This window comes from Brevundimonas sp. GW821-FHT12E07 (genome assembly GCF_058807035.1).
Map to the genome: position 1 here is coordinate 602,522 of NZ_JBXAQH010000001.1, position 53,359 is coordinate 655,880.

61 protein-coding genes and 1 riboswitch (2 of these 62 cut by a window edge) are annotated in these 53,359 nt (G+C 68.2%); of the genes, 27 read left to right on the forward strand and 34 right to left on the reverse strand.

Annotated elements, in window-relative coordinates; all coding sequences use genetic code 11:
• The 3 genes from AC1ROD_RS03065 to AC1ROD_RS03075 all read right to left on the reverse strand — a co-directional run.
• Positions 1–20, reverse strand: the 5' portion of a protein-coding gene (locus AC1ROD_RS03065) for an alpha/beta fold hydrolase (RefSeq protein ID WP_492946782.1). It extends 1,015 nt beyond the left edge of the window; the window shows 20 of its 1,035 coding nt (coding positions 1–20); it begins with the start codon at positions 18–20; its stop codon lies beyond the left edge, outside the window.
• Complete coding sequence (locus AC1ROD_RS03070) at positions 17–925, reverse strand: class I SAM-dependent methyltransferase (protein ID WP_492947726.1); 909 nt, start codon at positions 923–925, stop codon at positions 17–19. Before AC1ROD_RS03070 ends, AC1ROD_RS03065 begins: the two co-directional genes overlap by 4 nt.
• A gap of 180 nt (positions 926–1,105) precedes the next feature.
• Complete coding sequence (locus AC1ROD_RS03075) at positions 1,106–1,918, reverse strand: class I SAM-dependent methyltransferase (protein ID WP_492946783.1); 813 nt, start codon at positions 1,916–1,918, stop codon at positions 1,106–1,108.
• 243 nt (positions 1,919–2,161) lie between these two features.
• Here AC1ROD_RS03075 and AC1ROD_RS03080 point away from each other — a divergent pair, with 243 nt between their 5' ends.
• Complete coding sequence (locus AC1ROD_RS03080) at positions 2,162–2,629, forward strand: Hsp20 family protein (RefSeq protein ID WP_492946784.1); 468 nt, start codon at positions 2,162–2,164, stop codon at positions 2,627–2,629.
• 71 nt (positions 2,630–2,700) lie between these two features.
• Here the strand turns inward: AC1ROD_RS03080 and AC1ROD_RS03085 are convergent, their stop codons facing one another.
• The 4 genes from AC1ROD_RS03085 to gpmA form a co-directional block, all read right to left on the reverse strand.
• Complete coding sequence (locus AC1ROD_RS03085) at positions 2,701–3,951, reverse strand: pentapeptide repeat-containing protein (protein ID WP_492946785.1); 1,251 nt, start codon at positions 3,949–3,951, stop codon at positions 2,701–2,703.
• Positions 3,948–5,216 carry a pentapeptide repeat-containing protein gene (locus AC1ROD_RS03090; RefSeq protein ID WP_492946786.1) on the reverse strand — a complete coding sequence of 423 codons (1,269 nt, stop codon included), beginning with the start codon at positions 5,214–5,216 and terminating at the stop codon, positions 3,948–3,950. Before AC1ROD_RS03090 ends, AC1ROD_RS03085 begins: the two co-directional genes overlap by 4 nt.
• 135 nt (positions 5,217–5,351) lie before the next feature.
• Positions 5,352–5,984, reverse strand: a complete 633-nt coding sequence (locus tag AC1ROD_RS03095; RefSeq protein ID WP_492946787.1) for a bifunctional diaminohydroxyphosphoribosylaminopyrimidine deaminase/5-amino-6-(5-phosphoribosylamino)uracil reductase RibD — start codon at positions 5,982–5,984, stop codon at positions 5,352–5,354.
• Positions 5,981–6,694, reverse strand: a complete 714-nt coding sequence (gpmA, locus tag AC1ROD_RS03100) for a 2,3-diphosphoglycerate-dependent phosphoglycerate mutase (RefSeq protein ID WP_492946788.1) — start codon at positions 6,692–6,694, stop codon at positions 5,981–5,983. The genes AC1ROD_RS03095 and gpmA overlap by 4 nt, the downstream gene beginning before the upstream one ends.
• 284 nt (positions 6,695–6,978) lie before the next feature.
• Between gpmA and AC1ROD_RS03105 the strand changes: the two genes are divergently transcribed.
• Both AC1ROD_RS03105 and AC1ROD_RS03110 read left to right on the forward strand, forming a co-directional pair.
• A complete protein-coding gene (locus AC1ROD_RS03105; RefSeq protein WP_492946789.1) occupies positions 6,979–8,475 on the forward strand; it encodes a phosphomannomutase/phosphoglucomutase in 1,497 nt (498 codons plus the stop codon).
• A 72-nt stretch (positions 8,476–8,547) separates the two neighbouring features.
• On the forward strand, positions 8,548–9,852 hold the full coding sequence (locus tag AC1ROD_RS03110; RefSeq protein ID WP_492946790.1) for an FAD/NAD(P)-binding protein: 1,305 nt from the start codon (positions 8,548–8,550) through the stop codon (positions 9,850–9,852).
• Here AC1ROD_RS03110 and AC1ROD_RS03115 read toward each other — a convergent pair.
• The 3 genes from AC1ROD_RS03115 to AC1ROD_RS03125 all read right to left on the reverse strand — a co-directional run bounded on the left by AC1ROD_RS03115 (position 9,849) and on the right by AC1ROD_RS03125 (position 11,461).
• Positions 9,849–10,241 carry a hypothetical protein gene (locus tag AC1ROD_RS03115; protein WP_492946791.1) on the reverse strand — a complete coding sequence of 131 codons (393 nt, stop codon included), beginning with the start codon at positions 10,239–10,241 and terminating at the stop codon, positions 9,849–9,851. The genes AC1ROD_RS03110 and AC1ROD_RS03115 overlap by 4 nt on opposite strands.
• A gap of 67 nt (positions 10,242–10,308) precedes the next feature.
• Positions 10,309–11,142: a DUF2461 domain-containing protein gene (locus AC1ROD_RS03120; RefSeq protein WP_492946792.1), complete on the reverse strand. Its 834-nt coding sequence runs from the start codon at positions 11,140–11,142 to the stop codon at positions 10,309–10,311.
• A gap of 4 nt (positions 11,143–11,146) precedes the next feature.
• On the reverse strand, positions 11,147–11,461 hold the full coding sequence (locus AC1ROD_RS03125; RefSeq protein WP_492946793.1) for a hypothetical protein: 315 nt from the start codon (positions 11,459–11,461) through the stop codon (positions 11,147–11,149).
• A gap of 1,020 nt (positions 11,462–12,481) precedes the next feature.
• On the opposite strand from AC1ROD_RS03125, the gene AC1ROD_RS03130 reads away from it, so the two are divergent.
• Entirely contained in the window at positions 12,482–13,411 is a 930-nt protein-coding gene (locus tag AC1ROD_RS03130) for a hypothetical protein (protein WP_492946794.1), read from the forward strand.
• 98 nt (positions 13,412–13,509) lie between these two features.
• The gene (locus AC1ROD_RS03135; protein WP_492946795.1) at positions 13,510–13,998 is read left to right on the forward strand and encodes a hypothetical protein; all 489 of its coding nucleotides are present in this window, start codon (positions 13,510–13,512) and stop codon (positions 13,996–13,998) included.
• A gap of 10 nt (positions 13,999–14,008) precedes the next feature.
• Here the strand turns inward: AC1ROD_RS03135 and thiC are convergent, their stop codons facing one another.
• Positions 14,009–15,838, reverse strand: coding sequence for a phosphomethylpyrimidine synthase ThiC (gene thiC / locus AC1ROD_RS03140; protein ID WP_492947727.1), 1,830 nt, complete (start codon positions 15,836–15,838; stop codon positions 14,009–14,011).
• A gap of 144 nt (positions 15,839–15,982) precedes the next feature.
• A riboswitch (TPP riboswitch) is annotated at positions 15,983–16,091 on the reverse strand.
• Between the two features lie 208 nt (positions 16,092–16,299).
• On the opposite strand from thiC, the gene AC1ROD_RS03145 reads away from it, so the two are divergent.
• The 12 genes from AC1ROD_RS03145 to accD are packed head-to-tail and all read left to right on the forward strand — an operon-like array spanning position 16,300 to position 26,196.
• On the forward strand, positions 16,300–16,719 hold the full coding sequence (locus tag AC1ROD_RS03145) for a BLUF domain-containing protein (RefSeq protein WP_492946796.1): 420 nt from the start codon (positions 16,300–16,302) through the stop codon (positions 16,717–16,719).
• A 58-nt stretch (positions 16,720–16,777) separates the two neighbouring features.
• Positions 16,778–17,776: a D-cysteate sulfo-lyase gene (cuyA, locus tag AC1ROD_RS03150; RefSeq protein WP_492946797.1), complete on the forward strand. Its 999-nt coding sequence runs from the start codon at positions 16,778–16,780 to the stop codon at positions 17,774–17,776.
• Positions 17,776–18,435, forward strand: coding sequence for a cysteate racemase (gene cuyB, locus AC1ROD_RS03155; RefSeq protein ID WP_492946798.1), 660 nt, complete (start codon positions 17,776–17,778; stop codon positions 18,433–18,435). The genes cuyA and cuyB overlap by 1 nt, the downstream gene beginning before the upstream one ends.
• A 42-nt stretch (positions 18,436–18,477) precedes the next feature.
• The gene (locus AC1ROD_RS03160; RefSeq protein WP_492946799.1) at positions 18,478–19,437 is read left to right on the forward strand and encodes a nucleoside hydrolase; all 960 of its coding nucleotides are present in this window, start codon (positions 18,478–18,480) and stop codon (positions 19,435–19,437) included.
• Positions 19,434–20,282, forward strand: a complete 849-nt coding sequence (locus AC1ROD_RS03165; protein WP_492946800.1) for a ribokinase — start codon at positions 19,434–19,436, stop codon at positions 20,280–20,282. The genes AC1ROD_RS03160 and AC1ROD_RS03165 overlap by 4 nt, the downstream gene beginning before the upstream one ends.
• A gap of 39 nt (positions 20,283–20,321) precedes the next feature.
• A complete protein-coding gene (locus tag AC1ROD_RS03170) occupies positions 20,322–21,221 on the forward strand; it encodes a class I SAM-dependent methyltransferase (protein WP_492946801.1) in 900 nt (299 codons plus the stop codon).
• 34 nt (positions 21,222–21,255) lie between these two features.
• Positions 21,256–21,996: a pseudouridine synthase gene (locus AC1ROD_RS03175; protein ID WP_492946802.1), complete on the forward strand. Its 741-nt coding sequence runs from the start codon at positions 21,256–21,258 to the stop codon at positions 21,994–21,996.
• 31 nt (positions 21,997–22,027) lie between these two features.
• Complete coding sequence (locus AC1ROD_RS03180; protein ID WP_492946803.1) at positions 22,028–22,666, forward strand: phosphoribosylanthranilate isomerase; 639 nt, start codon at positions 22,028–22,030, stop codon at positions 22,664–22,666.
• A 31-nt stretch (positions 22,667–22,697) separates the two neighbouring features.
• Positions 22,698–23,912 carry a tryptophan synthase subunit beta gene (gene trpB / locus AC1ROD_RS03185; RefSeq protein ID WP_492946804.1) on the forward strand — a complete coding sequence of 405 codons (1,215 nt, stop codon included), beginning with the start codon at positions 22,698–22,700 and terminating at the stop codon, positions 23,910–23,912.
• A gap of 2 nt (positions 23,913–23,914) precedes the next feature.
• The gene (locus tag AC1ROD_RS03190) at positions 23,915–24,460 is read left to right on the forward strand and encodes a hypothetical protein (protein WP_492946805.1); all 546 of its coding nucleotides are present in this window, start codon (positions 23,915–23,917) and stop codon (positions 24,458–24,460) included.
• Positions 24,457–25,287 carry a tryptophan synthase subunit alpha gene (trpA, locus tag AC1ROD_RS03195; RefSeq protein WP_492946806.1) on the forward strand — a complete coding sequence of 277 codons (831 nt, stop codon included), beginning with the start codon at positions 24,457–24,459 and terminating at the stop codon, positions 25,285–25,287. Before AC1ROD_RS03190 ends, trpA begins: the two co-directional genes overlap by 4 nt.
• Positions 25,288–25,296: 9 nt before the next feature.
• Positions 25,297–26,196 (forward strand): acetyl-CoA carboxylase, carboxyltransferase subunit beta, encoded by a 900-nt coding sequence (gene accD, locus AC1ROD_RS03200; RefSeq protein WP_492946807.1) that lies wholly within the window; start codon positions 25,297–25,299, stop codon positions 26,194–26,196.
• Between the two features lie 192 nt (positions 26,197–26,388).
• Here the strand turns inward: accD and AC1ROD_RS03205 are convergent, their stop codons facing one another.
• The 8 genes from AC1ROD_RS03205 to AC1ROD_RS03240 form a co-directional block, all read right to left on the reverse strand.
• The gene (locus tag AC1ROD_RS03205; protein WP_492946808.1) at positions 26,389–26,790 is read right to left on the reverse strand and encodes a DUF6491 family protein; all 402 of its coding nucleotides are present in this window, start codon (positions 26,788–26,790) and stop codon (positions 26,389–26,391) included.
• Between the two features lie 50 nt (positions 26,791–26,840).
• The gene (gene mnmC2, locus AC1ROD_RS03210; protein WP_492946809.1) at positions 26,841–28,604 is read right to left on the reverse strand and encodes a tRNA (5-methylaminomethyl-2-thiouridine)(34)-methyltransferase MnmC2; all 1,764 of its coding nucleotides are present in this window, start codon (positions 28,602–28,604) and stop codon (positions 26,841–26,843) included.
• A gap of 119 nt (positions 28,605–28,723) precedes the next feature.
• Positions 28,724–29,032: a hypothetical protein gene (locus tag AC1ROD_RS03215; RefSeq protein ID WP_492946810.1), complete on the reverse strand. Its 309-nt coding sequence runs from the start codon at positions 29,030–29,032 to the stop codon at positions 28,724–28,726.
• Positions 29,033–29,177: 145 nt separating this feature from the next.
• On the reverse strand, positions 29,178–29,435 hold the full coding sequence (locus tag AC1ROD_RS03220) for a hypothetical protein (RefSeq protein ID WP_492946811.1): 258 nt from the start codon (positions 29,433–29,435) through the stop codon (positions 29,178–29,180).
• Positions 29,436–29,548: 113 nt separating this feature from the next.
• Positions 29,549–29,848: a hypothetical protein gene (locus tag AC1ROD_RS03225; protein ID WP_492946812.1), complete on the reverse strand. Its 300-nt coding sequence runs from the start codon at positions 29,846–29,848 to the stop codon at positions 29,549–29,551.
• Positions 29,849–29,975: 127 nt separating this feature from the next.
• Positions 29,976–30,311 carry a hypothetical protein gene (locus AC1ROD_RS03230; RefSeq protein ID WP_492946813.1) on the reverse strand — a complete coding sequence of 112 codons (336 nt, stop codon included), beginning with the start codon at positions 30,309–30,311 and terminating at the stop codon, positions 29,976–29,978.
• Between the two features lie 117 nt (positions 30,312–30,428).
• Positions 30,429–31,295, reverse strand: a complete 867-nt coding sequence (gene motA / locus AC1ROD_RS03235) for a flagellar motor stator protein MotA (protein WP_492946814.1) — start codon at positions 31,293–31,295, stop codon at positions 30,429–30,431.
• 86 nt (positions 31,296–31,381) lie between these two features.
• Complete coding sequence (locus AC1ROD_RS03240; protein ID WP_492946815.1) at positions 31,382–33,181, reverse strand: long-chain-acyl-CoA synthetase; 1,800 nt, start codon at positions 33,179–33,181, stop codon at positions 31,382–31,384.
• A gap of 275 nt (positions 33,182–33,456) precedes the next feature.
• On the opposite strand from AC1ROD_RS03240, the gene AC1ROD_RS03245 reads away from it, so the two are divergent.
• Both AC1ROD_RS03245 and AC1ROD_RS03250 read left to right on the forward strand, forming a co-directional pair.
• Positions 33,457–33,933, forward strand: coding sequence for a peptidase S1 (locus tag AC1ROD_RS03245; RefSeq protein ID WP_492946816.1), 477 nt, complete (start codon positions 33,457–33,459; stop codon positions 33,931–33,933).
• A 151-nt stretch (positions 33,934–34,084) separates the two neighbouring features.
• Positions 34,085–34,627 (forward strand): hypothetical protein, encoded by a 543-nt coding sequence (locus AC1ROD_RS03250; protein WP_492946817.1) that lies wholly within the window; start codon positions 34,085–34,087, stop codon positions 34,625–34,627.
• A 101-nt stretch (positions 34,628–34,728) separates the two neighbouring features.
• Here the strand turns inward: AC1ROD_RS03250 and AC1ROD_RS03255 are convergent, their stop codons facing one another.
• Both AC1ROD_RS03255 and AC1ROD_RS03260 read right to left on the reverse strand, forming a co-directional pair.
• Positions 34,729–36,042: a PQQ-dependent sugar dehydrogenase gene (locus tag AC1ROD_RS03255; protein WP_492946818.1), complete on the reverse strand. Its 1,314-nt coding sequence runs from the start codon at positions 36,040–36,042 to the stop codon at positions 34,729–34,731.
• A 9-nt stretch (positions 36,043–36,051) separates the two neighbouring features.
• Entirely contained in the window at positions 36,052–36,612 is a 561-nt protein-coding gene (locus AC1ROD_RS03260; protein ID WP_492946819.1) for a lipocalin family protein, read from the reverse strand.
• Between the two features lie 147 nt (positions 36,613–36,759).
• Here AC1ROD_RS03260 and AC1ROD_RS03265 point away from each other — a divergent pair, with 147 nt between their 5' ends.
• From AC1ROD_RS03265 to AC1ROD_RS03280, 4 genes are all read left to right on the forward strand, one after another.
• On the forward strand, positions 36,760–37,065 hold the full coding sequence (locus tag AC1ROD_RS03265) for a DUF2218 domain-containing protein (protein ID WP_492946820.1): 306 nt from the start codon (positions 36,760–36,762) through the stop codon (positions 37,063–37,065).
• 113 nt (positions 37,066–37,178) lie between these two features.
• Complete coding sequence (locus AC1ROD_RS03270; RefSeq protein ID WP_492946821.1) at positions 37,179–38,147, forward strand: ATP-binding cassette domain-containing protein; 969 nt, start codon at positions 37,179–37,181, stop codon at positions 38,145–38,147.
• On the forward strand, positions 38,144–38,911 hold the full coding sequence (locus AC1ROD_RS03275) for an ABC transporter permease (protein ID WP_492946822.1): 768 nt from the start codon (positions 38,144–38,146) through the stop codon (positions 38,909–38,911). Before AC1ROD_RS03270 ends, AC1ROD_RS03275 begins: the two co-directional genes overlap by 4 nt.
• A 130-nt stretch (positions 38,912–39,041) precedes the next feature.
• The gene (locus AC1ROD_RS03280; RefSeq protein ID WP_492946823.1) at positions 39,042–40,136 is read left to right on the forward strand and encodes a hypothetical protein; all 1,095 of its coding nucleotides are present in this window, start codon (positions 39,042–39,044) and stop codon (positions 40,134–40,136) included.
• Between the two features lie 16 nt (positions 40,137–40,152).
• Here AC1ROD_RS03280 and AC1ROD_RS03285 read toward each other — a convergent pair whose 3' ends face one another.
• Positions 40,153–40,530, reverse strand: coding sequence for a hypothetical protein (locus tag AC1ROD_RS03285; RefSeq protein WP_207868789.1), 378 nt, complete (start codon positions 40,528–40,530; stop codon positions 40,153–40,155).
• Positions 40,531–40,695: 165 nt separating this feature from the next.
• Between AC1ROD_RS03285 and AC1ROD_RS03290 the strand changes: the two genes are divergently transcribed.
• From AC1ROD_RS03290 to AC1ROD_RS03305, 4 genes are all read left to right on the forward strand, one after another.
• Entirely contained in the window at positions 40,696–41,145 is a 450-nt protein-coding gene (locus AC1ROD_RS03290) for a hypothetical protein (protein WP_492946824.1), read from the forward strand.
• A 73-nt stretch (positions 41,146–41,218) separates the two neighbouring features.
• The gene (locus AC1ROD_RS03295; protein WP_492946825.1) at positions 41,219–42,403 is read left to right on the forward strand and encodes an acyl-CoA dehydrogenase family protein; all 1,185 of its coding nucleotides are present in this window, start codon (positions 41,219–41,221) and stop codon (positions 42,401–42,403) included.
• Between the two features lie 4 nt (positions 42,404–42,407).
• The gene (locus AC1ROD_RS03300; RefSeq protein ID WP_492946826.1) at positions 42,408–43,532 is read left to right on the forward strand and encodes an acyl-CoA dehydrogenase family protein; all 1,125 of its coding nucleotides are present in this window, start codon (positions 42,408–42,410) and stop codon (positions 43,530–43,532) included.
• 100 nt (positions 43,533–43,632) lie between these two features.
• Positions 43,633–43,995 (forward strand): hypothetical protein, encoded by a 363-nt coding sequence (locus tag AC1ROD_RS03305; RefSeq protein ID WP_492946827.1) that lies wholly within the window; start codon positions 43,633–43,635, stop codon positions 43,993–43,995.
• A gap of 79 nt (positions 43,996–44,074) precedes the next feature.
• Here AC1ROD_RS03305 and AC1ROD_RS03310 read toward each other — a convergent pair whose 3' ends face one another.
• From AC1ROD_RS03310 to hisB, 12 genes are all read right to left on the reverse strand, one after another.
• Entirely contained in the window at positions 44,075–44,374 is a 300-nt protein-coding gene (locus AC1ROD_RS03310) for a hypothetical protein (RefSeq protein ID WP_492946828.1), read from the reverse strand.
• Between the two features lie 153 nt (positions 44,375–44,527).
• Positions 44,528–44,794 carry a hypothetical protein gene (locus AC1ROD_RS03315; RefSeq protein ID WP_492946829.1) on the reverse strand — a complete coding sequence of 89 codons (267 nt, stop codon included), beginning with the start codon at positions 44,792–44,794 and terminating at the stop codon, positions 44,528–44,530.
• 101 nt (positions 44,795–44,895) lie between these two features.
• The gene (locus AC1ROD_RS03320) at positions 44,896–45,138 is read right to left on the reverse strand and encodes a hypothetical protein (RefSeq protein WP_492946830.1); all 243 of its coding nucleotides are present in this window, start codon (positions 45,136–45,138) and stop codon (positions 44,896–44,898) included.
• A gap of 14 nt (positions 45,139–45,152) precedes the next feature.
• Positions 45,153–46,130: a glucokinase gene (gene glk, locus AC1ROD_RS03325; protein WP_492946831.1), complete on the reverse strand. Its 978-nt coding sequence runs from the start codon at positions 46,128–46,130 to the stop codon at positions 45,153–45,155.
• The gene (edd, locus tag AC1ROD_RS03330) at positions 46,130–47,965 is read right to left on the reverse strand and encodes a phosphogluconate dehydratase (RefSeq protein WP_492946832.1); all 1,836 of its coding nucleotides are present in this window, start codon (positions 47,963–47,965) and stop codon (positions 46,130–46,132) included. Before edd ends, glk begins: the two co-directional genes overlap by 1 nt.
• Positions 47,965–48,669 carry a 6-phosphogluconolactonase gene (gene pgl, locus AC1ROD_RS03335; RefSeq protein WP_492946833.1) on the reverse strand — a complete coding sequence of 235 codons (705 nt, stop codon included), beginning with the start codon at positions 48,667–48,669 and terminating at the stop codon, positions 47,965–47,967. The genes edd and pgl overlap by 1 nt, the downstream gene beginning before the upstream one ends.
• Positions 48,662–50,119: a glucose-6-phosphate dehydrogenase gene (gene zwf, locus AC1ROD_RS03340; protein WP_492946834.1), complete on the reverse strand. Its 1,458-nt coding sequence runs from the start codon at positions 50,117–50,119 to the stop codon at positions 48,662–48,664. The genes pgl and zwf overlap by 8 nt, the downstream gene beginning before the upstream one ends.
• Before the next feature lie 41 nt (positions 50,120–50,160).
• Entirely contained in the window at positions 50,161–50,784 is a 624-nt protein-coding gene (gene hisIE / locus AC1ROD_RS03345) for a bifunctional phosphoribosyl-AMP cyclohydrolase/phosphoribosyl-ATP diphosphatase HisIE (protein ID WP_492946835.1), read from the reverse strand.
• Positions 50,781–51,548 carry an imidazole glycerol phosphate synthase subunit HisF gene (gene hisF, locus AC1ROD_RS03350; RefSeq protein ID WP_492946836.1) on the reverse strand — a complete coding sequence of 256 codons (768 nt, stop codon included), beginning with the start codon at positions 51,546–51,548 and terminating at the stop codon, positions 50,781–50,783. Before hisF ends, hisIE begins: the two co-directional genes overlap by 4 nt.
• On the reverse strand, positions 51,545–52,279 hold the full coding sequence (gene hisA / locus AC1ROD_RS03355; protein WP_492946837.1) for a 1-(5-phosphoribosyl)-5-[(5-phosphoribosylamino)methylideneamino]imidazole-4-carboxamide isomerase: 735 nt from the start codon (positions 52,277–52,279) through the stop codon (positions 51,545–51,547). The genes hisF and hisA overlap by 4 nt, the downstream gene beginning before the upstream one ends.
• The gene (gene hisH, locus AC1ROD_RS03360; protein WP_492946838.1) at positions 52,276–52,875 is read right to left on the reverse strand and encodes an imidazole glycerol phosphate synthase subunit HisH; all 600 of its coding nucleotides are present in this window, start codon (positions 52,873–52,875) and stop codon (positions 52,276–52,278) included. Before hisH ends, hisA begins: the two co-directional genes overlap by 4 nt.
• Positions 52,872–53,359, reverse strand: the final stretch of a protein-coding gene (gene hisB, locus AC1ROD_RS03365; RefSeq protein ID WP_492946839.1) for an imidazoleglycerol-phosphate dehydratase HisB. Its footprint extends 937 nt past the window's final position; only the last 488 of its 1,425 coding nucleotides appear in the window; its start codon lies beyond the right edge, outside the window; it ends in the stop codon at positions 52,872–52,874. The genes hisH and hisB overlap by 4 nt, the downstream gene beginning before the upstream one ends.

Genomic DNA, 53,359 nt, shown 5'->3' on the forward strand with positions numbered 1-53,359 from the left:
AAGGCTTGGGCGCGGTTCACTCAGGTTTCCTGAACTTCAAGGTCATGCGGTCGCTCTCGCCGATCGCATCGTATTTGCTGCGATCGAACGTGGGATCGGGCGCCTGGCCCTGCGGGGCCGTGAGGCTTTGCGGGGGCAGGGTTCCGACACCGAACGGATGATCCTTGGTATCTGTTTCATTCGCGTTGATTTCCGACGACGCGACGAAAACAAATCCGGCTTCGGCGGCCAGCTGTTTGACGAAGGCTTCCTGCACATAGCCGTTGGCGGCGGCGGGATCCTGATCCTCGTCCGGGGCCAGCCGGTGCTGTTCGATGCCCAGGACGCCGCCGGGCCGCAGGGCCTGGAAGGCGTCGGCGAAGGCCTTTTCGGCGATGCCCGTGGCCATCCAGGCGTTGATGTTACGCATGAACAGCACGAGGTCGGCCGTGCCCGGAGGAGCCACATCCCCCGACGACGGTCCGAACGAGGAGAATTTGATGTCGCCGTACAGCTTCTTGTCGGCGGTGAATCGGGTCTGGTAGTTGGCCATCAGGGCCGCCTGGGCCGGATCGGCGCCGGGGCCGGTGCTGAAGCCCGCCGCGAAATAGGTCCCGCCGCCGCGCGACAGATAGGGGGCCAGGATTTCGGTGTACCAGCCGCTGCCGGGCCAGAAGTCGACCACGGTCATGTTCGGCTGCAAGCCGAAGAAGCGCAGGGTCTCCATCGGATGGCGCCAGGCGTCGCGGGTGCGGTCCGCGGCGCGCCAGGGACCCTGGATCGCCCATTCCAGCGAGCCTTCAGGCGGACCGGCCGGGGCGGTCGGCGCAGGCGTCTCGACCTTGGGCGCAGGCTTGGGTTTGCGGTCGCAGGCGGCGAGACCCAGCGGCGCGACGGCGGCGCAGGCGCACAGCCCCGCCAGCAGGGATCGGCGCGATCCCGTCATCGACTGTGGTTTCCGCTCGGACGGCTCGCGTTTCTGCATACGGGTCTCCCGCCGAGCCGCCCCCAAACCTTGCGGTCCTGAACCTTGCGGTTCTGCTCGGGTTGAACGGGCTTAACGGGCTTCGTCGCGGTCGTCAAAGCCGCACGCGAAGGCGTGATCAGAGCCCCGGCGACGACGATCTCAGAACGGCTTGCGGAAGCGCAGGGTCATGCGGTCGCTCTCACCGATGGCGTCCAGTTCCGCCCGCTGCGCCGGGGTCAGGGCGCCGCTTCCGTCGCGCGCCTGCGACTGTCGCACGGGGGGCAGGCTCCAGACGCCGAACGGATGGTCGTGATCGTCCTTCGGGTTGGCGTTCACCTCACTGCGCGCCTCCAGCACGAAGCCGGCGGCTTGGGCGGCGCGGATAACGTAGCTTTCGGGGACATAGCCGGTGGGCGCCGTGGTCGCGACGTTCAGGCCCTCGGCGCTGCGGTGCTGTTCGACGGCCAGAATTCCGCCAGGCTTCAGCGCCTTGAAGAAGGCCGCCAGATAGGGCTCGGTGCGGCCGTCGCGGGCCCAGTTGTGGAAGGCGCGGGCCACCACGACCATGTCGGCCGTCCCATCGGCGACGCCCATCCCCTCCAGCGGCTTGGCGACCGGGACATAGGTCCCGCCGGTCGCGGCGGCGTAGGGCTCCAGGATGTGGCGCCACCAGCTGGCCGAGCCAGGCTCGATCTCGATCACAGTCAGACCGGGCGTCAGACCCCAGAAGGTCAGGGTCTCCAGCGGATGGCGCTGGCCGTCGCGGGCGACGTCCGCGGCGGGACGGGTGGACGATCCGATCGCGGACTGAAGCGCCTCGTCCTCCTGGAGGACCGGCGGGGGCATGGCGGCGCGGCGCGCGGCGCGCTGGGCCGGGGTCTCGCCGACGCTGGGCGCATCCTGGGCCAGAACGGGGGCGGCCATCGCGGCAAGGGGCAGGGCGGCCGAGAGGGCGAGGGCGATCAGGCGCATGGTCGTCTCCAGAAGGGGCCCGCCATCCCTAACGGCTCGGGTGGCCGAAGCAAGGCGACGAAACGTCCGGAAATCCGTCCCCCTTGCGCGCCCGAAACCGCATCCCACATCGGTAACGAAGGCGCCGATCACCGGGCCTTCTCAGACCCTCGGGGCCCAACAGGGACCGCGGACCTGATCCCCCACCGCCTTCCCGGGCAAAACGCGGGAAGGCTCAATCTTGCTGATCATCAGGAGATCGACATGCGTACCATCGACTTCACCCCCCTCTATCGTTCGGCCGTCGGCTTCGACCGTCTGGCCCGTCAGCTGGAAAGCGCCGCGCGCACCAGCGAAGCCGCCGGCTGGCCGCCCTACAACATCGAGACGACCGCCGAGAACGCCTATCGCGTCGAGATCGCCGTCGCCGGCTTCAAGCCCGAAGAGCTGAATATCGAGGTCAAGGAAAACCTGCTGACCGTCACCGGCCGCAAGACCGCCAATGACGAAACGGCCCCGCAGAAGACCTATCTGCACCGCGGCCTGGCCGAGCGCGATTTCGAGCGCCGCTTCCAGCTGGCCGACTATGTCGTCGTGACCGATGCGAACCTCGATAACGGCCTGCTCGCCATCAGCCTGAAGCGTGAGCTGCCCGAGGCCCTCAAGCCCCGCCGCATCGAGATCGGCACGGCCAAAACCCCGCTGATCGAAGGCGAATCCGCCGCCGCGTAAGCGATGGCTGACCAGCCTCCAATCGCGAGGCTGGAAGACGAGAGAGGGCGGCGCGCAGGCGTCGCCCTTTTTTACGCGGCTTCGACCGACGCGATGCCGTTGGTGTGGTCCACGCGGGCGTCCTTGAAGGTCACGCCCTGCAGGTTGGCGCCGCGCAGATCGGCGCCCGACAAATCGACCCGGTCCATACAGGCGCGGCCGAGATCGGCATTCCTCAGGCAGGCGTAGCGCAGCCGGCTGTCGGCCAGGGTCGAGGGCAAGGAGCGTCCGCCGCCCATGGGCAGAGGCCCTAACTGCGCCCCGGTCAGATTGGCCTTGTTGAGTAGAACCCCGACCAGACGGGCGCCGCGCAGATCCGCGCCCGACAGGTCCGCGCCGCGCAAATCGGCCTTTTCCAGATTGGCGCCCTGAAGCGCCACGCCCCTCAGATCCATCCCGACCAGACAGGCGCCCCGGGCGCTCAGGGCGGGCAGTTTCAGCGTGTTCAGCCGTGTGCCCAGCGGGCGCAGGTCCTCGCCGTCGAACACCGCGGGCAGGCCAAGCACCCCGCCGCTCTCGGCCCAGGCGTTGGCGTCCAGCGCTAGGGTCATCAGAATCTCGGCCCGCTCGATGGCGGCGGCCGTCGGAGTTCTCAAGGTTCCGGACAGATCGGTCTTGTCGAGCCGGGCGCCTTCCATCTTCACGCCAGACAGATCGGCCCCGATCAGCCGGGCGCCGGCGAGGTTGGCGCCCGAAACCTGGGCGTTCTCCAGCATGGCGCCGGACAGGTCGGCGTCCTTCAGATTGGCGCGGGTCAGGACGGCGCCGCGCATCGAACAGTCGGTGAAGTCGGCCTTGTGGGCGCTGACCCCGTCGAAGCGCGACCCGTCCAGGGTGGCGCCGGCAAAGCTGGCCCCGTCGGCCAGGCCGGTGCGCTTCTCATGCTTGACCTCCGACAGGCCCTGGGTCGCGTGCGGCACGGCAATGACCCCCTCGCGGAAGTCGGCTTGGGTCAGGTCGGCGTTTTCCAGACTGGCGCCCTGAAGGCAGACGCCGCGGATGTCGGCGCGGATCAGGATGGTGTCGGACAGATCGGCGCCGCGCAGGTCGCAGCCGAACAGGATGGCCCGTTCCATCCGCGCGCCCTTCAGCCTCGCGTTTTCCAGCGAGGACCCGGTGAAGTCGGCGTCGTCCAGCAGCCGGCCGCGCAGGTCCAGCCCGGTCAGGTCCATGAATTTCAGCGACAGGCGGCGACCGTTGGCCTTGCCTTCGACGAAGCGGGCGTGGGCCGCCATCAACACGTCGAGATCGCCCTGGGGCAGTTTGCGGCGGGCCACGGTCATGCCGCGTGGTCCTTCGGATCATAGCCGCGTGTCCCGACCAGGGTCGCGCCGGTGAAATCCGCGAGCTTGGCATGGGCGCCGTGCAGGCTGGCCCGGCTGAGATCGGCCTCGCAGAGAATGGCGCGGCGCAGATCGGCGCCCGACAGATCGGCGCCGCGTAGCGACGCCCCCGTCAGGTCGGCGGGCAGCAGACGATCGGGGCCCAGCATCAGCGGACCCAGCTGGGCCTCGCGCAGATCCGCCCCGCCCAGACGCGCCCCGTTCAGCCGGGCGCCGCGCAGGTCGGCGCGCCGCAGTTTGGTCGAGCGCAGGTCGGCCCCCTGCAGCTGGGCGCCCTGGAGTTGAACCCCTTCCATATCCAGGCCGTAGAAGACGCCGCCCTTGGCCGACAGGGCCGTCAGGTTCAGGCCGGTGATGGAGCCGAGGGGGCGCAGGTCGACGCCGTCAAAGACCGAGGGCTGGCCCTGGACGCCGCCGGTTTCGCACCAGACGGCGTGGTCATGCAGCATGTCGGCGGCGGGCATCTTGGCGACGGGAGCGCCGGCCGAGGCCTTGTCGGTCAGGGCGCCCTCCATATTGGCCCCGTCGGCTCGCCACATGGTCGCGGTGATCCCCACGAGGACGGCGTCACGCAGATCGGCGCCGGTCAGGTCCGCGCCGGACAGGTCGGCGCCCGCCAGATCCGCGCCGCGGAAATTGGCCGACTTCAGATTGGCCCGGACCAGCTTGCAGTCCTTCATGATGGCGTCGGAAAAGTCCGCCGACTGGGCTGCGACGCCCGACAGGCGCGACCGCTGCAGATTGGCGCCGGCCAGACAGGCGCCCTGGGCCTGGGTCTGGTTGCGTTTGGGTTCGACGATGCGGAAGCCGTCCTTGGCGTTGGCCGTGGCCAGGGTGCCCTCGCGCAGATCGGCCTCGAACAGGTCGGCGCCCGACAGGTCGGCGCCGCGTAGACAGGCGCCGCGCAGATCCGCGCGCCTCAGGCTGGCGTCGACCAGCACGGCTTCCTGCATGTCCGTGCCGAAGAAGGTGGCGTTGTCCAGCTTGCAGCCGGTCAGGTCGCAGCCGCGCATCTCGGCGGCGGAGAAATCGGCGTCGGTGAGGTTGCGGCCGCTGAGGTCGAGGCCCGAAAGATCCATCCAGGCGAAGACCGCACGCGCCCCGCCCGGCCGCGCCTGCCACAGGCGGTCGTGTCGGGCGCAGATGACGTTCAGCTCTTGCTGGCTGATCCGCTTGCGAAGTTGGTCCTCTGACAGGGCTCCCATGGCGCCCAATATCCGCTCGCGCGCTTAAGGAAGCCTTGAGAAAACCGGGGTTTCGCCTGTCCGGATACTGTCCGCAAACGCGCCAAAAACTGAACAGCGATCACTCAAAAAAGCGGGTCTCAAGTCACTCAGGATCTAGACGGTCAGCAACCCCTGCTCGGCGAGGGCGTCGGCCAGTTCGCCGGGGCCGGTCCACAGGCGGGTGTAGCCGGCTTCGCCCAGCCGCTTGAGCTCGGTGACCAGATCGGCGCGCGGCGAGGCGACGAAGCGGGCGTCGAAGCCCTGGCCGTCCTCGCTGATGCGGACCATGGGACGGCCGGTCTCCAGCCGGTGCAGGAAGCCCTCGCACAGGACGATGGCCTGGTCGGCCAGCAGTCCGACCTCGACCTCGGTCCCCGCCTGGCGCAACCGCTCAGCGCCCCGGCCCGAGGCAAAGGGCGAGGGGTCCAGGCAGGCCACGACCACGCGGGCCACGCCGGCCTCGGCCAGATAGTGGGCGCAGGACTGGCGGCCGGATGACCGCGCCCCGCAGGGCTCCAGCGTCACATAGGCGGTCGATCCGGCGACGTCCGGGCCGGCGGCGGGCACGGCCTGTTCCTCGGCGTGGGGGCGGCCGCCGGGCGCGGTGGCGGCTTCGGACAGGACGCGTCCGTCCTTGACGATGACGCAGCCGACCGCGGGGTTGGGCCAGGTCTCGCCCATCCGCCCCAGAGCCAGGGCGATGGCCTGGGCCATGTAGCGGGCGTCTTCCGCCTCTGACGTGCTCACGCGATGGCCGGCAGGCTCTCGGCCCGTCCTGCATCCAGATAACGCGCCGCCGTCGGCTTCAGGTCGGCGTCCAGATCGATCTCCAGCGGATTGCCGGTCGGGATCTCGACCCCGACGATCTTGTCGTCGGGCACGTCGAACAGGTGTTTGACGATGGCGCGCAGCGAGTTGCCGTGGGCGGCGATCAGCACGTCTTCCCCGGCCTTCAGGCGCGGGGCGATGGCGCTGTCCCAATAGGGCAGGACGCGATCCAGCGTGGTCTTCAGGCTCTCGGTGTCGGGAATGTCCTGACCGGCGTAGCGGGGATCGGCGGTGAAGTCCCATTCGCCGCCGGGGGCCAGCGGCGGGGGCGGCACGTCATAGCTGCGGCGCCAGACCTTGACCTGATCCTCGCCGTGCAGCTTCGCCGTCTCGGCCTTGTCGAGGCCCGTCAGGCCGCCGTAGTGGCGCTCGTTCAGCCGCCAGTCCTCGATTGTCGGAACGTCCTTCAGGCCCGCCGCCTGCAGGGCGATGGCGCCGGTGCGCTTCGCGCGCGTCAGGACCGAGGTGAACATCACCGCCGGCTTGAAGCCGGCCTCGGCGATCAGTTCGCCGCCGCGACGGGCCTGGGCCTCGCCCTCCGCCGTCAGATCGACGTCGACCCATCCGGTGAAGCGGTTCTCGAGGTTCCACTGGCTCTGGCCGTGACGAAGAAGGATCAGACGGGGCATGGTCGGCTCCGGCGTCGCACCGGTAGGGAGCCGGTCGCGCGGTTGGGAATTTTATGGACCCTCGGCCTAGGACGCGACCCTTCAGGGGTCAAGCGGCGACCGTGACGGATTGATGAACCGCGATATACGACGGCCGCGCCCGGTTGTTCCCGCAACCGCCTCCCTCTATAGATTTTTTCCTATGTCCGATCGTTGGTTTTTCGCCTTGGCCGCAGTGGGTGCGGCGGCCCTGACGTTGCTTGCGCTCGGCTGGCCCTGATCTCCTTTTCTCTCTGGAATTTCGCATGCTGAAGCCCCGCCAGGACCTGGTTCCGAACACGGCCGATTACGAGATCACGCCTCTGGTGAAGCCGACCGGGTTTCGCGAGTACGACGCACGCTGGATCCTGGAAAAGGAGATCAATCTGCTGGGCATCCAGGCGCTCGGCCTGGCGCTGGCGACCTATGTGCACGAGATCGGCGTACAGCCGCGCATCGTTGTCGGCCATGACTTCCGTTCCTATTCGCTCAGCGTCAAACAGGCCCTGATCCTGGGCCTGCTGGACGGCGGGATGGAGGTGCTGGACATCGGCCTGGCCCTGTCACCGATGGCCTATTACGGCCAGTTCGCCCTGAACGCCCCCTGCGTCGCCATGGTCACCGCCTCGCACAACGAGAACGGCTGGACCGGGGTCAAGATGGGCGCCCAGCCGCCCCTGACCTTCGGCCCCGACGAGATGGGCCGGCTCAAGACCCTGGTGCTGGAAGGCAAGGGCGTTTCGCGTCCCGGCGGCCGTCTGGAGCGCGTCGAGGGCTTCCGCGAGCAATATATCGCCGACGTCGCCGCCAAGACGAAGCTGACCCGCCCGCTCAAGGTCGTCTGCGCCTGTGGCAACGGCACCGCCGGCGTCTTCGCGCCCGAAGCCCTGCGCCTGATGGGCGCCGAGGTGATCGAGATGGACACCGACCTCGACTACACCTTCCCCAAATACAATCCGAACCCGGAAGACCATGCCATGCTGGTCCAGATGGCGGCCAAAGTGCGTGAGACGGGCGCCGACCTGGCCCTCGGCTTCGACGGCGACGGCGACCGCTGCGGCGTGGTCGACGATACCGGCGAGGAGATCTTCGCCGACAAGATCGGCCTCATGCTGGCCCGCGACCTGTCGGCGATCCACAAGGACGCCACCTTCGTCGTCGATGTGAAGTCGACGGGCCTCTACAAGACCGACGAGGTCCTCAAGGCCAACGGCGCCACGACCGTCTACTGGAAGACGGGCCACTCCTACATCAAGCGCAAGACCGCCGAGCTCGGCGCTTTGGCCGGGTTCGAGAAGTCAGGCCACTTCTTCCTCTCGGGGCCGCTGGGCCACGGCTATGACGACGGCATCGTCGCCGCCGGGGCGGTTCTGGCCATGCTGGACCGAAATCCGGGCAAGAGCCTGTCGGAGCTGAAGACGGCCCTGCCCGACGCCTGGACGTCGCTGACGATGTCCCCGCATTGCTCCGACGAGACCAAGTATCAGGTGCTCGAAAAGCTGGTCGCCGAATACGAGGCCCTGTTCGCCGCCGGCGGCTCGATCCTGGGCCGCAAGATCGTCGAGGTGATCACGGTCAACGGCGCCCGCGTCCATCTGGAGGACGGCTCCTGGGTGCTGATCCGCGCCTCCTCGAACAAGCCGGAGATGGTCGTGGTGGTCGAAAGCATGCGCTCGGCCGACGACATGCGCGACCTGTTCCGTCAGGAGATGAAGCCGCGCCTCGCCGCCCACGGCGTCACCGACTACAATCAGGAAATCTGAGCCGCGACGCCGGCCTGCGGTTTGACGCCGCAGGCGACCCGGTCCAGAACCGGGGCATGAGCCGGAGCGGTCGTGACTGAGTCTGTGAAGCGGATCGCGATCGTCGGCGGCGGGTTTTCCGGCGCCATGCTGGCCGCCCGCCTGGCCGAGAGCGGCCTGTCCTGCGTCCTGATCAGCGCCACGCCCGAGGTCGGCCTCGGCGTCGCCTATTCGACCCCGTTCGAAGGCCATCTGCTCAATGTCCGGTCCAACCGGATGACGGCGGTCGAAGGTCGGCCCGACGACTTCGTCGACTGGCTGAAGGCCAATCGCCCCGATCTGGCCGAGCCTTCCCACTTCGCCCCGCGCAAGGTCTATGGCGACTATGTCCGCGCCCGGCTGGCGGCGGTCGAGGCCGCGCATCCGGGGCGGATCGAGCGCCGGGTCGGGAGCGTCGCCGCCGTCACGCCTTCCGGCCTGACCCTGTCGGACGGGGAGACCGTCGAGGCCGATACGGTCGTTCTGTGCACCGGCAATCCGGCCCCGAACGCCGGCGAGGGGCGCGGCGATTGGGTCATCGGCGATCCCTGGGCGCCGGGGGCGCTGGACCGGATCGGCCCGACCGACGACGTCGTCATCGTCGGCACGGGCCTGACCATGGTCGATATGGTTCAGGTGCTGGTCGCACGCGGCTGGACCGGCAAGGCGACGGCCCTGTCGCGGCGGGGGCTGATGCCGAGGCCGCATAATCTGTTTCCGGATACGCCGACGCCCCTGCCGCCCGAGGCGCTGTCCGGGCCGCTGTCCCGGAGGCTGAAGACGGTGCGCGAACTGGCCCGGCAGGGGTGCTGGCGCTGCGTGATGGAGGCCTATCGTCCGATCACGGCCGATCTCTGGATCGCCGCGACGCCCGATCAGCGCGCCCGGATGGTCCGGCATCTGCGGCCCTGGTGGGATGTGCATCGGCACCGGATCGCGGCCCGCATCGGTCATGCGCTGGATGCGCTGAAGGCAGGCGGGCGGCTGAGCGTTCTGGCCGGGCGGCTGGGGCGGGTCGAGACCGGCGCCGACGGCGTCACGGTCCACTGGTCCCCGAGGGGCGGAGGCTCGGCCGAGTGCCTGACCGCCGGGTGGATGATCGACTGCACCGGTCCGGCCCATTCGGCGGCGACTGATCCGCTGACCAAGCCCCTGATCGAGAGCGGCCGGGCGCGGATGGATCCGCTCAGGCTGGGGCTCGAACTCGACGCCTCCGGGCGGGTGCTGCACGCCGACGGGACGCCGGACGCTTCGCTGTTCGTCCTCGGTCCCCCGGCCCGGGCGGCCTTCTGGGAGACCATCGCCGTGCCGGATATCCGTAAGCGGATCGAGGCCGTCGTCGCGGCCGTTTGCGCCTAGTCGGCGCGCGCCGGGAAGCTGGGCAGGCGGCCGTCGGGCGCAACGTCATAGGAGATCGGCGCGGAGCAGCCGCCGATCTGGCGCTCCAGCAGCAGGGTGAGACTGACCGGATCGCCCTGGCGGAACATCAGATCGTTTTGAACCGTGGGCGACGCCGACCGAACGACCGGGGTGGACGGGCGGCCGGGGGTCGTTCGTCCCACGATGACCGTGCCGTTGTCGGCCTGCTGGAACGCGCCGTTGCGGCACTGCGCCTGCGCGGCGTCGACGGTCCGGTTCACCGCGCGCATCGTCCCCTCGGCGTCGATCATCCGGACGCTCGGGGCGGACGGCGCGGCCGTGGGCGGTGTCAGGGGATCGGCGACCAGCATCAGCATCAGGGGCAGCATGGGACGTCTCCGTTGCGACGGCTCAGGCTACGACGGTTGCGGGCGACGGGCCAATCACAACTGCGGGTCATGTCGCCGCATTCCCGAGCGCTTTCCAGCCGAACTCGAGCAGGGGCCGGGCGTCGGCGGCGAAGGCGGCGATGACGCCGGGCAGGCGATCCGAGCCGATCTCCACACCGGTCAGCCGACGGCGGACGATCCAGCGGGTGCGCTTCAGGGCGGGGTCGAGCGGGCCGCCGGCGTGATCGGCGAAATCCCTCGGCATCTTCTTGACCGGATCGCCGGGCGCGAGCTCGAGGCCGGCCTTTTCCAGCGACTCGACCATGGCCAGATAGGCCGCCGGATTGGCGACCATGGCGCGGCGGACGGCGTCGATATTGGGCCGTTCCGACAGCCAGAAGCCGGCGGCGACGAAGGGGCCGGAGCCGGAATAGCTGTCCTCTTCGGTCTCCGGCCTGGCCGCGACGACCGCGCCGCGCGCCGAGGGCAGGGTGGAGGGATCCAGCGGGTCGATGCTGTCGGGATCGAAGTCCAGCACCGGCGCCCGCGAGCCGCCCTCGGGCTCGATATGGATATAGACCATGCCCGGCGACATCTTGCGCCACTCGCCGTCGGGGCCGGTGCGGCTGACGGTGGCGGCGACATGCGCCTTGTACGGACGTTTGTCGTTGGAGAAGCGCACATCGCGGTGAATGCGGAACTGGCTCTTCTTCGCATCACCGCGCAGGGGGATGCCGGCCGCCGCCAGCAGAGGGTTGAGGTCGTCGATCAGGGCCGCCAGCCCGGGCTTGAGCCCCTCGTCATAGGCGGCGCGATGGGCGGTGAACCAGTCGCGGTCGTTGTTGGTCGCCAGACCGGTCAGAAAGGCCAGGTCGGCGGCGGCGAAGCCGGTGAAGTTCATGCGGTCAGTCGTGGTCCAGGTGTTCGATCCGGCCGAGGCGCAACCGGTCGACGGTCAGCTCGCCGATATGCAGCCGCTCGAACCGGCCGCGCTTCACCGACAGCCGACCGATGGCCAGCGCCCCGATGGCCACCGCCCCGATCGCCATGGCCCCGACCATGAAACTGCCCAGCCCGAGGGTCCCGACGGCGCCCGCGCCGACCGCGCCTGCGCCGGCCGAGGCCTTGGCGACATGACGCGCGCCAGTCGAGGGGCGCTTGTGGCCGGGGATGGCGCCCCGGGCCCGGGAACGGGCTTCGCGATCGAAGACGTTGCTCATGCGGTGGAGGTTAGCATGGATTTTGGCTCACCTCTCCATTCGCGAAGGCGAATGGAGAGGACAGGTCGGCGCGTAGCGACGACCAGGAGAGGGCGACACAGGCGTTGAAAGTCGCTGACCGGAAACATCGCGTTGCCCCCTCCTGGCGGCCCCCGATCGCTTCGCGATCGGCCCCTCCACCGCTTCGCGGTCCCCCTACCCACTGCGTGGGGAGGATATGCCGCCTGTCCTCCCCATCGGCCTTCGCCGATGGGGAGGTGACGTGTGTCATCACACTCACGCGCGCCTGCGCTGAAGTTCGGGGGCCTTGGCGGAGCGACGGGCCTTCGCCCGGGACCGATAGGGTATGTAAGTTTCGGCAAAGACACTTCGCTCCGCACGGACGGTTTTCGACTGCGCCGAGGGCCTGGCTTCGCTCTTAACGAACGCCCCGTCTGCGCGCCGTGGGCGGCGGAGGCGACGACCTCCTGCCGGACCGGTACGGGTACTCCTCCCCGCCCCTGAGCCAGCCGGACTTGCACCGGCTCGACTTCGCGTCCCCTTCGGCGTCTCCGCCCCCGGGTCGCGCCCACTCCCTCCGTTCCCGCCGCCGCTTCGGATCGCCGGCCGAGCGAGCCCCCTGACGACAGGACGCGAGCATTATAGGCGGGCTTTCGGGCGTGCTGGGTTGAGGCGGGTGAGAAAGGCGGAAAGCCGGGAAATCGTTGGGATTGGGGAGGGGGATTGCGATGGCTAGGGGGATCGGGCGGCCTTATCCTCGCCCGTGCGCCGGCCCACGCCGACTGCTAGGCCAACTTTCATCCTAACTCTTCTCCGGCTGGAAAAGGGGCGTCGACCCATAACGCCTCGGCCCACTAGCGCGGAATGCTGTCGGCGCAGAGAGGCTGTGGTCAGGCAGTGAGCACGGACGTCGAGCCCCGCGTCCGTGGCGCGACAGTTACGGTCGCAGCCAAGTTAATGTCCTATTGACCACTAGCTCGGCGCAACTCAAAGTCGTTGTCAAATTACGAGGGTATCTAAGTGGCGACCAAAAAGAACGAGGCAGTCACGGCCACTTTTCACTACTTCGTGCGAACGCGGGAAGGGGCCAATAGCGAGCGTGTCGTCACGCCATTCACCCAAAGCGACTTTGACACCCTTGTCAGCAAGATCGAGAATTGCCCCCAACTCGATATGGACGACCCAAAAATTGCTGACCGAGTTCGCTTCCGATTTGTTGCGCCACTTGGTCCAGTCCAGCGTATCGATGCGCGGACCGCATTTGGTACCTTCAAGTCAGGATATTGGGGCCATGCGTATGAGAACACTGCTAAAGGCACTATTCCGGCGGAGAGCATAAGTCTGAGGCCGTTCGCCTACACGTTGTATTTGTCGGAGGCGGGAGAGATCTATGTTGGTAGCCAATACCTCGGTCTTTTTGGCGGGTATCAAGCTCTTAGCAACACACTTCAAGATCTTCTGGGTAACCCGAAGTCCATCGTATCACATTCGATTCGCCTAGGCGCAGCGGCGTATACAAATGCGCGTCCAATCGCCATCAACGTCCAGATATCAAATAAAGGCAAAACTACTGCCCATAGGGGAGGGATCGGATCGCGAACGGCTGTGGTGTTCAGGAAAGCTAGTCGAGACGATGGTTTTGAGGCTGAAGTAGCGAAGCGAGTCTATCCCGCGCTTGATCAAGGGCAGCATGCTGTTCGGCATGCAGTCGCTCAGATGATGAACGATAGCGACCTTATCAGTGTGCAGGACTCCGATATTGAGGACGCAACAATTATTGCTATGGTTGGCAAGAAGAGGAAGGTTATTCACCTCATAGAAGCTGGTGACGTGGCTACGCGATTTAACCTAGACGTTGACCTCAATGTTGATGGTCATCCTGAGCTTGGTCAGACGCGGGATGCGATGCTGACCGCTCTTCGCAAAGAAATTATAGGTCGTCGGAGATGATCAACAGAGCTTGGTCTATATACAAAGACAACAGGTCTACATTCTACGATTTTAGAACTAACCGGCCTCATAGACACGGATTGCGGAATACTTTATTTTTGGGATTGTCGCTCGGTCTTGCGCTTCTGATTCAAGGCGACGCCAATGATCTGCTTGACGCAGTAATTACAGTTCAGGCGATCTTAATCGGCTTCAGCTTCAGCGTTATGTTTTTCCTCGTTCAGTCGGGGAACAAAACGGAAACTATAGCGTCTTCCATAGAAGAAGACCTGAGGCAGGAGCAAATTTCACTTCTATCAAAAGAATTGTTTTGGAATATTTCCTATTTTAATTTGACCGCCTTGACGGGGCTTCTCTGTGCCTTGGCTTTGATGATTCCAAATGTTTGGGGTACTGCAGCAGAATTTGTCGCGGGGCAGAAGTCGCTCGGCCTGATGAAGGGCCCGATGATTTTTGCCGAGTCGACTAGCTATTATTTAGCGAAGTTTTTCTTCTTCCTGCTTTTGATAGAAAGCTCTTTTACATTTCTTAGAACCGTAGGGCGGGTGAATTTCTTATTCGAAGAGCGAATGAAGGCAGCAGGTTAAAGTTGTCGCCTCACACCTTCACCTCCACCACCCCGCCGCCGGCGCGGAACTTGGCCGACATCTCCGCCATTCCGGCCTCCGCCTCGAACAGGCTCGCGCCCGCGTCGTTCTGGGCCGCCGCATCCCGGCGGATGTCCTGGCTGATCTTCATCGAGCAGAATTTCGGGCCGCACATGCTGCAGAAGTGGGCGGTCTTGTGGGCTTCCTTGGGGAGGGTCTCGTCGTGGTATTTGCGGGCGGTTTCGGGGTCGAGGCCGAGGTTGAACTGGTCTTCCCAACGGAACTCGAACCGGGCGCGTGACAGGGCGTCGTCGTGGGTGCGGGCAGCCGGGTGGCCCTTGGCGAGGTCGGCGGCGTGGGCGGCGATCTTGTAGGTGATGACGCCGTCCTTGACGTCCTGACGGTCGGGCAGGCCGAGGTGCTCCTTGGGCGTGACGTAGCAGAGCATGGCCGTGCCGAACCAGCCGATCATGGCCGCGCCGATGGCCGAGGTGATGTGGTCATAGCCGGGGGCGATGTCGGTGGTCAGCGGGCCCAAGGTATAGAAGGGCGCCTCGTGGCAGTGTTTGAGCTGCTCATCCATGTTCGCCTTGATCTTGTGCATCGGCACGTGGCCGGGGCCTTCGATCATCACCTGACAGCCCTTGGCCCAGGCGATCTTCGTCAGCTCGCCCAAGGTGCGCAGCTCGGCGAACTGGGCCTCGTCATTGGCGTCGGCGATCGAGCCGGGACGCAGGCCGTCGCCGAGGCTGAACGACACGTCGTAGGCGCGCATGATGTCGCAGATTTCCTCGAAATGCTCGTAGAGGAAGCTCTCCTTGTGGTGGCTCAGGCACCACTTGGCCATGATCGAGCCGCCGCGCGAAACGATGCCGGTGACGCGTTTGGCGGTCATCGGGATGAAGGGCAGGCGGACGCCGGCGTGGATGGTGAAATAGTCGACGCCCTGTTCGCACTGCTCGATCAGGGTGTCGCGATAGACCTCCCAGGTCAGGTCCTCGGCGATGCCGTTGACCTTCTCCAGCGCCTGATAGATCGGCACCGTGCCGATGGGGACGCTGGAGTTGCGGATGATCCAGTCGCGGATGTTGTGGATGTTGCGGCCGGTCGACAGGTCCATGACGTTGTCGGCGCCCCAGCGGGTGGCCCAGACCAGTTTGTCGACCTCGTCATCGACGGAGCTGAGGACCGCCGAGTTGCCGATGTTGGCGTTGATCTTCACCAGGAAGTTGCGGCCGATGATCATCGGCTCGACCTCGGGGTGGTTGATGTTGTGCGGGATGATGGCCCGGCCGCGGGCGATCTCCTGGCGCACGAACTCAGGCGTCACGAAGTCGGGAATGGCGGCGCCGAAGTCCTCGCCGTCGCGGATGCACGGCGCGTTCTGCTCGCGGCGCAGGTTTTCGCGGATGGCGACATATTCCATCTCGGGCGTGATGATCCCGGCCTTGGCGTATTCGTACTGGGTGACCGGACGGCCCTCGACGCCCTTGAACACCTTGTGGTTGGAGACGTCGAAGCGCGGGGCGAGGTGGCGGCCCGAGGCGTGGCCGTTGTCCTCGGGCTTGACCTCGCGGGGCTCGAGGACGGGGGCGATGTCGCCGCGGTCCAGCTGCCAGCTGGATTTGACGAGGGGCAGGCCCTTCTTGATGTCGATCGTGACGGTCGGGTCGGTGTAGGGGCCGGAGGAATCGTAGATCGTCACCGGCGGCTCATTGGCGCTCGGGTGGACGGCGACCTCGCGGAAGGGGACGCGGATGTCGGGGAAGAGCTCGCCCGAGACATAGACCTTCTTCGACCCGGCGCGCTCGCCGGTCGGGATGGTCCCGGTCTCCGCCATCACCTGTTCGCGGGCGTCCTTGAGCGCGAGCTCGACGTTCGGCTCTTCGGGGAGCGCGGGCGGGGTGACTTGAATGTTCATGGCGGCCTCAGGTGTTGAGGGCTCCGCCGACGTCGGGAATTACAAATGGGTCCTGTGGCGTGCGGACCGGAAGCGTACTCATCCCTTCGCCGGCATGACCCGGATCAGGTTCGGCCGGTCAGAGGGCTACCTCAATCTCAGCGGCTCGAATGCCGCCCCCGGGAGAACGCAATGACCCTAGGGCAATCGGGCGCGAGGCTCAACCGGAGACGTTCCGGTGGTAGGCGCGGAATGTGAGCGCGCTTAAGGCGAATTTCACTCACCCGCAAGCGAGAGTTGTTATATTTCCCTTGTAGCTCAGGCTCTTATGGGTTTGGCAATGTTTACAGGAAATGGTCGTTTCCTAGTAAATCCCCCGCTTCCCCCTCCCCAGGAACGCCATGACAAAGACGCTCCAACGACTGGTGTATCGCAGCACGGCCACCGGTAGCACGACCTCCCTGCTCAACCTCGTTTCCATCCTCGGCGAAAGCCAACGCAACAATGACCGCGACGAACTGACCGGCGCCCTGGCCGCGCACAAGGGCCGCTATGTGCAGGTGGTGGAAGGCGCGGCGACCACCCTGGACGGCCTGCTGCGCCGGCTGGAGCGGGACCCGCGCCACAAGGACATCAAGCTGCTGGAGCGTGAGAACATCACCACGCGCGAGTTCGGCCGCTGGGCCATGGCCAACGCCGTGGTGACGCCCGAGGCCGCCCCGGTGCTGGAGGATCTGATGGCGTCGGACTTCCCCTCGGCGGCCCTGATCGTCGAGGCGCTCAAGGCGGCGGTCAGCCTGCAGCACGCCGAGGCGGTCTAGGCGTCTTCGCACGGTCGTTTCGAGGGCGTAGGAGGGGTTCGCAAACCGGAGCCCCCTCATGCACCTCGCCCGCTTCCCCCGCGTCCGACTGGCCCATCTGCCCACGCCGCTGGAGCCGCTGCCGAGACTGTCCGAGGCGCTCGGCGTCGAGCTGTGGATCAAGCGCGACGACTGCACGGGTCTGGCCGGGGGCGGCAACAAGACGCGGAAGCTCGAGTTTCTGCTGGGCGACGCCTTCGAACAGGGGGCCGACACCCTGGTCACGCAGGGCGCGGTGCAGTCGAACCATGTGCGCCAGACGGCGGCGGCCGCCGCGGCCCACGGGCTGAAGTGCGAGATCATCCTCGAGGAACGCACCGGGTCGAAGGCGACCGACTATACCCGCAACGGCAATGTTCTGCTGGACCGGCTGTTCGATGCGTCGATCCGCACCGTGCCGGGCGGCTCTGACATGGTCGCCGAGCTGGAGATCACGGCCGAGGCGGTCAGGAAGCGCGGCGCCAAGCCCTATGTCATCCCGGGCGGCGGCTCCAACCCGATCGGGGCGCTGGGATACGTCGACTGCGCGCGCGAGATCGTGGTCCAGGCCGATGAGCTGGACATGCAAGTCGACCGGATCGTGACGGCGACGGGCAGCGCCGGGACCCATGCGGGTCTGGTCGCCGGTCTGGCGGTCATGGGCGCGGACATCCCGGTGCTGGGCATCGGGGTCCGGGCGCCGAAGGAGAAGCAGGAGGCCAATGTCCTCAAGCTGGCGAAGGAAACCGCCGCCCTGCTGGGCCGTCCCGACACGGTCACCGACGCCATGGTCGTCGCCGACTGCGACTATGTCGGCGCGGGCTATGGGCTGGTCGACGAGGCGGTGATCGAGGCGCTCAAGCTGGCGGCGCGCACCGACGGCATCGTTCTGGATCCCGTCTATACCGGCAAGGCGATGAAGGGGCTGATCGCCTTGGCCCGCGCCGGCCGGTTCGAGAACGAGACGGTCGTCTTCCTGCACACCGGTGGGGCTCAAGGGTTGTTCGGCTATCAGGGCGAGATCGAGGGTTCGCTCTGATGAAGGTGCTGGGCGTGCTCGGCGGCATGGGGCCGGCGGCGACGGTGGCGTTTCTGGCGCGGGTTCAGGCCCTGACGCCGGCCGAGGGCGACGCCGATCACATCCGCGTCCTGATGGACATGAACCCCCAGGTGCCGGACCGGAACAGGACGCCCGATCAGGCCGAGGCGGTGCTGGGCGAGATGGCGGCGCGGTTGAGGGACGCCGGCGCCGAGGTCATCGCCATGCCGTGCAATACGGCGCACGCGCAAGGCGCCGGCATCCGGGCGGCCGGTCTGCCCTTCATCGACATGATCGCCGAGACGACGGCGGCGGTGGTCGCGACGGGAGCGAAACGGGCGGGCATCCTCGCCACGCCGGGGGGCGAGGCCCTCTATACGGCGGCTCTGACGGCGGCGGGGATCGAGCCGGTGGTGCTGGAAGGCGCCGACCGCGACGCCTTCATGGCCCGGGTCTATGGGGTCAAGGCGGGCGACATGGGCGAGGCGGCGCGCACGCGGATGGCCCAACTGGCGGCGGCCCTGGTCGCGCGCGGCACCGATGTGGTCATCGCCGGCTGCACCGAGGTGCCGCTGCTGCTCGGCGCGGGGGAGGTGACCGTGCCTCTGGTGGATTCCGCCGAGGTGCTGGCGCAGGTCTGTGTGGACGCCTGCCGCTGAGATCGCTTGCCCTTCGCGCCGACCCTCGCCAAACCTGTCGCGATGACGACGCGTAGCCTGATTATCGATTGCGACCCCGGGGTGGATGACGCCGTGGGGTTGTTCCTCGCCTTCGCCGCACCGGAGCTGGAACTGCTGGCGGTGACCACGGTGGGCGGCAATGTCCCGGTGACCGCGACGGCGCGCAACGCCCGGATCATGCGCCAGATCGCCGGGCGCGAGGATGTGCCGGTCCATGCAGGCGCCGAACGCCCTCTGGTGCGCGAACCGGCCGGGGCGGGGGAGTTCCACGGGCTGGAGGGGACGGGCGACCTGACCGTCTTCGAGCCTGATGCGCCCGTTGCCGAGGCACACGCGGTCGACGCCATTATCGATCTGGTCATGAGCCGTCCGGCGGGCGAGGTCGCCCTGTCGGTCATGGGGCCGATGACCAATGTGGCGCTGGCGATGCGCAAGGAGCCCCGGTTGGCGGCGCATGTCGGCTGTGTCGTGGTCATGGGAGGGGCGCGCAGCGAGGGCGGCAACATCACTGCCTCTGCCGAGTTCAACATCTGGGCCGACCCGGATGCGGCGGCCGAGGTCTTCGCCTCGGGTTGCGAGATGATCGTCATGGGTCTGGACGCCACCCATCAGGTGCGGGCCACCGAGGCCCGTATCGCCGCCATCGAGGCCATCGGCACTCCGGCCGCCGAGGCCACGGCCTCGATGCTGCGCTTCTCCCAGCGTATCGAACGGACCATCGTCGGCTGGGACGCGGCGCCGCTGCATGACCCCTGCACCGTCGCCTGGCTGTTGAAGCCCGAGCTGTTCGAGACCCGGCCGTGCCGGATCGCGGTCGAGACGGCGTCCGACCTGACCCGCGGCCATACGGCGGTGGAGTTCCGCATCGACCCCGCGACCGCGCGCCATCACTGGGCGACGCAGGCGGACGGGCAGGGGGTGTTCGACCTGATCACGGCGACGCTGAAGGCCGCCGCCCCGCAGAGAAAGGCCGTCGGATGAACATTACCGTCGTCGGCTCGATCAACCTCGACTTCGTCGCCTCCGCCCCCAGCCTGCCGGCGCCGGGCGAGACGGTGACGGGCGCGACCCTGATGCGCCATCCGGGCGGTAAGGGCGCCAATCAGGCTCTGGCGGCCGAGAAGCTGGGCGCCGAAGTGGCCCTGATCGGCCGGGTCGGCGACGACGGCATGGCGGGCGTGGCCCTGGCCCTGATGGAGGATTTCGGCGTCGATCTGGCGGGGGTGGAGGTCGATATCGCCGCCCCGACCGGTGTCGCCCTGATCGCCGTCGATCCCTCGGGCGAGAACCAGATCGTGGTGGCGGCGGGCGCCAACCACATGGTCACGCCGGAACAGCTGCCGGCCCGGATCGAGGGGCCGCTGATCGTCCAGCTGGAGCTGCCGATCGCGACGGTGGAGGCCGCCGTCGGGCGCGCCGTGGGCTTCGTCTGCGCCAACCTGGCCCCCGCCGCCCCGGTGTCCGAGGCCCTGCTGCGCCGCGCCGACCTGATCGTGGTCAATGAGGTGGAGGCGGCCTTCTACGGCGACCTGCTGCATCACGGCGGCGGTCGGGTGGTGATCACCCAGGGCGCGCGCGGGGCCGAGATGTACCAGCGCGGGGTCAAGATCGCCTGGGCCAGTCCGCCCAAGATCACGGCAGTGGACGCCACCGGCGCCGGCGACGCCTTCGTGGGGGCCATCACCGTGGCCCTGCTGGACGGGATGGAGCCGGCGGACGCGCTGAAGTTCGCCTGCGCCGCCGGGGCCGTCGCCGCCACCCGCGCCGGGGCCCAGCCGTCCCTGCCGACGCGCGACGAGGTCGAGGCTCTTCTCGCCCAGGGCTAGCGGTTCCGGTTCCGGCCGGAACCGGCTATAGGCGCCGCGATGAACACGATCCTCTATGGACGGCCGCCGCTGGTCTTCGATCCGCCCGGCGCCGCGACCCAGACCTCGCCCCTGATCCCGGCCTCGACCGCGCTGGAAAGCCTCGCGCCTGGCTCGGTCGACGAGATCATGATCTATGCCCCGCCCGGCGTGCTGGAGCGGCGCTATACGCTGGCGCTCGCCCTGAAGGCCCTGAAGGTCGGCGGGCGGCTCGACGTCATGGCCCCCAAGGACAAGGGCGGCTCGCGGCTGAAGAAGGAACTGGAGGCGTTCGGCGTCGAGATCGGCGAGACGGCCAAGGCGCACCACCGCCGCTGCGTCGTCATCAAGCCGGAGGCGATGACCGGGATCGACGCCGCCATCGAAGCCGGCGCGCCGCGTCTGGTCGAGGGGCTGGAAGCCTGGTCGCAACCCGGCGTCTTCGCCTGGGACCGGATCGACGGCGGCTCGGCCCTGCTGGCCCAGGTTCTGCCGCCGCTGAAGGGATCGGGCGCCGATCTGGGCTGCGGCTACGGCGCGCTGGCGACCGTGGTGCTGCGTTCGCCGGCGGTGACGGCGCTGAAGCTGGTCGACACCGACCGCCGCGCGGTCGAGGCCGCGAAACGCAATGTCGAGGACCCGCGCGCGACCTTCGACTGGACCGATGTCCGCACGCTCGACGAAGGCGGCGATCTGGATTTCGTGGTCATGAACCCGCCCTTCCACGACGGCGGCGCCGAGGACCGGCGGCTGGGTCAGGCCTTCATCCGCAAGGCCGCTGGCATGCTGAAAAAGGGCGGCGTCCTGTGGCTCGTCGCCAACCGCCACCTACCCTATGAGGCTGAGCTGAAGGACGCCTTCAAGCGCGTGACCCCGGTCGGCGACGGCGGCGGCTACAAGCTGTTCGAGGCGACGAAGTGACCCGCGCTCAAGTAGCCCGAAGGGCGATAGCGCAATGAAAAAAGTTCCGACCAGCCGGGTGGACAAGCTGCTCGGCTCGATGGGCTACGGCTCGCGGACCGAGATCGCGCGGCTGGGCAAGGTCGGGGGCATTGTGCTGGACGGCGTCGATCTGACGGATGTGTCGAAGCGGATTCCGGTGACGGCCGACCTGTCGTCGCGGATGGAGATCGACGGCGAGCCTCTCGATCCCACGCCCGGTCTGGTCATCCTGTTGAACAAGCCGCTGGGCATGACCTGTTCGCACAAGGAGGACGGGGCGCTGGTTTATGACGTCCTGCCCGAGCGCTGGCGGCGGCGCGATCCGGCCATCTCGACCATCGGGCGGCTGGACAAACAGACCTCGGGCCTGCTGCTGCTCACCGACGACGGCGACCTGCTGCATCGGGTGATCAGCCCGAAGAAGCATGTGGCCAAGGTCTATCGCGCGACCCTAGCCCGGCCTCTGGTCGGGACGGAGGCGGCCCTGTTCGAACAGGGCGGTCTGGTGCTGGAGGGCGAGGACAAGCAGCTGGCGCCCGCGTATCTGGAAGTGCTCTCGCCGACCGAGGCCCGGCTGACGGTGACCGAGGGCCGCTATCACATGGTCCGTCGGATGTTCGCCGCCGTCGGCAACCACGTCGAGGCCCTGCACCGCGAACGGCTGGGCGGCCTGAGCCTGCCCGACGATCTGCCCCCCGGCGAGTGGCGGCTGCTGGATCAGGCGCAGATCGACGCGATCTTCGCCGGGTCTTGACCTCAGCCCGCCCGCCGCGCACCTGCGGGGCATGACCATCGGCGTGAAGATCTGCGGCCTGACCACTTCCGAGACGCTGGACGCGGCGCTGGACGGCGGGGCTTTGTTCGTGGGCGCGGTGGTGTTCGCCAGGAGCCCGCGCAACATCGCGCCGGTCGAGGCGGCGGCCCTGTTCGAGCGGGCGCGGGATCGGGCGAAAATCGTGGCGGTGGTGGTCAATCCCGACGACGCCCTGCTGGGCGAGATCGCGGCGACCCTGAAGCCGGACTTCATCCAGCTGCATGGCTCCGAGGCGCCCGGGCGGGCGGCAGAGGTCCGCACCCTGACCGGCGCCGGGATCATCAAGGCCCTGCCGATCCGCACCGCCGACGATTTCGGCGCGGCTGCTGATTGGGAGCCCTTCGCCGACCATCTGATGTTCGACGCCAAACCGCCCGAGGGCGCGGACCTGCCGGGCGGGGTGGGGGCCTCGTTCGACTGGTCCCTGCTGGCCGGACGAACGTTCGGCAGGCCGTGGTTCCTGGCGGGCGGGCTGAACCCCGACAACGTCGCCGAGGCGGTCCGGATTTCGGGTGCGCCCCTCGTGGACGTGTCCTCTGGCGTGGAAAGCGCCCCGGGTGTTAAGGACACGGCCCGGATCGCGGCGTTTCTGAAGGCGGCGCGGTCCTAATTCCGACGCCTCCCCGCGTGAAGGTCTGCCTGTGAACGCCATTCTGCCCAACGCCTACGCCCAGCCCGACGCCGAGGGCCGTTTCGGTCCCTATGGCGGCCGGTTCGTGCCCGAGACCCTGATGCCGCTGGTGCTGCAGCTGGACGAGGCCTATGCGGCGGCCAGGGCGGACCCGAGCTTCCAGGCCGAGCTGGACGGCTTCCTGACCCACTATGTCGGCCGCGAGAGCCCGCTCTATTTCGCCGAGCGCCTGACCGAGCATTTCGGCGGGGCCAGGATCTGGCTGAAGCGCGAGGACCTGAACCACACGGGCGCGCACAAGATCAACAACTGCATGGGCCAGATCCTGCTGGCCCGCCGCATGGGCCGCACGCGGATCATCGCCGAGACCGGCGCAGGCCAGCACGGGGTGGCGACGGCGACCGTCTGCGCCCGCTTCGGCCTGCCCTGCACCGTCTATATGGGCGCGGTCGATGTCGAGCGGCAGCAGCCCAACGTCTTCCGCATGAAGCTTCTGGGGGCCGAGGTCTTCCCCGTCACCGCCGGCGCCGCGACCTTGAAGGACGCGATGAACGAGGCGATGCGCGACTGGGTGACCAATGTCGAGGACACCTATTACATCATCGGCACCGCGGCCGGGATGCACCCCTATCCGATGATGGTGCGCGACTTCCAGTCGGTGATCGGCAAGGAGATCAAGAGCCAGTCGATGGCCCAGATGGGCAAGCTGCCCGAGGCCGTGGTCGCCTGTATCGGCGGCGGGTCGAACGCCATCGGCGCCTTCCATCCCTTCATCGACGACGCTGGCGTGCGGCTGATCGGGGTCGAGGCGGCGGGCCACGGGCTGGATACGCCGGATCACGCGGCCTCGCTGAAGGGCGGACGGCCCGGCGTGCTGCACGGCAACCGCACCTATCTGCTTCAGGACGACGACGGCCAGATCCTGGAAGGCCACTCGATCTCGGCCGGCCTCGACTATCCGGGCATCGGGCCCGAGCACGCCTGGCTGCACGACATCGGCCGCGCCGAATACCGCTCGGCGACCGATCAGGAGGCGCTGGACGCCTTCCAGCTGTGTTCGAAACTCGAAGGGATCATCCCCGCGCTTGAACCCTCCCACGCCCTGGCCCGGACGGGCGAGATCGCCAAGGAAGTGGGCAAGGGCGGCGACGTGGTCCTGCTGATGTCGGGCCGTGGCGACAAGGATATCTTCCAGGTCGCGAAATATCTGGGTGTGGAGTTGTGAGCATGAAAATCCTGACCACCGCCGCGACGGCGCTTCTGATTTCGGCCGGCGCCGCTTCGGCCGGAACCCCGGCGCCCCAGGTCGCCGCCGGGACCGCCGTGCCCTGGGGGCAGACGACCCGCACTCCGGCTCCGGCCCCCGCGCCCGCCCAGACACCCTCGGCGCCCGTCGCCGGCGCACCGACAGGTCTGCTCGACCTCGACATTCCCCAGGTTTCGGGCACGGCGGGCGATCCGACCTGCGGCGGCAACGCCGCGATCGCGAGCCAGGCCTTCTGCGTTCAGACCACCCAGGCGGCGATGCAGACGGTCGCCGATCAATACGATCAGGCCTTCCAGAAGCAGGGCTGGCTCGCGGCGGGCGGCGAGAACAACCTGACCGTCTATGTGAAGCGCAAGGAAGGCGGCGGCTGCATGGGCTTCCAGCTTCTGGCCTTCGCCGATCCGAACCGCGCCGCCGCTCCGGCTGCTCCCGGCTATTTCGCCTTCGCGACCATTCCCGGCGACGTCTGCGCCAACCGTCCGGCCCCGGCGGCGCCCGCCCAATGACCACAGCCCGTATCGACGCCCGTTTCGCCGCGCTGAAGGCCGAGGGCCGGGCCGGCTTCGTGGCCTATGTCATGGCCGGGGATCCCTCGCGCGACGAGGCGCTGGAGATCCTGAAGGGCCTGCCCGCAGCCGGGGCCGACATCATCGAGCTGGGCTTCCCGTTCAGCGACCCCATGGCCGAGGGTCCGCCGATCCAGCGCGCCGCCCAGCGCGGCCTCAAGGCCGGGCTGACGCTGAAGGGTACGCTTGAGCTCGCCGCCGCCTTCCGCGAGACCGACGCCGACACCCCGGTGATCCTGATGGGCTATCTGAACCCCATCGAGAGCCACGGCTATGAGGCTTTCGCGCGTGACGCGGCAGCCTCGGGCATCGACGGCCTGATCGTGGTCGACTGCCCGCCGGAAGAAGCGGACCCGCTGTCCGACGCCCTGGACGCGAACGGCGTCTCCCTGATCCGTCTGGCCACCCCGACCTCGGACGACGCCCGTCTGAAGGTCATCGCGCGGCGCACCTCGGGCTTTGTCTATTATGTCTCCGTCGCCGGCGTGACCGGGGTGAAGGAGGCGCAGGCCGTCTCGGTCGCCCCCGCCGTCGAGCGGGTTCGCAAGGCTTCGGGCCTGCCGGTCGCCGTCGGCTTCGGGGTCAAGACGCCCGAGCGCGCCGCCGAGATCGCCCGCGTCGCCGACGCCGTGGTGGTCGGCTCGGTCCTGGTCGAGGAGGTCGCCTCGGCGCTCGCCGCGAACGAACCCGCCGCCCCGCGCGTTCTGGCGAAGGTGAAGGCTCTCGGCGACGCCGTACGGGGTGCGCGCGTGGGCGAAACCGTCTAGAGACCCGCCATGGCCGATAACAAACCCCATCCTGAAAAGCCCCGCGGAGGCTGGCTTGCCCGCTTCGCTCCGGGCGTGCGCAAGATCGTCAGCCGCCGGACGAACGAGACGCCCGACAATCTCTGGGTCAAGGATCCGGATTCGGGCGAGATGCTCTATCGCTCGGACCTCGAGGCCGCCCTGTGGGTGACGCCGTCGGGCCGTCACATGCGGCTGAACGCCGAACAGCGGCTGCGCTACACCTTCGACGACGGACAGTTCGAGGCGATCGACACGCCCGATGTGCCCGAGGACCCGCTGAAATTCTCGGACGGCAAGTCCTACAAGGATCGCCTCGGCGCAGCGCGCAAGGCGGCCGGCCGCAAGGACACGATGATGATCGGCTTCGGCGAGATCGACGGCACGCCCGCCGTGGTCATTGTCCAGGACTTCAGCTTCATGGGCGGGTCGCTGGGCACCGCCGCGGGCGAGGCCTTCGTCGCCGCCGCCCACGCCGCCATCGCCCGTGAGGTCCCGCTGGTCTGTTTCACCGCCGCGGGCGGCGCGCGGATGCAGGAGGGCGCGCTCAGCCTGATGCAGATGGCCCGCTCGACCCTGGCTGTGCAGGAGCTGAAGGCGGCCCAGCTGCCCTATGTTGTGGTTCTCACGGACCCGACCACCGGCGGCGTCACCGCCAGCTACGCCATGCTGGGCGACGTCCATCTGGCCGAGCCGGGCGCGCTGATCGGGTTCGCCGGGGCGCGGGTGATCGAAAGCACCATCCGCGAGAAACTTCCGCCGGGCTTCCAGCGTGCGGAATATCTTCAGGAAAAGGGCATGGTCGACAAGGTCGTCGCCCGTCCGGATCTGCCCGCGACCCTCGGCGCCGTCCTGGCGATGCTGATGGGCGGAAAGCGCCGCGCCGCCTGATCCCGACGCGTCGCGGGTGCGATTTACCCCTCAGGCGTCGAGATTTGTACCAAAGTTAGGACGCGATGCGCGGCCTTGGCGCATAGAATGCTTCGTGTCCGGACACAGTACGTTCGGACGGGGCGGCCCGGTCGCTTAAGTCCCTTCCAGACTGACCGGGTCGCATCCACTTTTCGGGGTTTCGGCCGCCCGTCAGGGGCGGTAGCGGGCCGGGAGGGCGGCGACTTCGGCCTCGGTCAGCTTCTTGTCGATACGGGCGCGACAGGTCTGAAGCGGCGCGGCGGAGCCCGGCACCGCCAGGGTCGCCCACTCGTCCGTGCACAGACGGCTTCCACCCATCTCTGATACGATCGCCAGCCGGCTGGCGTGGTCCAGGTCGAGGCACCCACCCGCCGTGGTCAGTTGATAGACGCCTGAGCCGCGGACCTTGAGGTACAGGATGGGGCCGTCGCCGGAGCGGAAATTGTCGACCTGTTGCTGGGAGAAGCACTGTCTTTCCGGCGTCTCGGCCCGGGCCCGACTCCCGTTGGGGGCGGCGGCCGAACCGACGATCAGGCCGATGACGGGGACGAGAACCAGCAGGGACTGACGCACGGCGGCCTCCTTCGGCGCATTGGGTTCAGGCAGTCCGCGCGATTTTGCGCTCAGGCGGACCGGGGGGCAAGGACGGGATTGAATCGCTGCGGCGACAGGCGCGCGGCAAATCCACGAGGCAGGGGCGAGGGGGCGTTCGCGATCAGGGCCGCCAGATGCTCGCCCAGGAGCGGGGCGACGCAGAAGCCCCGCGACCCCAGACCGCCCAGAACATGGAGACCATCGTCGAGCGCGCCGCAAACCGGCAACCGGTCCGCGGTGGTGGCGCGAACCGCCGCACGGGCCTGGGTCGACTCGGTTTCGATCCGTACGGCAAGGTCCGGGAACCGGGCAGCGAGGACCGCGCGGTTGCGCTCCGTATCCCCGGCGCGGACCTCGGTCGTCGTCTCGTCGCGGTCGTGGGTGGCGCCGAACAGAAAGCCGGATCCGGTCGGGGCCAGATAGCCGCCCCAGGCCGTGGCCTCGGGCGCCGGATCGACCTCGACCCAATCGGCCTGACCCCGCACGGGACGCAGCTTCAGCTCGGGGGCCACTTCGGCAGCGGCCCAACCGGCGGCCAGAATCACGGCCTCAGCCTCGGCCAGAACGGCGCCCGTCGCATCCAGCAGACGCATCGTCGCGCCGTCGCGCGCGATCTGTGCGACCCGGCCCGCCACGATCGGGATGCCATCCAGCCAGTGGTCCAGAATCCGCGGGGGCGCGGCGGTCAGGGCGCCGGCCATGTGCAGGCCGCCTTCAGACGCCGTCATCGCGTCCTCGGGCCACCAGGGCTGGGCCGCGACCTTGGCGAAGCGCACGGCGTCGCGCTCGGACTGCTCCAGCTGGGTCACGCCCGGCGCGATCACGGCGCCCGGCGTCGCCTGATAGAGGGCGCGGGCGCGCTCCAGGGCCTGGGCGTGAAAACCGGCGATGACCGCGTCGCCCGCGTCGAGCCGGGGCGTGACCAGAGACGCCGGAAAGCCCGATCCCCCGGCGCCGGGCCGTTCCGCCTCGATCAGGACGACCGGGATGTCGAGAGCCTTCAGGGCGCGGGCGACCGAGGCTCCGCCGATCCCGCCGCCGATGACGGCGACCGAAGCTGGCACGCAGGCCGCGGGCTCTGCTTCGGGCAACCGGGCCTCGAGACGTTCGCGCTTGCGCCCGTGGCCGGGGCGTTTCTCGACCTGAAAGCTGCGTTCCGACAGGCCGCGTCGCACGGCCCCGGCAACGGTGAAGGTCGCGACCCGCGCGCCGGGCGCCGACCGGGCGGCGATCCCGTCCATGACGGCGTCGGACCACATGCCGGGGTTCAGGGCCGGGGAGAAGCCGTCCAGGAACCAGGCGTCGGCCTGCCCCTGCCACTCCTCCAGCGCCCAGGCGGCGTCGCCGACGGCCAGGTCGATCGTGGCGCGGAAATCGAGCAGATCGATCCGGTGGAAGCCAGGCGTTCCGGCCGGCCAGGCCGCGATGAGGGCGGCGGTGATATCGGCGACCTCCGGCCAGGCGCCTAGAGCACGCGCCGCCTCCTCCGCCGTCAGCGGAAAGGCCTCGATGGAGAAGATATTGAGGCGGCCGTCCGCAGGGCCCTCGCGCCGCCACAGGTCCAGCAGGGCGATAATGTTCAGGCCGGTGCCGAAGCCCAGCTCCGCGACCGTGAACGTCTTCCGGCCTGCCCAGACTTCCGGCATGCCGCAACCGCCGAGGAAGACCGCGCGGCTCTCGGCCAGGCCGTCGTCCTTGGAGAAATAGACGTCGCCGAACCGGGCGGAGCGCGGCGCGCCGTCCTCGGACCAGGTCAGGTCGGCATGTCCGGTGGTGTCGGGATCGGGGAGCATGACGCTCTCCTACACTGGCCCCTCCGCCCGGACGACGGCGGATACGAAAAAGGGGCCGCCCGAAGGCGACCCCTTTCCGTCGAAACCCCGGACCTCGATCCGGGGGCTCTTCACAAGATCTAGTGCTTTTCCGGAGCCGGGGCCGGGGCGTGCGGCGCCATGGCGCTTTCGGCCGGGGCGGCGTGGGCGTCGGCGGCAGGAGCCGTCGTGGTGGCGGCGGCGGCGCTGGAAGCGGCCTCGCCCGCAGCGGCGGCGGCGTCGGTCGCGGCCTGGTCGGCGGTCGCGGCGGCGTCCGCGGCGGTGTCGGCGGCGGCGGCCGAATCAGCGGCGGCGTCGGCGGCCTTTTCCTCGGGCTTGGCCGAGCAGGCCGTGATGGCCAGGGCGGCGGCGGCGGCGGCCGAGAGGGCCATCAGGTGACGAATGGTCATGGGGAATTCCTTCCTTTTCCGCGGGATCTTCAAGCCCCGCATCGAGGAGCAGACGCCCCCGTGAGCGAAATCGCAAGTTAAAAACTCACGCGTTCGTGATCGTCGGCCTGAGGTGCGACGATCGGTCGTCGGGTCTCGACCCGGGTCAGTGGGCCGCCGGTTGCGGCGCGGCTTCTGGCGTTCCGGCGGCCTCGGCGGCCTGGGTCCCGGCCTGGAGGGCGGCTTCGCTGGCGGCGGCCGCGTCGGCCCCGGCCTTGGCGGCGTCCGAGGCCGCCTGATCGGCGGACGCGGCGGCGGCTTCCGCCGAGGCGGCTGCGCTCTGTTCGGGGTGATCGGAGTGGCAGGCGGCGACGATGAGGGCGGTCCCGAACAGGGACGCGACCAGCAGCGGGCGGAGGGTCATGGCAGGCTCCCGACGACACGGGCGTTCAGGCCCGCGCCTCGGCGTAACGCAAGCCGGATGACAGAGGCAAGCCGGGAGGCCGCCGGTCGAACCGGCGGCCTCCCGTCAAGTGATCAGTGCTTCGGGGCCATTGTGCCGTCGGCGGGCGCGGCCGGAGCCATCTTGTCGGCCGGAGCGGCCGGGGCGGGGGCCATCGCGCCGCTGGAGGGCGCCATCGCGCCGTCGGTTGGCGCCATGGAGCCTTGGGCGGCGGGGGCGGCCGGCGCCATGGCGCTGTCGGAGGCGGGGGCCATCGACCCTTCCGCGGCCGGCGTCATCGGGGCCTCGGCCTTCTCGTCCGGGGCGGGCTTGCAGGCGGCGATGGACAGGGCTGCGAGGCCGGCGGCGGCGAGTATCAGGTGGCGAGCGGTCATCAGGAGTTCCCTCTGTCGTTGGTTCGGCGAGGCGATGCGCCGCGCCGTTGAAGCTTGCGAGGGGCGTTCCGTCCGCGCCCTCGACCCAGCTACGCGGGCGAGGGGCGAACGGTTACAGGCTCGGCCGTCAGTGCGGGGCGGTCGGGCCGCTTGAGGCGCCGGCGGGCGACAGGGTGCCCTTGGTCGCGGCGATGGTTTCCTGGGTCGTCGGCGGAGTTGTCGTCGGGGCGGGGGCCATGGAGGACGAAGAGGCCGGGGCCATAGCGCCGCCTGCTGCGGGCGCGTTCGACGAAGACCCGCTGGAGGCCGACATGGCGCCGGAGCTGGCCGGGGCGTTGGAACCGGCGTCGGACGCCGACATCGCGTCGGTCGAGGCGGCGGGCGCCGTCTCCTCGGCGGGCTTCTGGCACGCGGCGACGGACAGGGCGGCGGCGCCGACGGCGAGGATCATCAGTCTTTTCATGGCGTTCTCCCGGACGAGATCGCCTGGGCCGGAACGGCCCGCCGTCATCGGCTCGCGCGATCGTCTCGCGGGGTGAACGAGCTTGAGTGGACTGTGTTCCGTCAGTCGGCGGAGGGCTTAGTCCGCAGGCGCGGCGGCCAGGGCCTCTTCCATCTCGGCGAAGGAAGGCTGGGCGGCCGAGGGGATGTCCCCGCGGCCGATTTCGACCGAGATCTGCGCCGCGTTGCCGTGCAGGTGGGCGACGAGAACCGACTGGATGATCTTGTAGAAGGCGGCTTCCTCATCGACGATCGCGTTCAGGCGCGCCGCGAACGGGCCGACCAGACCATAGGCCAGGAACACGCCGAGGAAGGTGCCGACGAGCGCCGAGCCGATCATCTCACCCAGCACGGCCGGGGGTTCGGTGATGGCGCCCATGGTCTTGATGATGCCGAGCACGGCCGCGACGATGCCGAGCGCGGGCAGGCCGTCGGCGAGATTCTGCAAGGCGTGCGGGGCCATGGCGGCCTCGTGGTGGTGCTTCTCGAGCTGCTTCTCCATGGCGTCCTCGATCTGGTGAGGATCCTCCAGGTTCATCGTCATCATCCGCAGGGTGTCGCAGATGAAGTCGATGGCGAAATGGTCCTTCATCACCTTCGGGTACTTCTGGAAGATGCTGGATTCGCCGGGCTTTTCGATGTGGCTTTCCAGGGCGATGACGCCCTTGGACTTCATCGTCTTGGTCAGCTGGAAGAGCAGGGACAGCAGATCCTTGTAGTCCTGCTTCTTCCACTTCGGCCCGGCGAAGCATTTGCCGAAGCCGCCCATGGCGCTCTTGATGACCCCGATCGAGTTGGCCATCAGGAAGGCCGCGACGCCGGCGCCGAGGATGGCCATCAGTTCGTGCGGGGCGGCGTGAAGGATCACGTCCATCTTGCCGCCGGACATCAGGAAGCTGCCGAACACGAGGCCGAACAGCAGCACAATGCCGATAATCTGGAACATAGACGGGCGCCCGGAGTCCGCGAGGAGAGATCGGGACCATCGCCGTTAATGATTAAGGGGCGGTTGCGATTTGCCGCCCGATGTTCTCAGAGCCGGTTTTCGCCGCTGATGATGGCTGCCAGGATCGCCGGGGTCAGCTTCTGATAGCCGGACTTGCCGCCGCGGACATAGATCGGGCCGTCGACCCTGGCCGGATCGAAGCCTTCGTTCACCAGATCGACCTTGCGGTATTTGAACGTGCCCGTGGTTTCCAGCGACTTGGCGATACGGATGAAGACAGGCCGCGCATAGGAGGGCAGCTGTTCGTCGGCATAGTCCGCGAAGGCCTTGGCGGAGAATTTCTCGTCCAGGATCAGGGTGACCATCCCGGCCTTGCCCTCGGTGAATGGCACGGGAACGCCATAGGCGATGACTTCCCTGACGCCCGGCGCCTCGGCCAGGCGCTGCTCGACCTCGGAGGTGGAGACGTTCTCGCCCTTCCAGCGGAAGGTGTCGCCGATCCGGTCGATGAAATAGAGGTAGCCTTCGCTGTCCTGACGCATCAGGTCGCCGGTGCGGAACCATTTGTCGCCGCGGGCGAAGACGTCGGTCAGGATCTTCTTTTCGGACGCGGCCTTGTCGGCATAGCCGGAGAAGTCGTGGCGGACATCGTTGCCGATGGCGCCGATGGCCTCGCCGATCTCGCCCGGACGGGCCTCCTCGCACAGGCCGTTGGCGCCGCGCACCGGCTCGTTGGAATCGACGTCAAAGCGGACCAGACGGATGTTGATCTGCTTTTTCAGCATCCTGGGCACGCGGCCGATGGCGCCCTGTTTGCCGTCGAAATTGAACAGGGAGACGTTGCCCTCGGTCGAGCCGTAGAATTCGAGGATGTCGGGGATCCTGAACCGGCTCTGGAACTCGGGCCAGACGTCGGGGCGCAGGCCGTTGCCGAAGGCCAGCCTCAGCTTGTGGGCGCGGTCGTCCTCGCCCGGCGGGCAGTTGACCAGATAGCGGCACAGCTCGCCGATATAGACGAACATCGTCGCCCTGGTGGCGCGGACGTCGGCCCAGAAGTTGGTGGCCGAGAAGCGCTTCCTGAGGATCAGCCGTCCGCCGTTCAGCAGGGCCGGGCCGATGCCGACCAGGCCGCCGGTCGAATGGTACAGCGGCAGGACGTCATAGATGGCGTCCTGGGGCGTGGAATTGGTGCAGCCGGCGAAGGCCCGCATATAGGTCCGGGCGCGCGAATGGGGGATGCGCGCCGCCTTGGGCAGGCCGGTGGTGCCGGAGGTGTAGATGTAGAGGGCGGTGTCGCGGTTGGTCAGGCCCTCGCGCACCGACTTCGGCGGCCGCACCGAGGAGGCGCTGCGCACGGCGTTGTCCAGGTTGCGGCGGGCGTCGGCCTCGTCCTCGGGCTTCAGGCCCACGACCCACAGCATCAGGCTGCGCGTGGCGAAGGGGCGAGCCTCCTCGACCTGTTTCCAGGTGCTCTCGTCCGCGACCACCTGGGCCACATTGACGATGTTCAGGCAGTGGGCGAGCGCCTGGCCGGTCAGGTTGGTGTTGATCAGTGCGGTGGCGATGCCGACCTTGGAGAAGCCGATCCAGGCCGCGAGGTATTCGATGCGGTTGTGCATCACCAGGCCGACGACGTCAGAACGGCGCAGGTTGCGGCTGCGGGCCCAGGCCCCGAAGCGGTTGGCCAGGGCGTCCAGCTCGCGATAGGTGACCTTGCGGGTCTCGTCCTCGACCGCGATGTTGTCGCCGAACTTGTCGACGGCCTCTTCGAAGTCGTCACAGAGCAGGACCGAACTGTCCAGCTCGATCGGCTTGATCCGCTTGAGCAGCCGCCGCAGGCCGTTGGCGAATTTGAGGTCGCGCCTGATATTCGCTGCGAGACCCATGATTGCCGTCACTCCGTATGCGCCTTGTGTTCTCCTGATGGACAACCCGCCCGCCCGGGTCAACTCGCGGGCGAATTCAGAACGATGCTCCGTGAGGTTTTGGGCGGTCCGTGGCGCCGTTGCGCCGGTAACGCACGGTCAAGTTTCACCTTTCGACAGGATTGAACGGACGTCAGTTTTCGTCGGCTTGATCCCGGACCAAGCGCGACGTTAAATCGCACAACGCCGGTCGTCGGATCGTCCGAATGAATTCCCGGCGGGGGGAGATTTTCGATATGCGCCGCCTTTCCATCGCCGCCGGTCTGTTCGCCCTGGCCGCCGCCGTCGCCGCCCCGGCCTTCGCCCAGGATTTCGACGCCGACACCACCTACGGAAACCTGGACCTGCAGGCCGGCTTCACGCCCGATCCGGCCCTGGTGTCGCTTCAGGCGGGTGGTTCGATCGACGCCTCGACCCGGTTCGACAGCTGCCAGGGCTTCATCGCCCAGGCCCCCGACGTGCGACTGATGTGGAGCGGTTCGACCAAGGGCGGTTCGCCGATCAAGATCTCGGTCGTGTCCAACGCCGACACCACCCTGGTGGTCAATGCGCCGGACGGCAGCTGGCACTGCGACGATGACAGCGGCGAGGATTCCAACCCCTCCCTGACCCTGACGCCCCAGAACGGCCGCTACGAGATCTGGGTCGGCACCTATACCTCGGGCGAGACCAAGAATTCGGTCCTGTCGGTCTCTGAAGTCACCAGCTTCTGAGGTCTTGAAGCCTTACTATAAGGCAAGCGGCGCCGTGGCGCGCGGTTATCGTCACGATTGTGGCGGCAACGGTGTTTCTTCTGGGCGCTGACGATTTGGCGGAACCCGGATCGGTGGCGGATGTTCTTTCTCCGAACTTTTGGAGGATACAATGTCCGTCACCTATACTGACGATACCGTCGCCCCGACTTCGGAAAATGTCTATGTGCCGTCCTTTGCGCGCCGTCCGGCGAAGCAGAAGAAGGTGCGCGCCTGGATGATCCTGGCCCCCATCGCGGCGGTCGCCCTGATCGGCGGCGGCGCGGCGATGCTGATGACCAGCGGCGGCGAACCCGCCCAACCCCTCGCCGAACCCGCTCCGGCCCCGACACCCATGGTCCAGCCGACACCGGTCGCCCCGGCTCCGGTCGCCGCGGTTCCGGTCCAGGCCACGCCCGCTCCGGTCGTTCGTGAGACCGCGCCCGCTCCGGTCGCCCGTCGTGAAGCGGCGCCGGTCCGCTCAGCCCCCCGTCCGGCCGCAAGTCCGGCGCCCCGCGTCGAGACCCCGGTTCCCACCGGCCCGCAACCCTATAGCGGCGCTACGTCGTCGTTGAACGCGACCACCCCGGCCCCGGGGATCGTGACCCCTTCGATCCCGGCTCCCACCCCGGCTCCGGCCCCGGCCCCGGTCATCGTGGTTCAGCCCGTGAACTAAGGTTTGCGCCCCGGGTCCGTGCTTGAGTTTGCGGACCTGCGTGAAGAGGCCCCGACGGATCGATCCGCCGGGGCCTTTTGCTGTGTGGTCGCGGGCTGAGCCTAGTTCGCCGCGGATACCCGCCACACGGCATTGCCAACGTCGTCCGCGACCAGAAGGGCGCCGGTCCGGTCGGTCTGGACGCCCACGGGCCGCCCTTGCGCCTCGCCTTCGCTGTTGAGGAAGCCGGTCAGGACGTCGCGCGGCATGCCGGTCGGGACGCCATTGGCGAAGGTCACGAAGATGACCTTGTAGCCATTGGGCGCGGCGCGGTTCCATGAACCGTGCTGGCCCACGAAGGCGCCGTTCCGGAAGGCTGCGGGCAGGGTGGTGCTGTCGGAGAAGGTCAGGCCCAGCGAGCCCGTATGAGCCCCAAGGGCATAGTCGGGCTTGATCGCGCTGGCCACCAGGGCCGGGTTCTGCGGCTTGACCCGCTCATCGACGTTCTGACCGTAGTAGCTGTACGGCCAGCCGTAGAAGGCGCCGGGCGTGACCGAGGTCATATAGTCGGGGACCAGATCATTGCCGATCTCGTCACGCTCATTGACCGAGACCCACAGCTTGCCGCTTTCGGGGTTCCAGGCGAGGCCGACCGGATTGCGAATACCGGAGGCATAGACGCGGCTGGCGCCCGTCGCCCGGTCGATCTCCAGGATGGCGGCGCGGTTGACCTCTTCGGCCATGCCGAAGTCGGCGACGTTGGAGTTGGAGCCCACCCCGACATAGAGCTTCGTCCCGTCGGGGCTGGCGACGAGGCTCTTGGTCCAGTGGTGGTTCCGGCCGGCCGGCAGGTCGGTCAGCTTGACCGGCGCCGCGGTGATCTGTGTCTGGCCGGTCTGATAGGGGACACTGACCACGGCGTCGGCGTTGGCGATGTAGAGTTGGTCGCCGACCAGGGCCATGCCGAACGGCGACATCAATCCTGACAGGAAAACGGTCTTCAGCTCCGCCGTCCCGTCGCCGTCGGCGTCGCGCAGCAGGGTGATGCGGTTGGGGCTCGGCGCCCGGGCCCCCGCCTTCTTCATGAACAGCTTTTCGAAGAAGCCCTTGATGCCTTCCGACTTCACCTCGGGCGGTTTGGGCGGCGCATTGGTCTCGGCGACCAGGATGTCGCCGTTGGGCAGGCGATAGAGCCAGCGCGGATGGTTCAGGCCCGTGGCGAAGGGCTGAACCCTCAGTCCGGCGGCCGGTGTCGGCATGGCGCCGGCGGGCCAGCCGACGGCCGGGGCCACCTTCACCGTGGGGAACAGGGCCGAATGCGGCTTGGGCAGGGTGGGGGAGGGGCCGAAGCCGACGGAGGGATCCAGTGTCTCCTGCCCGCCGCAGGAGGCGAGCATCAGGGCGGCGGCGCAGACGGCGAGAAGCGATCGGGACATGGGCGGACCTCAGTTCGGAAGCGGTGCGGGAAACTCGAGCCGGGCCGGATCATAGCCCAGCTCGCGAACACGTTCGACAAGCCGCGCCAGCTCCGCCCGCGACGGGATCGTGCGGGTGTAGATCCACAGCCGGTCGAAGGTCGGATCGGCGGAAATGAACCAGCTGTAGTCGTCGGCGTGATCGAGGATCCAGAACTCCCAGGTCACCAGACCGCCGAAATAGCGGGCGCGGAATTTGGCGTTGGTCCCGGGGTCGAGAATGGTCGCCCGTGCGCCGATGGCCTTTTCCTTGCCGGTCGGAATCTTGTCCTGACAGGTGTCGCGCAGGGTCAGGGCGGTCGGGCCGGTCAGGGTGTAGCTGGTCGTACCCGCCACGCAGCCGTCGGTCAGCCGCATCGGCAGCCGGCCAATCTCCAGCCAGCGACCGGAATAGAGCCGGCTCGCGTCGACGGCCCTGGCCGGCTGAGGCGCGCGGTACTGGCTGGGAGACGGGGCCGTGGCGCAGGCGCTGAGCCCCGCCGAAAGCGCCAGCGCGGCCGAGGCGGCGACGGCGAGGGATCGAAGGGACATCGGGGCAGGCTCCACGGGTGCGGTGACAACCATCAGCTACGAGCGCGGTTCCCGTCGCGATGCGGCCATGCTCACGACACAAGAAGATATATCTTGCGAATTGTTCGCAACTGACTATATCCGAGGCACGACAGAAGGAAGACCCCCATGGCCGACGCCACACCCATCTCCGAGGCTCGCACCGAGACCGCCCACGCCAGCCGCTATCTGCAACAGCTGGCCAAGCACTGGGGCCACAAGTTCGAGGTCAGCTTCACCCCGACGCAGGCGACCATCGACCTGCCGCTCGGCCGTTGCGAACTGGCGGCTGACGATCGGGCGCTGGAGGTGACGCTCAAGGGCACGCCCCACGTCGACATGGAACGGTTCAAGACAGTCGTCGCCGAACACCTGCAGCGCTTCGGTCACCGCGAGACCCTGACCTTCGACTGGCGCGACGCGACGCCCGCCTGAATCGGGCGACCCGACGCCGAATTGTGTCAGCAGCCCCGCCCGGCGCCTTGAGGGTCTGAAGAACGTCGCCATATTCCCCGCGCGGCCGCAGCGTCGGCGCGCGGGGATCCTGCATGACCTTGACGACCAATACGCCGCCGAAAGCGGCCCCCGTGATCACCATCGCGGGCCTGTCCAAGACCTATAAATCCGGCCTCCAGGCCCTGAAGACGGTGGATCTGAGCATCGGCAAGGGCGAGATCTTCGCCCTGCTGGGCCCGAACGGGGCGGGTAAGACCACCCTGATCTCCATTGTCTGCGGCATCGTCACCCCCTCGACCGGCACGGTCGTCGCCGACGGCTTCGACATCCAGAGTCAGTACCGTCAGGCCCGTTCGCGCATCGGCCTGGTGCCGCAGGAGCTGACGACCGACGCCTTCGAAACGGTGCTGGCCACCGTCACCTTCTCGCGGGGTCTGTTCGGCAAGGCGCCGAACCCGGCCTTCGTCGAACAGGTGCTGCGCGACCTGAGCCTGTGGGACAAGAAGGACGCCAAGATCATGACCCTCTCGGGCGGCATGAAGCGCCGGGTCATGATCGCCAAGGCCCTGAGCCACGAGCCTGACATCCTCTTCCTCGACGAGCCCACGGCCGGCGTCGATGTCGAGCTGCGCCGCGACATGTGGCAGCTAGTCAGGAAGCTGCGCGACCGCGGCGTGACCATCATCCTGACCACCCACTATATCGAGGAGGCCGAGGAGATGGCCGACCGGGTGGGCGTCATCCTCAAGGGCGAGCTGATCCTCGTCGAGGAGACGAAGGCCCTGATGAAGAAGCTGGGCAAGAAGACCCTGACGCTGAACCTCGCCGAGCCCATGACCGCCGTCCCCGCCGAACTGGCGCAGTGGAAGCCCGAGCTCAAGAACGAGGGCCATGAGCTGGAATACAGCTTCGACGCCAATGCCGACGACACCGGGGTCCCGTCGCTGATCCGGGCGCTGGAAAAGCTGGGCGTCGGCTTCAAGGACCTGAACACCAAGCAGAGCTCGCTGGAAGACATCTTCGTCTCCCTTGTTCACCGCGACAAAGGAGAAGCCGCATGACCTTCAACGCTTACGGCGTCTGGGCCATCTATCGTTTCGAGATGGCGCGGGCCCTGCGCACCCTGTGGCAGTCGGTGGTCACCCCTGTGATCACCACGGCGCTGTATTTCGTCGTCTTCGGCTCGGCCATCGGCGGCCATATGAACTCGGTCGACGGCGTGCCCTACGGCGCCTTCATCGTGCCGGGCCTGATCATGCTCAGCCTGTTCACCCAGTCGATCTTCAACGCCTCCTTCGGCATCTACTTCCCGAAGTTCACAGGCACGATCTACGAGATCCTGTCGGCGCCGGTCAGTTCGATGGAGATCGTCATCGCCTATGTCGGGGCGGCGGCGACCAAGTCGGCGGTGCTGGGGCTGATTATCCTGGCCACGGCGTCCCTGTTCGTGCCGCTGCACATCCTGCACCCCTTCGCCATGTTCGCCATGCTGGTGCTGATCTCGGTGACCTTCAGCCTGTTCGGCTTCATCATCGGCGTCTGGGCCAACGGCTTCGAACAGCTGCAGATGATCCCGATGCTGATCGTCACGCCCCTGACCTTCCTGGGCGGCTCGTTCTATTCGATCGACATGCTGCCCCCGGCCTGGCGGACCATCACCCTGTTCAACCCGGTGGTCTATCTGATCTCGGGCTTCCGCTGGACCTTCTACGGGGCCGGGGACGTGGGCGTCGGCTACAGCGTGCTGGCCACCCTCGGCTTCCTCGCGGTCTGTCTGGTCATCGTCGGCTGGATCTTCAAGACGGGCTATCGGCTGAAGAACTGACCCGCGCCGGGGCGGCCGGCGGCTGAACGCGTCTTAAGGTTGGGGCCACGAAAGGGCCGAACTGCAACCCCATCGTCGCGTTTCAGTGTCATCGTCAGCGCCGGGCCGTTCCCGCGCGACCGGAGCATCCATGTCCGACAAGACCCCGGAAAACGCGCCTCGCCCGGACGCCCCGTCTTCATCGGATGCGGCAGGTTTCTCGCGGCGGCAGGTGCAGTGGGGCCGGATGCCGTCCCAGGTGTTCCGCACCGGGCCCCTACCCAAGGCCCAACCGCTGGCGCCTCTTCCGCCGGTTCCCCCGGTCTCTCCGATTCCGGTCCGTCCCGCGCCTGCTGCGGCGGTGGCGCGTCCGGCGGCGACCGGGCAGGGGAGCATCTACAGCGGCTCCCTGATCCCCCGCGCCCGGCCGGATGCGGCCACGGGATCCTTGCCGCCGATCGCCCGTCCCGCCACGCCTCCGGTCGCCGCCGCCCGGCCGCAATCTGTCCAGAGCCCGCCCGAACATCCCGCGCGTCAGGCGCTCGCGGCCGGACGCCCTGCGCCGCAGCCGCCCGCTCCTCCAACGCCCCCCTGGCCCGATACTACCGTGCGTCCCCTGCCTGAGGTCGCCGCGCCGCCGGTCGCCCCCTTCGATCCGTTGCCCGAGCCGTTCGCCGCCATTCCGGAAGCGGCCATCGCCCCTGCTCCGGCCCTCACGCGCGCCACCGCTAGGACCGGCTCCAGCCGTCTGCCGCTCTACGTCGGTGCGGGCGTCGTTGTGATCGCCGCTGTCGCCGCCGCCATCTGGTTCCTGCGGCCGCAGTCAACGGTCGCGCCCGCCCCGGCGCCGTCCGCCTCCTTCACCGAAGCGGCTCCCACTCCGACGGCTTCCGCGCCAACGGCGCCCGTGGCCGCGCCTGTCGTTACGCCCGAACCGGCTGCGCCCGCTGTGACCGCGCCGGTCGGGACGCCCGCTTCAGCCACAGCCCGTCCGGCGACGGCCGCTCCGGCCCGGACTCCTCCGACCCAGACCCGGCCGGCCGCCGCGTCCTCGACTCGTCCGGCCGCCCAGGTTCCGGCTCAGGCCCTGACCCGGACTCCGGCTCAGACCCCGGCCGCTCCGCCGCCACAGATCGTGGTGGCGCCGATCGTCGTGGCTCCGGCTGCGCCGCCGCCGACAGCCGCTCGCCCGCAGACAAACGATCCCGACGCCCCGATCTCGACGCGGCCCCAGCCGTTGGATTGAGTGAAAGCCCCGCGCCTCAGCGCAGGGTGATGTAGCCCCGCTCGACCATCCGGCGCAGGCCCTCATAGGCCTCGGCCAGCTCCTCATAGGCGCTGCGGTGGGCGGTCAGGCGGGCGGTCTGGTCCGGCGTCACCGGCGAGCCGGATTCCGACAGGCGCAGGGCTTCCGACACCCACTTCGTCCGGGCCGTGGCCACCGTCACGGCCAGCCGCTGGAAGGTCGACGGGTCGATCACCGACAGGGCCGAACCGATCACCTCGCGGTTGGAGATGAAGGCCGTGTAGTCGATCTGCTCCATCAGGCCGCGCAGCTTGCGCACCTCGCTGGGATCGCTGTCCTGGGGCTCGAAATGGTCGCGGGTGCGGCGCGTGCTCGAGGTCATGATGCTCGACATCGGATCGTCCTCTGGCCTCTGAATGGCCGTTCAGGGACGGAGGTTGCGCCGCGCCGGTTAACGATCGGTTCCGGATCATCCCCAACTGCGACGTTCGGACCGCTGATCCTGTCTGGCCCAGCTTCCGGAATCGCGCGAATCTTCGCTTCCGGAAGGGGGACGGTGATGATGCGGGAGCGACCCTATATGCGGCTGGCCATCGTCCTGTTCGGCGCCCTGATCGTGATGCTGGGCGTCGGTCACGCCCTGACCGCGCGGGCCGAGCATATTCACATCAGCGCCGACCACATCTATCTGGCCCTGATGGCCGTGGCGCCGATCGGCATGCTGCTGCTGTTCCTGCTCGGCGAGATGTTTCCCAGCCGGAAGATGAACTACGGCCTCAGCGTCGCCTTCGCCCTGGTCTTCGTCGGGGCCTTCGTCGGGGCTCGCACCCAGATCGGCGTCAGCGAGAGCGACTTCGCCGGGGCGATGATCAGCCACCACTCCCACGCCGTGACCCGCTGCGGAAACGCCAGTCTGAAGAGTCCCCGGCTGATCGCCTTCTGCGACCGGATGGTCGCCCGCAACCACGCCGAAATCGCCGAGCTCGAACAGATTCTCGACAAACCCTGACGCTGCGTCATTGCGAAATCCTGTTAGACAGGTCACGGGCGAAGGCGGAAAACACGCAGGCCCGGGAGATGACATGACCGATCTGGAAACCTTCCGCGCGGAGACCCGCGCCTGGCTGGAGGCGAACTGCCCGGCCGAAGTCCGGGGCCCGCAGGGCGGCGAGGAAGACCGCGTCTGGGGCGGCCGCAACCCCACCTTCAAGACCCCGGCCCACAAGCTCTGGATGGAGCGAATGGGGGCCAGGGGCTGGACCGCCCCGGAATGGCCGAAGGAATACGGCGGCGGCGGCCTGACCCGGGAAGAGGCCAAGGTCCTGCACTCCGAGCTGCGCCGCATCGACGCCCAGCTGGCCCTGTCCAGCTTCGGCATCTGGATGCTGGGTCCGGCGCTCCTGCAGTTCGGCACCGAGGAACAGAAGAAGCGCTTCCTGCCCGAGATCGTGCGCGGGGAAATCCGCTGGTGCCAGGGCTATTCCGAGCCGGGCGCCGGCTCCGACCTCGCGGGCATCCAGACGCGAGCCGAAGACAAGGGCGACCACTGGATCGTCAACGGCCAGAAGGTCTGGACCTCCTACGCCGACAAGGCCGACTGGATTTTCTGCCTCGTCCGCACCGACCCGGACGCGCCCAAGCATCTGGGCATCTCCTTCGTCCTGTTCGACATGGCGACCAGGGGCGTCTCGACCAAGCCCATCACCCTCATCTCCGGCAAGTCGCCCTTCTGCGAGACCTTTTTCGACGACGTCCGGGTCGAGAAGGAGAACCTGATCGGGACGCTGAACCGCGGCTGGGACGTGGCCAAGGCGCTGCTGGCGCATGAGCGGACCATGATCGGGGCCATGGGCTCCATCGCCTCGGGCCGGCCCATGGGTCTGGTCGCCGCCGACAGCCTGGGCGTCGATTCCGACGCCCGTCTGGAGGACCCCATGCTGCGCGCGCGTATCGCCGAGCTGGAGGTCGACCTCGCCGCCTTCAACCTGGCCATGGAGCGGGTCGGGGATCAGGTGAAGGCGCGGCAGGTCTCGCCCGCCATCGCCTCCACGCTGAAATACTACGGCTCGGAGCTGAACAAGCGCCGCCACGAGGTCCTGATGACGGCCGGCGGCTCGGATACGCTGGAGTGGGAGAGCGAGCGCTCGGGCCATGGCTCGGCGGCCCGCGACTGGCTGCGCACCAAGGCCAACTCCATCGAGGGCGGGACCAGCGAGATCCAGCTGAACATCATCGCCAAACACCTGCTGCAACTGCCCGGAGCCTGAGCGGATGCCGCTGATCCTCACCGAAGAACAGACGATGCTGAAGGAGGCCGCCGACGGCTTCCTGAGCGAGAACGCCCCCGTCGCCCACCTGCGGGCCCTGCGCGACAGCCACGACGCCGACGGCGTCTCCCGCGACCTGTGGAAGGCGTTCGGCGAGATGGGCTTCGCCGGGGTGATCATCCCCGAGGAACACGGCGGCTCCGGCCTCGGCGCCGTCGAGGCGGGCGTAGTCGCCGAAGCCTTGGGCCGCACTCTGACGCCTTCGCCCTTCATGGGATCGGGCCTGCTGTGCGCCAGCCTGCTGGCCGAGGGCGGCTCCGCCGAACAGCAGGGCGAATGGCTGCCGAAGATCGCGGCGGGCGAAGCCATCCTGTCGCTGGCCATCGACGAAGGCCCCAAACACCGCCCCTCGGCCATGACCGCCCGCGCAGAGCGTTCGGGCAACGGCTTCAAGCTGAACGGCGCGAAGGGCTTCGTGCTGGACGGCCATATCGCCGACGCCCTGATCGTGGCGGCCAAGACCGACGACGTGACCCTGACCCTCTTCCTCGTCGATCCGAAGACGCCGGGCGTCGAGATCGAGCGCACCGTCATGGTCGACGCCCATAACGCCGCCCGCGTTACCCTGACCGATGTCCAGGTCGACGCCGACGCCATGGTCGGGGCCATCGACCAGGGCGAACCCCTGCTGCAGAAGGCGCTCAACCTCGGTCGCGCCTGCGCCGCCGCCCAGCTGAACGGCGCGGGCGATCAGGCCTTCCAGGTCACCCTCGAATACCTGCGTACCCGCAAACAGTTCGGCAAGCTGATCGGCGAGTTCCAGGCCCTGCAGCACCGCGCCGCCCACCTGTTCTCCGAGATCGAGCTGGCCCGCGCCGCCACCATCGGCGCCCTGCAGCGCATCGACGCCGGGGTGGACGAGAAGGGGCTGTCGGCCTCCATCGCCAAGTCCAAGTCGGGCCGCGTCGCCGAACTGGCGGTGCAGGAGGCGGTCCAGATGCACGGCGGCGTCGGCATGACCGACGAGTTCGACGTCGGCCTCTATATGAAGCGCGTTCGGGTCCTGAACGAACTCCTCGGTGACTCCGGCTTCCACGCCGATCGGCTGGCGCGGGCGCAGGGGTATTGAGGCCTTCTCCCGTAAGGGGAGAAGGAAGATCAGGTGTCACGAAACGGACCCATCACGCCTCTAGGCGTGTTTCAGGACTGAAGCCTTCCCTGGAGACCCCATGCGCATCCTGATCGCCGCCCTCGCTCTCGCCGCCTCCCTGACGGCCTGCACCCCGGTGGCGACGCCCGCCGATCCGGGCGTTCCGGGTCAGAGCGCCGACGCCGCCTCCTGCGCCGCGCGCGGCGGCGAACTGCGTCGCGTGGGCCGGATGCAGACCCAGCAGTGCATCGTCAAATACGCCGACGCCGGAAAGTCCTGCACCTCGGGCTCCCAGTGCGCCGGCGACTGCCGCCTGGAAGGCAACAGCGGCGTCGCGCCGGGCGCCGCCGTCACCGGCCAGTGCCAGGCCGACAGCGACCGCTTCGGCTGCAACACCCCCGTCGAGGACGGCAAGGCGGGCCCCACCCTCTGCGTCGACTGAGCCGGCCAGCCATATACGCATGAAAAAAGCCCCCGCCGATCGCTCGGCGGGGGGTTCGTCATTTCAGACGCTCAAGCGATCAGTGCTTGGCTTCGTCCTTGACCGCGTCGGCGTGAGCGTTCGCGTTTTCCTTGGTCTGATCGGCCGCGGCGCGCATGGCGTCGGCGGTCGCTTCGCCTTGCGCCACCGTCTGGTCGGCGGCGGCGTTGGCGTGGGCCTCGGTGGTCTTGGCGTCGGCTTCCAGCTTCTCGGCGTTGGCTTCACCCTGGGCCTGGATGGCGTCGGCTTGCGAGTCAGCGGCCTTTTCGGCCGGCTTCTGGCAGGCGGCGACCCCGGTCAGGGCGGCGACGGCGGCGGCGGCGATAATCAGCTTACGCATGGGAACTTCCTCCTTATGGAGACACCCAAACGCTCCGGAGTCCTGTCGGTTCACATCGCCGTGAGAGTTTCGTGATGTCGATCGGTCGGAATCCCTGACAAAAAGCCCCCGCCGATCGCTCGGCGGGGGCTCTGTCGTGGGAGCCGTCAGGCCTCAGTGACCCGGTTGTTCGCCCTGGGTCGGCGAGGTGCTGGGCGTGTTGGCGGTGGTGGCGCCGCCGTCGGCGTTGCCGGCCTGTTGCTCGATATGATCCGCCTGAGCGTTCAGATTCTTCTCCTGCTGCTCGTTCGGCGTGGCGGCGGCCTGGGCTTCCAGGGCGTCGGCCTGTTTCTCGGCGGTCTTGTCGGCGGCGCTTTCACCGCAGGCGGCGACGCCGGCCAGAGCGACAGTGGCAGCGACGGCGAGGATCATCTTACGCATGGTGTTTCCTTCCTTTTGGAGACCTTGTGTCTCCTTGCTGGAAGCAACCCAACGTCGCGGAGTCCAAACGGTTCACGCCGCCGTTACGAATGCGTGACTGATCAGTGATCCGACTTGTCGGCCGGGACCGGGGTGACTTCCATGGTCTGCATCTGGGCTTCGATCTGGCGTTGGGCGCTCTGGACCTGCAGCTCGTGACGACGCTCTTCCGGGGTCATGGTCGCCTTGTCCGGCACGGGCTCGGCGGCCGGGGCGGGCGCCGGGGCCGGAGCCTCGGCCTTCTGCTCGCAGGCGGCCATGGTCAGGGCGGCGAGCGCCAGGGCGGAAACGGTCAGGATGCGCATTGCGGAGGTTCCAATCAGCCGAGGTCGGCAAAAGCCACGCGGGCGGCGCCCAGCAGGGCGGCGTGTTTGTGCAGGATAACGTGCGTCGGAATGGCCTGCATATATTCCTTGAACCGGCCCTTGCGCTCGAACCGCTCGCGGAACGGGCTGACCTTCAGGAAGGGCAGGATCCGCGGGGCGATGCCGCCGGCGATATAGACCCCGCCGCGCGCGCCGGTGGTCAGGGCGATGTCCCCGGCGACGGCGCCCAGGATGGCGCAGAAGCGGGCCAGGGTCGCGCCGCAGTGGCTGTTGGGATTGTCCAGGGCTTCCTGGGTGATCTGGGCCGGGTCGTCGATGTGGCTCTCGCGTCCGTCGATCTCGGCCAGGGCGCGGTGCATGTTCAACAGGCCGGGGCCGCAGATCAGGCGCTCGATGGAGACCCGGTCATAGCGGCGGCGCAGGATGCGCAGGATCTCGTCCTCGACCGGATCGCCGGGCGGGAAACAGGCATGGCCGCCCTCGGACGGCATGGCCATCTCCCGGCCGTGGGAATCGCGGATCAGGGCCGAGACGCCGAAGCCGGTGCCCGGGCCGAGCACCGCCACGGCCGAATGGGGGTCGCCCTCTTCGGGACCGCCCAGCGAGGCCAGCTGGTCGGAAGGCACCACCGGCGCGCCCCAGGCCAGGGCCTCGAAGTCGTTGATCAGCCGCACGGGGTTCAGACCCAGGGTGCCGAGCTCCTTTTCCGACACCGCCCAGGGGGAGTTGGTCAGGTCGATCTCGCCGTCGGTGACCGGTCCGGCCACGGCGATGACGCCGCCGGTCGGCTTGACGTCGCAGCCGTCGATGAAGGCCTTCACCCCCTCGAGGAAGGTCGGATAGCGTTCGGCGGGGAAGCTGTCGTGATGCTCCAGCACCGGCTTTCCCTCGACCATGTGCGCGAGCGCGAAACGGGCGTTGGTGCCGCCGACGTCGCCGACGAGCAGGGTCTTGTCCCAGGTTACGGCCATCAGTCTTCATCCTCCCGGGAGAAACAAACGGTGGCGCCCTCTTCTGCAGAGGTGACCACCCGGCGGAACGCCGAAAACAGTTCGCGGCCATAGCCCCAGGATGAGGCGTCGGCATTGACGGCCGACCGCTTCGCGCGCGGTCGGGATTGCAGGTCGGCGACGGCGACCGTGGTCAGGACCCCGGCCTCGGCGTCCAGACGAATGATGTCGCCGTCCTGGACATAGGCCAGGGGACCGCCTGCGAGGGCTTCGGGCGAGACGTGGATGGCGGCCGGGGTCTTGCCCGAGGCGCCCGACATCCGGCCGTCGGTGACCAGGGCGACGCGGAAACCGCGATCCCACAGCACCGACATCAGCGGCGACAGGGAGTGCAGTTCCGGCATGCCGTTGGCGCGCGGGCCCTGGAAGCGCAGGACGATGACGACGTCGCGGTTCAGCTCATCGGCCTTGAAGGCGGCCTGAACGTCTTCCTGGGTCTCGAACACGGCGGCCGGCGCCTCGACGATCCGGTGCTCGGGCTTGACCGCCGAGACCTTGATGACGGCCCGGCCGAGGTCGCCCTTGACCAGACGCAGACCGCCCTCGGTGTCGAAGGGGTTGGAGACGGGGCGCAGGATGTCGAGGTCGAGGCTTTCCCTGACCCCGTCGCGCCAGACCAGCTCGCCCTCGACCATCGACGGCTCCTGGAAGTAGGCGTCGATACCCTTGCCCATCACGGTGGTGACGTCGGAGTGGATGTGGCCGTTCTCGGCCAGTTCGCGGGCGATGAAGGCGACGCCGCCGGCGGCCTGGAAGGCGTTCACATCGGCCGAGCCGTTCGGATAGACGCGGGCCAGCAGGGGGGTGACTGCCGACAGCTGGTCCATGTCGGTCCAGTCGATCAGGACGCCGGCCGCCCGGGCCATGGCGACCAGATGGATGGCGTGGTTGGTCGAACCGCCGGTGGCCAGCAGGGCCACGATCATATTGACCACGGCCTTCTCGTCGATGACGTCGGCCATGCGGCACTCGCCGGTCCTGGCCAGTTCCACCGCCCGCTTGGCGGCGGCGGCCGTCAGGGCGTCGCGCAGGCCGGTGTCAGGATGGACGAAGGCAGTGGAAGGCATGTGCAGCCCGCCCAGCTCCATCATCATCTGGTTGGAGTTGGCCGTGCCGTAGAAGGTGCAGGTGCCGGGCGAATGGTAGGAGCCGACCTCGCTCGCGAGCAGTACGTTCCGGTCGACCTTGCCCTGGGCATATTCGGCGCGGACCCGGGCCTTTTCGGCGTTGGGGATGCCCGAGGGCATGGGACCGGCCGGGGCGAAGACGACGGGCAGGTGACCGAAGGCGAGGGCCCCCATGAACAGGCCGGGGACGATCTTGTCGCAGACGCCCAGCATGATGGCGGAATCGAAGGCGTCGTGGGTCAGGGCCACGCCTGCGGCCATGGCGATGGCGTCGCGGCTGAACAGCGACAGCTCCATGCCCGGACGGCCTTGCGTGACGCCGTCGCACATGGCCGGAGTTCCGCCCGCGACCTGGGCCGTGCCGCCCGCCTCGCGCGCCGCCTTGCGGATGATGTCGGGAAACCGCTCGAACGGCTGGTGGGCCGAGAGCATGTCGTTATAGGCGGTGACGATGCCGACATTGGGCTTCGATCCGTCCATCGCGGTCAGCTTGTCGGCGATGGTCTGGCCGGCGAAGGCGTGGGCCCAGTTGGCGCAGCTCAGCTTGGCGCGGCCGGCCCCGCTGTCGCGGGCGGCGTCCATGCGGCGGATGTAGTCGGCGCGGGTCGCCTTCGAGCGCTCGACGATACGGGCGGTGACCTCGGCCACGACGGGATGGAGAGTGGGCATCAGCTGGCTTCCGTCCACACGACTTCGAGCGGGACCTTGTTGGCGATCAGGGCGGCGATGGGCTGGATGGCCGGATCGCCTTCGGCCTCCATTTCAAAGACCTCGCGCTTGGCGGCGCCCTTGAGACCCAGGATGACCCGCTCGGCCTGCATCAGCCAGGGCAGGTTGATCGAGATTCGCTCCAGCGTCGGCGCCGAGCCGTCGCGGCCGTGGGGCACGCCCAGCACCGTCGGCTTCAGCGTCGGGGTCAGCAGGGTCTTCAGGGTCGGGCTGTTGGGGAACATGGAGCAGATATGGCCATCCTCCCCCATGCCCAGAAGGACCGCGTCGAAACGTCCGCCCGTGACGCTGCCCAGGGCGTGGGACGCGACCGCGGCGGCGCGGTCGACGGTGACCTCGGGCGTATAGAGGGGGATGAAGGTCGCGCTGGCGGCCTTGTCCTGCAGCAGGACGTCGCGGATCAGCCGGGCGTTCGACTCCGGCGAGCTCTCGGGCACATAGCGCTCGTCCACCAGGGTCACGGCGATCTTCGACCAGTCGATGTCGGCCTGGGCCATCCGCGCATAGACGGGCGACGGGGTCGATCCGCCGGGACCGGCGAAGGCTGCGCGGCCGTTGGCGATGACCGCCTCGCCGAGGGTCTCCTCGAGCCGCCCGGCGATGGTCTTCGCCCAGGCGTCGACGGTGGGGAAGGACTCAAGCATCGGTCGTGTTCCAGTCGCGGCCGGTGCGGGCCATCAGCATGTCCGAGCCGTCCGGACCCCAGGTCCCGGCGACATATTCCTGCGGCTTCACATCGCCGTCGACCCAGGCCTCGGAGACCTCGTCGACCCATTTCCACGCCTGCTCCGCCTCGTCGCGGCGCACGAACAGGGTCGAGTCGCCCTTCAGCGCATCGAGCAGCAGCCGCTCATAGGCGATGCGGCGGCGTGGCGGGACGTCGTTCCTGTCCCGGAAGCCCCAGCTCAGGCTCATCTTGATCGGCTGCAGCTGCATGCGGCTGTCGAGGCCCGCCTTTTTGTTCATCACCGTCAGGGAGATGTCTTCCTCGGGCTGCAGCTCGATGATCATCTTGTTGGCCTGCGGCTCGCCGTCCTCATAGTCGAAGATGGAGTGGGGCAGGGGCTTGAACTGGATGACGATCTCGGTGCGCTTCTCGGGCAGCCGCTTGCCGGTGCGCATGAAGAAGGGCACGCCCGCCCAGCGCCAGTTGTCGATATCGGCGCGGATCGCGACGAAGGTCTCGGTGTCCGACGGCTGGCCCCGCTCCTCGTCGTAGCCCTTGACCAGCTTCCCATCGACCAGCCCGCCGACGTACTGGCCGCGCACCGTCACCCGCTCGGCCTCCTCATGGGTGATGGGCCGTAAGCTGCGCAGCACCTTGACCTTCTCGTTGCGCACCGATTCCGGATCGAGGTCCGACGGCGGCTCCATGGCCACCAGGCACAGCAGCTGCAGCATATGGTTCTGCAGCATGTCCCGAAGGGCGCCGTACTCGTCGTAATATGGCCAGCGGTCGCCGACGCCGACGGTCTCGCCGACCGTGATCTGGACGTGGTCGATGTTCTGGGCGTTCCACAGCGGCTCGAAGACCGTGTTGCCGAAGCGCAGGGCGATCAGGTTCTGGACCGTTTCCTTGCCGAGGTAGTGGTCGATGCGGAAGACCTGCGATTCCGAGAAGGCGTCGGCGACGGCGTCGTCGATCTCGAGGAAGGTCTTCAGGTCGCGGCCCACCGGCTTCTCCAGCACCACCCGGTCATCGACCTCGGCCAGACCCGCGGCGCGCATGGCCGTGACGATCTTCGCATAAAGGGACGGCGAGACGGCGAGGAAGGAGGTCACCGACCCCTGACCGACCTTGTCCTTGAGCGGCTTCAGGCTCTCTGCCGAGGTGGCGTCGACGGCGAGATAGTCGAGCCGGGCCTCCATCCGCTTCCAGACGGCCTCGTCCCAGACGTTGTCGGCCCTGGCCTTGGCCTCGCAGGTCTCGCGCACCTTGGCGATGTATTCGGCGGGGCTCTCCTCGGAGCGGGCGGCGCCGATGATCTTCAGGTCCTCGGGCAGCAGGCCGTCGTGGTCGAGGAAATAGAGCGAGGGCAGCAGCATCCGCATGGCGAGATCGCCGCCGCCACCGAACAGCACCAATGCCGCCATGCCTGTTTCCTTCCGAAGATGAGGGCCGCGAAAGACCCTTCTTACGACGCGTCTTTGGCCGGTTGGGCCCGCTGAGCCAACACGTCCAGCACGTCCTGAAACACCAATTGACGCGAGCGTAACAGGACCAGCAGGTGATAGACCAAATCCGCAGCCTCGCTCGCGAGTTCCGTATCGGGACCGGCGACCCCGGCCAGCGCCGTCTCGACGCCCTCTTCCCCGACCTTCTGGGCCAGACGCTTGGGCCCCTCGGCGATCATCCGCGCGGTATAGCTGACCGACGGATCCTGTGAGGCGCGTTCGGCGATGGTGCGTTCCAGCGCCGCGATCCGGCCGAGACCGGGCGCATCGGCGTCGCCGAAGCAGCTGGTCGTACCCAGATGGCAGGCCGGGCCCATGGGGCGCACCGCCACAACCAGCGCGTCGCCGTCGCAGTCCGGGGTGATCGAGACGACCGTCTGGCGATTGCCCGAGGTCTCGCCCTTCCTCCACCGCCCGCCGCGCGAGCGCGAGAAGAAGGTCGCTTCACCGCTCTCGATCGTCTCCTCCAGCGCGGCCCGGTCCATATAGGCGAGGGTCAGCACCTGAAGCGTGTCGGCGTCCTGAACGATGGCCGGGATCAGGCCATTCCCTTTTTCAAAATCCAGAGCGTTGGGATCGATCATTGTCGCACCTCCACGCCGGACGCCGCCAGCGAGGCCTTCAGGTCGGGGATGGCGATGGCGCCGGTGTGGAAGACGCTGGCCGCGAGCGCGCCCGAGACATTGGCCTGTTCGAACACATCGAGGAAGTGCGACACGGAGCCGGCGCCGCCCGAAGCGATCAGGGGGATGGTCAGAAGGGCGCGGGCCTCGGCCAGCTGGGCCACGTCATAGCCCTTCCGCACCCCGTCCTGATCGATGCAGTTGAGCACGATCTCCCCGGCGCCGAGGCTCTGCGCCTCCGTCAGCCAGTCCAGCGTGCGCTTGCCGGCCAGACGGCGGCTGTCGGGATCGCCGGTGTATTTGTGGACGACGTACTCGCCGTTCTCGGAACGGCTGTCGACGCCGACGACGACGCACTGGCTGCCCAGTCGCTCGGCCATTTCGGCGATCAGCTCGGGGCGTTCGAGAGCGGGGGAGTTGATCGAGACCTTGTCGGCGCCGTGGTCCAGACAGGCGGCCGCCTGATCGACGCTGCGGATGCCGCCCGCGACGCAGAAGGGGATATCCAGCAGCCGGGCGATCGACTTCACCCAGGCATAGTCCAGCGTCCGCCCTTCGGGGCTGGCGGTGATGTCGTAGAAGACCAGTTCGTCGGCCCCCTCATCGCGATAGCGGGCGGCCAGCTCGGCGGCGTCGCCCATGTCGACATGGCCCTCGAAGCGCACGCCTTTCACGACCCGGCCGTCCTTGACGTCCAGACAGGGGATGATCCGGCGCGCGGTCACTGGCAGGCCGCAATGGCTTCGGCCGCGGTGAACCGGCCCTCGTAGATGGCGCGGCCGACGATGGCGCCGTCGCAGCCGATGGCGGCGGCGGCGGTCAGGTCGTCCAGCGACGACACCCCGCCCGAGGCCTGGACCTTCAGGTCCGGACGGCGGCGGCGGACCTCGGCCAGCAGGTCGAGATTGAGTCCGGTCAGGGCCCCGTCGCGGCCGACATCGGTGATCAGGACGTGGCTCAGGGTTCCCGCCGGATAGCGGTCAAGCGCTTCCCACAGGTCGAAGCCGGCGGCCTCGGTCCAGCCCTTCAACGAGGGGACGGGCACGCCGTCCTCGCCGATGCGCACGTCGAAGGCCAGGGTCAGCTGTTCCGCGCCGAACCGTTCCAGCCAGCCCGCGACCTCGTCCGGCTTCGTCACCGCCAGCGAGCCGACGACGATGCGCGACACGCCCGCGCGCAGCAGGTGGATGATGTCCTGATCCGACCGCACCCCGCCGCCCGACTGGATGGCCACGTCGAAGCTCGAGGCCAGTTCGCCGATCAGGGTGTGCTGCACGGCATGACCGGCCTGGGCGCCGTCGAGATCGACGATATGGACCCAGGTCGCGCCGTCGCGAACGAAGCTCGCCAACCGCCGCATCGGGTTCTCGTCATATTCGGTGACCTGATCGAACCGGCCGTGCATCAGTCGCACGCAGGTCCCGGCGCGAAGGTCGATGGCGGGATAGACGATCATGCGGGCAGCTCGAGGAAATTCTTCAGGATGCGGGCGCCGGCCTCGGCCGAACGCTCGGGGTGGAACTGGCAGCCCCAGCGGTTGCCCTTGCGGACCACGGCGGGGACAACGGTTCCATAGTCGGCGCGGGCCAGCGTCGCCTCGCCGTCCGGACAGACGAAGCTGTGCACGAAATAGGCGTAGGATCCCTCGGCGACGCCCTCGATCAGCGGGTCGGGTTTCACCGTGGTCAGCCGGGTCCAGCCCATGTGCGGCACGGGCAGTTCGGGATCGATGTCGAACTTCGTCACCACGCCGGGAATGAAGCCCAAGAGATCGACGCCGCCTCCCTCTTCGCTGCGCTCGAACAGCAGCTGCTGGCCGAGGCAGACGCCGAGCAGGGGGCGCTGGAAGGTCTTCAGCGGTTCGATCAGGCCGAGCGCCGCCAACCGCTCCATGGCGTAACCCGCCGCGCCGACGCCGGGCAGGATGACCCGTTCTGCACCAGCGACCACCGCCGGGTCGTCGGTGATGACGGCCTCGGCGCCCAGCCGCTCCAGCGCGAACTGGACCGAGGCGGTGTTGCCGGCGCCGTAGCCGATGATGGCGACGCTCACAGGACGCCCTTGGTCGACGGAACGGCGTCGCCCTCGATCCGGATGGCCTGACGCAGGGCGCGGCCGAAGCCCTTGTAGACGGCCTCGGTCTTGTGGTGATCGTCGTCGCCCGAGACCTTGATGTGGACGGCGGCGCCCATGGCCTCGGCCAGCGAGCGGAAGACGTGGGCGGTCAGGTCGGTGCGATACTCGCCGATGAAGGGGGTCGCGAACGTCCCCTCGAACAGCGGATAGGGCCGGCCCGACAGGTCGATGGCGACATGGGCTTCGGCCTCGTCCATGGCCAGGACGAAGCCGTAGCGGGCGATGCCGCGGCGCTCGCCCAGCGCCTGCTTCAGGGCCTGCCCGAGGGCGATGGCGCTGTCCTCGATTGTGTGGTGCGGATCGGTGTGCAGGTCGCCTTCGCACGACAGGCGCAGCGAAAAGCCGCCGTGGGCCGCGACCTGTTCCAGCATGTGGTCGAAGAAGCCGACGCCGGTGTAGA

Coding starts and splice junctions, on each gene's coding strand:
- AC1ROD_RS03070 (WP_492947726.1), bottom strand. CDS start 925: ATGACGGGATCGCGCCGATCCCTGCTGGCGGGGCTGTGCGCCTGCGCC.
- AC1ROD_RS03075 (WP_492946783.1), bottom strand. CDS start 1,918: ATGCGCCTGATCGCCCTCGCCCTCTCGGCCGCCCTGCCCCTTGCCGCG.
- AC1ROD_RS03080 (WP_492946784.1), top strand. CDS start 2,162: ATGCGTACCATCGACTTCACCCCCCTCTATCGTTCGGCCGTCGGCTTC.
- AC1ROD_RS03085 (WP_492946785.1), bottom strand. CDS start 3,951: ATGACCGTGGCCCGCCGCAAACTGCCCCAGGGCGATCTCGACGTGTTG.
- AC1ROD_RS03090 (WP_492946786.1), bottom strand. CDS start 5,216: ATGGGAGCCCTGTCAGAGGACCAACTTCGCAAGCGGATCAGCCAGCAA.
- gpmA (WP_492946788.1), bottom strand. CDS start 6,694: ATGCCCCGTCTGATCCTTCTTCGTCACGGCCAGAGCCAGTGGAACCTC.
- AC1ROD_RS03105 (WP_492946789.1), top strand. CDS start 6,979: ATGCTGAAGCCCCGCCAGGACCTGGTTCCGAACACGGCCGATTACGAG.
- AC1ROD_RS03115 (WP_492946791.1), bottom strand. CDS start 10,241: ATGCTGCCCCTGATGCTGATGCTGGTCGCCGATCCCCTGACACCGCCC.
- AC1ROD_RS03120 (WP_492946792.1), bottom strand. CDS start 11,142: ATGAACTTCACCGGCTTCGCCGCCGCCGACCTGGCCTTTCTGACCGGT.
- AC1ROD_RS03125 (WP_492946793.1), bottom strand. CDS start 11,461: ATGAGCAACGTCTTCGATCGCGAAGCCCGTTCCCGGGCCCGGGGCGCC.
- thiC (WP_492947727.1), bottom strand. CDS start 15,838: ATGGCGGAGACCGGGACCATCCCGACCGGCGAGCGCGCCGGGTCGAAG.
- AC1ROD_RS03145 (WP_492946796.1), top strand. CDS start 16,300: ATGACAAAGACGCTCCAACGACTGGTGTATCGCAGCACGGCCACCGGT.
- cuyA (WP_492946797.1), top strand. CDS start 16,778: ATGCACCTCGCCCGCTTCCCCCGCGTCCGACTGGCCCATCTGCCCACG.
- cuyB (WP_492946798.1), top strand. CDS start 17,776: ATGAAGGTGCTGGGCGTGCTCGGCGGCATGGGGCCGGCGGCGACGGTG.
- AC1ROD_RS03160 (WP_492946799.1), top strand. CDS start 18,478: ATGACGACGCGTAGCCTGATTATCGATTGCGACCCCGGGGTGGATGAC.
- AC1ROD_RS03165 (WP_492946800.1), top strand. CDS start 19,434: ATGAACATTACCGTCGTCGGCTCGATCAACCTCGACTTCGTCGCCTCC.
- AC1ROD_RS03170 (WP_492946801.1), top strand. CDS start 20,322: ATGAACACGATCCTCTATGGACGGCCGCCGCTGGTCTTCGATCCGCCC.
- AC1ROD_RS03175 (WP_492946802.1), top strand. CDS start 21,256: ATGAAAAAAGTTCCGACCAGCCGGGTGGACAAGCTGCTCGGCTCGATG.
- AC1ROD_RS03180 (WP_492946803.1), top strand. CDS start 22,028: ATGACCATCGGCGTGAAGATCTGCGGCCTGACCACTTCCGAGACGCTG.
- AC1ROD_RS03190 (WP_492946805.1), top strand. CDS start 23,915: ATGAAAATCCTGACCACCGCCGCGACGGCGCTTCTGATTTCGGCCGGC.
- trpA (WP_492946806.1), top strand. CDS start 24,457: ATGACCACAGCCCGTATCGACGCCCGTTTCGCCGCGCTGAAGGCCGAG.
- accD (WP_492946807.1), top strand. CDS start 25,297: ATGGCCGATAACAAACCCCATCCTGAAAAGCCCCGCGGAGGCTGGCTT.
- mnmC2 (WP_492946809.1), bottom strand. CDS start 28,604: ATGCTCCCCGATCCCGACACCACCGGACATGCCGACCTGACCTGGTCC.
- AC1ROD_RS03215 (WP_492946810.1), bottom strand. CDS start 29,032: ATGACCATTCGTCACCTGATGGCCCTCTCGGCCGCCGCCGCCGCCGCC.
- AC1ROD_RS03220 (WP_492946811.1), bottom strand. CDS start 29,435: ATGACCCTCCGCCCGCTGCTGGTCGCGTCCCTGTTCGGGACCGCCCTC.
- AC1ROD_RS03225 (WP_492946812.1), bottom strand. CDS start 29,848: ATGACCGCTCGCCACCTGATACTCGCCGCCGCCGGCCTCGCAGCCCTG.
- AC1ROD_RS03230 (WP_492946813.1), bottom strand. CDS start 30,311: ATGAAAAGACTGATGATCCTCGCCGTCGGCGCCGCCGCCCTGTCCGTC.
- motA (WP_492946814.1), bottom strand. CDS start 31,295: ATGTTCCAGATTATCGGCATTGTGCTGCTGTTCGGCCTCGTGTTCGGC.
- AC1ROD_RS03240 (WP_492946815.1), bottom strand. CDS start 33,181: ATGGGTCTCGCAGCGAATATCAGGCGCGACCTCAAATTCGCCAACGGC.
- AC1ROD_RS03245 (WP_492946816.1), top strand. CDS start 33,457: ATGCGCCGCCTTTCCATCGCCGCCGGTCTGTTCGCCCTGGCCGCCGCC.
- AC1ROD_RS03250 (WP_492946817.1), top strand. CDS start 34,085: ATGTCCGTCACCTATACTGACGATACCGTCGCCCCGACTTCGGAAAAT.
- AC1ROD_RS03255 (WP_492946818.1), bottom strand. CDS start 36,042: ATGTCCCGATCGCTTCTCGCCGTCTGCGCCGCCGCCCTGATGCTCGCC.
- AC1ROD_RS03260 (WP_492946819.1), bottom strand. CDS start 36,612: ATGTCCCTTCGATCCCTCGCCGTCGCCGCCTCGGCCGCGCTGGCGCTT.
- AC1ROD_RS03265 (WP_492946820.1), top strand. CDS start 36,760: ATGGCCGACGCCACACCCATCTCCGAGGCTCGCACCGAGACCGCCCAC.
- AC1ROD_RS03270 (WP_492946821.1), top strand. CDS start 37,179: ATGACCTTGACGACCAATACGCCGCCGAAAGCGGCCCCCGTGATCACC.
- AC1ROD_RS03275 (WP_492946822.1), top strand. CDS start 38,144: ATGACCTTCAACGCTTACGGCGTCTGGGCCATCTATCGTTTCGAGATG.
- AC1ROD_RS03280 (WP_492946823.1), top strand. CDS start 39,042: ATGTCCGACAAGACCCCGGAAAACGCGCCTCGCCCGGACGCCCCGTCT.
- AC1ROD_RS03285 (WP_207868789.1), bottom strand. CDS start 40,530: ATGTCGAGCATCATGACCTCGAGCACGCGCCGCACCCGCGACCATTTC.
- AC1ROD_RS03290 (WP_492946824.1), top strand. CDS start 40,696: ATGATGCGGGAGCGACCCTATATGCGGCTGGCCATCGTCCTGTTCGGC.
- AC1ROD_RS03295 (WP_492946825.1), top strand. CDS start 41,219: ATGACCGATCTGGAAACCTTCCGCGCGGAGACCCGCGCCTGGCTGGAG.
- AC1ROD_RS03300 (WP_492946826.1), top strand. CDS start 42,408: ATGCCGCTGATCCTCACCGAAGAACAGACGATGCTGAAGGAGGCCGCC.
- AC1ROD_RS03305 (WP_492946827.1), top strand. CDS start 43,633: ATGCGCATCCTGATCGCCGCCCTCGCTCTCGCCGCCTCCCTGACGGCC.
- AC1ROD_RS03310 (WP_492946828.1), bottom strand. CDS start 44,374: ATGCGTAAGCTGATTATCGCCGCCGCCGCCGTCGCCGCCCTGACCGGG.
- AC1ROD_RS03315 (WP_492946829.1), bottom strand. CDS start 44,794: ATGCGTAAGATGATCCTCGCCGTCGCTGCCACTGTCGCTCTGGCCGGC.
- AC1ROD_RS03320 (WP_492946830.1), bottom strand. CDS start 45,138: ATGCGCATCCTGACCGTTTCCGCCCTGGCGCTCGCCGCCCTGACCATG.
- glk (WP_492946831.1), bottom strand. CDS start 46,130: ATGGCCGTAACCTGGGACAAGACCCTGCTCGTCGGCGACGTCGGCGGC.
- edd (WP_492946832.1), bottom strand. CDS start 47,965: ATGCCCACTCTCCATCCCGTCGTGGCCGAGGTCACCGCCCGTATCGTC.
- pgl (WP_492946833.1), bottom strand. CDS start 48,669: ATGCTTGAGTCCTTCCCCACCGTCGACGCCTGGGCGAAGACCATCGCC.
- zwf (WP_492946834.1), bottom strand. CDS start 50,119: ATGGCGGCATTGGTGCTGTTCGGTGGCGGCGGCGATCTCGCCATGCGG.
- hisIE (WP_492946835.1), bottom strand. CDS start 50,784: ATGATCGATCCCAACGCTCTGGATTTTGAAAAAGGGAATGGCCTGATC.
- hisA (WP_492946837.1), bottom strand. CDS start 52,279: ATGATCGTCTATCCCGCCATCGACCTTCGCGCCGGGACCTGCGTGCGA.